Source organism: Collinsella sp. CLA-ER-H5, from assembly GCF_040092375.1.
Taxonomy (GTDB): Bacteria; Actinomycetota; Coriobacteriia; order Coriobacteriales; family Coriobacteriaceae; genus Collinsella.
In genome coordinates, this window is record NZ_JBBNLR010000011.1 from 1 (window position 1) to 57,671 (window position 57,671).

The 57,671-nt window shown below is 60.9% G+C and carries 53 protein-coding genes and 1 tRNA gene (1 of these 54 running past the window's edge); 50 read left to right on the top strand and 4 right to left on the bottom strand.

Annotation, left to right across the window (positions count from 1 at the left end):
* Positions 1–202: 202 nt before the first annotated feature.
* The 20 genes from AAAX31_RS05395 (at position 203) to AAAX31_RS05490 (ending at position 20,953) form a co-directional block, all read left to right on the top strand.
* Positions 203–279 (top strand) — tRNA-Arg (locus AAAX31_RS05395).
* A gap of 76 nt (positions 280–355) precedes the next feature.
* Positions 356–3,073, top strand: a complete 2,718-nt coding sequence (locus AAAX31_RS05400) for an HAD-IC family P-type ATPase (protein ID WP_349076439.1) — start codon at positions 356–358, stop codon at positions 3,071–3,073.
* A gap of 103 nt (positions 3,074–3,176) precedes the next feature.
* A complete protein-coding gene (locus tag AAAX31_RS05405; RefSeq protein WP_349076441.1) occupies positions 3,177–4,325 on the top strand; it encodes a zinc ribbon domain-containing protein in 1,149 nt (382 codons plus the stop codon).
* 101 nt (positions 4,326–4,426) lie between these two features.
* A complete protein-coding gene (locus AAAX31_RS05410) occupies positions 4,427–4,969 on the top strand; it encodes a peptidylprolyl isomerase (RefSeq protein WP_349076442.1) in 543 nt (180 codons plus the stop codon).
* Positions 4,970–4,980: 11 nt separating this feature from the next.
* Positions 4,981–6,285 carry a tetratricopeptide repeat protein gene (locus tag AAAX31_RS05415; protein WP_233502548.1) on the top strand — a complete coding sequence of 435 codons (1,305 nt, stop codon included), beginning with the start codon at positions 4,981–4,983 and terminating at the stop codon, positions 6,283–6,285.
* Positions 6,286–6,412: 127 nt separating this feature from the next.
* Positions 6,413–7,444, top strand: a complete 1,032-nt coding sequence (locus tag AAAX31_RS05420) for a rod shape-determining protein (protein ID WP_006236061.1) — start codon at positions 6,413–6,415, stop codon at positions 7,442–7,444.
* A 78-nt stretch (positions 7,445–7,522) separates the two neighbouring features.
* The gene (mreC, locus tag AAAX31_RS05425) at positions 7,523–8,464 is read left to right on the top strand and encodes a rod shape-determining protein MreC (RefSeq protein WP_349076509.1); all 942 of its coding nucleotides are present in this window, start codon (positions 7,523–7,525) and stop codon (positions 8,462–8,464) included.
* An 11-nt stretch (positions 8,465–8,475) separates the two neighbouring features.
* Positions 8,476–9,042, top strand: a complete 567-nt coding sequence (locus AAAX31_RS05430) for a hypothetical protein (RefSeq protein WP_349076445.1) — start codon at positions 8,476–8,478, stop codon at positions 9,040–9,042.
* A 12-nt stretch (positions 9,043–9,054) separates the two neighbouring features.
* Entirely contained in the window at positions 9,055–11,124 is a 2,070-nt protein-coding gene (gene mrdA, locus AAAX31_RS05435) for a penicillin-binding protein 2 (protein ID WP_349076448.1), read from the top strand.
* 9 nt (positions 11,125–11,133) lie between these two features.
* The gene (locus AAAX31_RS05440; protein ID WP_349076449.1) at positions 11,134–12,360 is read left to right on the top strand and encodes an FtsW/RodA/SpoVE family cell cycle protein; all 1,227 of its coding nucleotides are present in this window, start codon (positions 11,134–11,136) and stop codon (positions 12,358–12,360) included.
* An 18-nt stretch (positions 12,361–12,378) separates the two neighbouring features.
* Positions 12,379–13,308 carry a hypothetical protein gene (locus AAAX31_RS05445; protein ID WP_055249990.1) on the top strand — a complete coding sequence of 310 codons (930 nt, stop codon included), beginning with the start codon at positions 12,379–12,381 and terminating at the stop codon, positions 13,306–13,308.
* Positions 13,309–13,318: 10 nt separating this feature from the next.
* Positions 13,319–15,196 carry a TIGR03960 family B12-binding radical SAM protein gene (locus AAAX31_RS05450; RefSeq protein ID WP_349076450.1) on the top strand — a complete coding sequence of 626 codons (1,878 nt, stop codon included), beginning with the start codon at positions 13,319–13,321 and terminating at the stop codon, positions 15,194–15,196.
* On the top strand, positions 15,193–16,005 hold the full coding sequence (locus AAAX31_RS05455) for a TIGR03936 family radical SAM-associated protein (protein ID WP_006236073.1): 813 nt from the start codon (positions 15,193–15,195) through the stop codon (positions 16,003–16,005). The genes AAAX31_RS05450 and AAAX31_RS05455 overlap by 4 nt, the downstream gene beginning before the upstream one ends.
* Before the next feature lie 67 nt (positions 16,006–16,072).
* Positions 16,073–16,447, top strand: coding sequence for a 50S ribosomal protein L21 (gene rplU / locus AAAX31_RS05460; RefSeq protein WP_035138585.1), 375 nt, complete (start codon positions 16,073–16,075; stop codon positions 16,445–16,447).
* Between the two features lie 33 nt (positions 16,448–16,480).
* Positions 16,481–16,738, top strand: a complete 258-nt coding sequence (gene rpmA, locus AAAX31_RS05465) for a 50S ribosomal protein L27 (protein WP_006236075.1) — start codon at positions 16,481–16,483, stop codon at positions 16,736–16,738.
* An 84-nt stretch (positions 16,739–16,822) separates the two neighbouring features.
* Positions 16,823–18,289, top strand: coding sequence for a GTPase ObgE (obgE, locus tag AAAX31_RS05470; protein WP_349076452.1), 1,467 nt, complete (start codon positions 16,823–16,825; stop codon positions 18,287–18,289).
* 3 nt (positions 18,290–18,292) lie between these two features.
* A complete protein-coding gene (nadD, locus tag AAAX31_RS05475; protein WP_055249998.1) occupies positions 18,293–18,970 on the top strand; it encodes a nicotinate-nucleotide adenylyltransferase in 678 nt (225 codons plus the stop codon).
* Between the two features lie 87 nt (positions 18,971–19,057).
* Positions 19,058–19,591, top strand: coding sequence for a bis(5'-nucleosyl)-tetraphosphatase (symmetrical) YqeK (gene yqeK, locus AAAX31_RS05480; RefSeq protein WP_349076511.1), 534 nt, complete (start codon positions 19,058–19,060; stop codon positions 19,589–19,591).
* 28 nt (positions 19,592–19,619) lie between these two features.
* Positions 19,620–20,075, top strand: coding sequence for a ribosome silencing factor (rsfS, locus tag AAAX31_RS05485; RefSeq protein WP_006236081.1), 456 nt, complete (start codon positions 19,620–19,622; stop codon positions 20,073–20,075).
* A gap of 137 nt (positions 20,076–20,212) precedes the next feature.
* Positions 20,213–20,953, top strand: a complete 741-nt coding sequence (locus AAAX31_RS05490) for a transposase (RefSeq protein ID WP_349076454.1) — start codon at positions 20,213–20,215, stop codon at positions 20,951–20,953.
* 77 nt (positions 20,954–21,030) lie between these two features.
* Here AAAX31_RS05490 and dinB read toward each other — a convergent pair whose 3' ends face one another.
* Positions 21,031–22,245, bottom strand: a complete 1,215-nt coding sequence (gene dinB, locus AAAX31_RS05495) for a DNA polymerase IV (RefSeq protein WP_349076456.1) — start codon at positions 22,243–22,245, stop codon at positions 21,031–21,033.
* Between the two features lie 240 nt (positions 22,246–22,485).
* On the opposite strand from dinB, the gene rpsP reads away from it, so the two are divergent.
* The 26 genes from rpsP to AAAX31_RS05625 all read left to right on the top strand — a co-directional run bounded on the left by rpsP (position 22,486) and on the right by AAAX31_RS05625 (position 49,200).
* Entirely contained in the window at positions 22,486–22,827 is a 342-nt protein-coding gene (gene rpsP, locus AAAX31_RS05500) for a 30S ribosomal protein S16 (RefSeq protein WP_022094749.1), read from the top strand.
* Positions 22,828–22,869: 42 nt separating this feature from the next.
* Positions 22,870–23,115 (top strand): KH domain-containing protein, encoded by a 246-nt coding sequence (locus tag AAAX31_RS05505; RefSeq protein WP_171021534.1) that lies wholly within the window; start codon positions 22,870–22,872, stop codon positions 23,113–23,115.
* A 4-nt stretch (positions 23,116–23,119) separates the two neighbouring features.
* The gene (gene rimM / locus AAAX31_RS05510) at positions 23,120–23,641 is read left to right on the top strand and encodes a ribosome maturation factor RimM (protein ID WP_349076458.1); all 522 of its coding nucleotides are present in this window, start codon (positions 23,120–23,122) and stop codon (positions 23,639–23,641) included.
* 10 nt (positions 23,642–23,651) lie between these two features.
* Complete coding sequence (gene trmD, locus AAAX31_RS05515; RefSeq protein WP_349076460.1) at positions 23,652–24,410, top strand: tRNA (guanosine(37)-N1)-methyltransferase TrmD; 759 nt, start codon at positions 23,652–23,654, stop codon at positions 24,408–24,410.
* 2 nt (positions 24,411–24,412) lie between these two features.
* A complete protein-coding gene (gene lepB, locus AAAX31_RS05520; protein ID WP_349076462.1) occupies positions 24,413–24,976 on the top strand; it encodes a signal peptidase I in 564 nt (187 codons plus the stop codon).
* A 59-nt stretch (positions 24,977–25,035) separates the two neighbouring features.
* Positions 25,036–25,947, top strand: a complete 912-nt coding sequence (locus AAAX31_RS05525; RefSeq protein ID WP_006236091.1) for a glycine--tRNA ligase subunit alpha — start codon at positions 25,036–25,038, stop codon at positions 25,945–25,947.
* Between the two features lie 3 nt (positions 25,948–25,950).
* Positions 25,951–28,047, top strand: a complete 2,097-nt coding sequence (gene glyS / locus AAAX31_RS05530) for a glycine--tRNA ligase subunit beta (RefSeq protein ID WP_349076464.1) — start codon at positions 25,951–25,953, stop codon at positions 28,045–28,047.
* A gap of 34 nt (positions 28,048–28,081) precedes the next feature.
* Positions 28,082–28,957, top strand: coding sequence for a pyruvate, water dikinase regulatory protein (locus AAAX31_RS05535; RefSeq protein ID WP_349076466.1), 876 nt, complete (start codon positions 28,082–28,084; stop codon positions 28,955–28,957).
* A 326-nt stretch (positions 28,958–29,283) separates the two neighbouring features.
* On the top strand, positions 29,284–32,034 hold the full coding sequence (gene ppdK, locus AAAX31_RS05540) for a pyruvate, phosphate dikinase (RefSeq protein WP_349076468.1): 2,751 nt from the start codon (positions 29,284–29,286) through the stop codon (positions 32,032–32,034).
* Between the two features lie 211 nt (positions 32,035–32,245).
* A complete protein-coding gene (gene rplS / locus AAAX31_RS05545) occupies positions 32,246–32,587 on the top strand; it encodes a 50S ribosomal protein L19 (RefSeq protein WP_006236098.1) in 342 nt (113 codons plus the stop codon).
* A gap of 93 nt (positions 32,588–32,680) precedes the next feature.
* Complete coding sequence (locus AAAX31_RS05550) at positions 32,681–33,469, top strand: ribonuclease HII (RefSeq protein ID WP_349076470.1); 789 nt, start codon at positions 32,681–32,683, stop codon at positions 33,467–33,469.
* 189 nt (positions 33,470–33,658) lie between these two features.
* Positions 33,659–34,144 (top strand): YraN family protein, encoded by a 486-nt coding sequence (locus AAAX31_RS05555; RefSeq protein ID WP_055309872.1) that lies wholly within the window; start codon positions 33,659–33,661, stop codon positions 34,142–34,144.
* Positions 34,144–35,667, top strand: coding sequence for a YifB family Mg chelatase-like AAA ATPase (locus AAAX31_RS05560; RefSeq protein WP_055309873.1), 1,524 nt, complete (start codon positions 34,144–34,146; stop codon positions 35,665–35,667). The genes AAAX31_RS05555 and AAAX31_RS05560 overlap by 1 nt, the downstream gene beginning before the upstream one ends.
* Positions 35,667–36,599, top strand: coding sequence for a DNA-processing protein DprA (locus AAAX31_RS05565; protein ID WP_349076471.1), 933 nt, complete (start codon positions 35,667–35,669; stop codon positions 36,597–36,599). Before AAAX31_RS05560 ends, AAAX31_RS05565 begins: the two co-directional genes overlap by 1 nt.
* Before the next feature lie 14 nt (positions 36,600–36,613).
* Positions 36,614–37,951 (top strand): methylenetetrahydrofolate--tRNA-(uracil(54)-C(5))-methyltransferase (FADH(2)-oxidizing) TrmFO, encoded by a 1,338-nt coding sequence (gene trmFO, locus AAAX31_RS05570; protein WP_006236105.1) that lies wholly within the window; start codon positions 36,614–36,616, stop codon positions 37,949–37,951.
* An 8-nt stretch (positions 37,952–37,959) separates the two neighbouring features.
* Positions 37,960–38,868, top strand: a complete 909-nt coding sequence (locus tag AAAX31_RS05575) for a tyrosine recombinase XerC (protein WP_229065285.1) — start codon at positions 37,960–37,962, stop codon at positions 38,866–38,868.
* 219 nt (positions 38,869–39,087) lie between these two features.
* Positions 39,088–39,816 (top strand): 30S ribosomal protein S2, encoded by a 729-nt coding sequence (gene rpsB, locus AAAX31_RS05580; protein WP_006236109.1) that lies wholly within the window; start codon positions 39,088–39,090, stop codon positions 39,814–39,816.
* A 45-nt stretch (positions 39,817–39,861) separates the two neighbouring features.
* Positions 39,862–40,731 carry a translation elongation factor Ts gene (gene tsf, locus AAAX31_RS05585; RefSeq protein ID WP_349076474.1) on the top strand — a complete coding sequence of 290 codons (870 nt, stop codon included), beginning with the start codon at positions 39,862–39,864 and terminating at the stop codon, positions 40,729–40,731.
* 117 nt (positions 40,732–40,848) lie between these two features.
* A complete protein-coding gene (pyrH, locus tag AAAX31_RS05590; protein WP_349076476.1) occupies positions 40,849–41,571 on the top strand; it encodes a UMP kinase in 723 nt (240 codons plus the stop codon).
* Between the two features lie 2 nt (positions 41,572–41,573).
* Positions 41,574–42,110 carry a ribosome recycling factor gene (frr, locus tag AAAX31_RS05595; RefSeq protein ID WP_006236112.1) on the top strand — a complete coding sequence of 179 codons (537 nt, stop codon included), beginning with the start codon at positions 41,574–41,576 and terminating at the stop codon, positions 42,108–42,110.
* A gap of 1 nt (position 42,111) precedes the next feature.
* Positions 42,112–42,906 carry an isoprenyl transferase gene (locus AAAX31_RS05600; protein WP_055285137.1) on the top strand — a complete coding sequence of 265 codons (795 nt, stop codon included), beginning with the start codon at positions 42,112–42,114 and terminating at the stop codon, positions 42,904–42,906.
* A 2-nt stretch (positions 42,907–42,908) separates the two neighbouring features.
* Positions 42,909–43,808, top strand: coding sequence for a phosphatidate cytidylyltransferase (locus tag AAAX31_RS05605; RefSeq protein ID WP_349076478.1), 900 nt, complete (start codon positions 42,909–42,911; stop codon positions 43,806–43,808).
* Positions 43,808–44,995 carry a 1-deoxy-D-xylulose-5-phosphate reductoisomerase gene (gene dxr, locus AAAX31_RS05610; protein ID WP_349076480.1) on the top strand — a complete coding sequence of 396 codons (1,188 nt, stop codon included), beginning with the start codon at positions 43,808–43,810 and terminating at the stop codon, positions 44,993–44,995. The genes AAAX31_RS05605 and dxr overlap by 1 nt, the downstream gene beginning before the upstream one ends.
* Positions 44,996–45,020: 25 nt before the next feature.
* Positions 45,021–46,382, top strand: coding sequence for a M50 family metallopeptidase (locus AAAX31_RS05615; RefSeq protein WP_349076482.1), 1,362 nt, complete (start codon positions 45,021–45,023; stop codon positions 46,380–46,382).
* 13 nt (positions 46,383–46,395) lie between these two features.
* Complete coding sequence (gene ispG, locus AAAX31_RS05620) at positions 46,396–47,478, top strand: flavodoxin-dependent (E)-4-hydroxy-3-methylbut-2-enyl-diphosphate synthase (RefSeq protein WP_349076484.1); 1,083 nt, start codon at positions 46,396–46,398, stop codon at positions 47,476–47,478.
* Between the two features lie 12 nt (positions 47,479–47,490).
* Positions 47,491–49,200: a proline--tRNA ligase gene (locus tag AAAX31_RS05625; protein WP_349076513.1), complete on the top strand. Its 1,710-nt coding sequence runs from the start codon at positions 47,491–47,493 to the stop codon at positions 49,198–49,200.
* A 178-nt stretch (positions 49,201–49,378) separates the two neighbouring features.
* Here the strand turns inward: AAAX31_RS05625 and AAAX31_RS05630 are convergent, their stop codons facing one another.
* The 3 genes from AAAX31_RS05630 to rpmB form a co-directional block, all read right to left on the bottom strand.
* On the bottom strand, positions 49,379–50,143 hold the full coding sequence (locus AAAX31_RS05630; RefSeq protein WP_349076486.1) for an aminoglycoside phosphotransferase family protein: 765 nt from the start codon (positions 50,141–50,143) through the stop codon (positions 49,379–49,381).
* Positions 50,144–50,231: 88 nt separating this feature from the next.
* On the bottom strand, positions 50,232–52,880 hold the full coding sequence (gene adhE / locus AAAX31_RS05635) for a bifunctional acetaldehyde-CoA/alcohol dehydrogenase (RefSeq protein ID WP_117770319.1): 2,649 nt from the start codon (positions 52,878–52,880) through the stop codon (positions 50,232–50,234).
* A gap of 516 nt (positions 52,881–53,396) precedes the next feature.
* On the bottom strand, positions 53,397–53,585 hold the full coding sequence (rpmB, locus tag AAAX31_RS05640; protein WP_022094725.1) for a 50S ribosomal protein L28: 189 nt from the start codon (positions 53,583–53,585) through the stop codon (positions 53,397–53,399).
* 452 nt (positions 53,586–54,037) lie between these two features.
* Between rpmB and pyrR the strand changes: the two genes are divergently transcribed.
* The 4 genes from pyrR to AAAX31_RS05660 all read left to right on the top strand — a co-directional run.
* Complete coding sequence (gene pyrR, locus AAAX31_RS05645) at positions 54,038–54,622, top strand: bifunctional pyr operon transcriptional regulator/uracil phosphoribosyltransferase PyrR (RefSeq protein ID WP_117770320.1); 585 nt, start codon at positions 54,038–54,040, stop codon at positions 54,620–54,622.
* A gap of 4 nt (positions 54,623–54,626) precedes the next feature.
* Positions 54,627–55,571 (top strand): aspartate carbamoyltransferase catalytic subunit, encoded by a 945-nt coding sequence (locus AAAX31_RS05650; RefSeq protein ID WP_035138537.1) that lies wholly within the window; start codon positions 54,627–54,629, stop codon positions 55,569–55,571.
* The gene (locus tag AAAX31_RS05655; protein WP_117770321.1) at positions 55,555–56,844 is read left to right on the top strand and encodes a dihydroorotase; all 1,290 of its coding nucleotides are present in this window, start codon (positions 55,555–55,557) and stop codon (positions 56,842–56,844) included. Before AAAX31_RS05650 ends, AAAX31_RS05655 begins: the two co-directional genes overlap by 17 nt.
* 116 nt (positions 56,845–56,960) lie before the next feature.
* Positions 56,961–57,671 carry the 5' portion of a dihydroorotate dehydrogenase electron transfer subunit gene (locus AAAX31_RS05660; RefSeq protein WP_117770351.1) on the top strand. The gene runs 57 nt beyond the window's last position, so only the first 711 of its 768 coding nucleotides appear in the window; the start codon lies at positions 56,961–56,963; its stop codon lies off the right edge, out of view.

Here is a 57,671-nt window from a genome sequence, read left to right on the forward strand (position 1 = left end):
CTCCCTCCATCGCGGGCCGGGGGATTCCGGCCCCTCTGGGGTTGCCTACCCGGATTCGCGCCTCAGGACTCAGCGCAACGCGTTGCGCTGAGTCCTGAGGCTGTTGCAATGAAAATGAGAATCAAGGTCTTCCTCGGAATTGCAAAGCTTTTTCTTTTATTTTGATAGCCCGTGGTGCACTTGGGTATAATGCCAAACGTTGGCCCTATTAGCTCAGGGGATTAGAGCGTCTGCCTCCGGAGCAGAAGGCCGTTGGTTCGAATCCAACATGGGGCACCATCGAACGTGAGACCGTCCGAACCTCGCATGGTCCGGGCGGTTTTTCTTATACCGACGCGACGTGATGGGACGTGGTATGGCAGCAACGGATATCGAGCGCGGACTCTCGACCGCCGAGGTCGAGGAGCGCATCGCCGCCGGTAAGATCAACCGCAACATGGAGCTCAAGACCAAGTCGGTCAAAGAGCTCATCATCGAGAACCTCTGCACGCTGTTCAATTTGATCAACGTGATCTTGGCGCTCCTGGTCATTGTGACCGGGTCGTTTAAGAACCTGACGTTTTTGTTCGTGGTGTTCCTCAATACCGCTATTGGCGTCATTCAGTCCATGCGCTCTAAGAAGATGGTCGATAAACTCACGCTGCTGACCTCCAAGAAGGCCATCGCGGTGCGCGACGGCGCCGAGGTGGAGCTCGACCTGGACCAGATCGTGCTCGATGACATCATCCGCTTGGGGCGCGGCGACCAGATCCCCGCTGACGCCGTGGTGGTTTCGGGCGAGGCGCTCGTGAATGAGAGCCTGCTGACGGGCGAGAGCGATCTTATTAAGAAACAGCCTGGTTCTGAGCTCATGAGCGGCAGCTTTATCGACTCGGGCCTGCTGCGCGCCCGCGTGATCCATGTCGGCGCCGACAACTACGTAGCCAAAATTAATAATGAGGCCAAGTACGTCAAAAAGGTCAATTCTGAGATCATGAACGCGCTTAACGCCATCGTGCGGTTTGCGAGCATCATCATGATCCCGCTCGGTTTGGCGTTGTTTTCCTCGAGTGTGAGCGAGCTGTGGGATGCCGCGGGAACCCCGGGCGATAGCGCGCTTTCGTGGTGCTTCTCCGAGCTGCTGGCCGGCCGCGTGCCCTCGTCGGCGCTGCTGTCCACGGTGGGCGCCCTGCTGGGCATGATCCCGCAAGGCCTGGTGCTTCTGACCTCGTCGGTGCTCGCCATCGCCACGGTGCGCTTGGCCCGCCGCAAGGTGCTGGCGCAGCAGCTTTACTGCATCGAGACGCTCGCTCGCGTCGACGTGCTGTGCCTGGACAAGACGGGCACCATCACGTCGGGTCGCATGGAGGTCGAGGGTACGTATCCGCTGCCGGTCGAGGGTATGGGTGCGGGGGAGGGCGACGCCGCCGTTCCCGTCGATACCACGGTGCTCGATTTTGCTCTGGCTAACGTGGCGCGTGCGACCTCGGCCGATGCCAACGAGACCTGTCAGGCGCTGCTCAACTATTACGCCGACCGTCCGGTCGAGGTGTCCGAGCCGCTGTCGGTCATTCCGTTCTCGTCTTCCAAAAAGTGGAGCGGCGCGTCGTTTGCACAGGGCTCCTATGTGATGGGTGCGGCGCAGTTTGTGCTCTCTGATCGTGCGTTTGCCCAGGTCGAGAACCGTGTCGCCGAGCTTGCCGATACCTGCCGCGTGCTCGTGGTGGCGCGCGTGGACGGCTTTACGCCCGATGGCGATATGGTGGGCGAGGCCGAGCCCGTGGGCTTTGTGACCATCCGCGACGAGATTCGTACCTCGGCGGCCGAGACCATCGGCTACTTTAACGAGCAGGGCGTGACGCTCAACGTGATCAGTGGCGACGACCCGCGTACGGTGTCGTCGATCGCGCGCGTGGTGGGCGTGCCGGGGGCGGACGCTTATGTGGACGCCACGACGCTCGATACGCCGGCCAAGCTCGATGCCGCAGTGGACCGCTACCATGTCTTTGGTCGTGTGACCCCGCAGCAGAAGCGCGAGCTCGTGCAGGCGCTCAAGCGCCGCGAGCACACCGTGGCCATGACAGGCGACGGCGTCAACGACGTGCTGGCGCTCAAGGAGGCCGACTGCTCCGTGGCCATGGCGGCCGGCTCCGATGCCGCGCGTAACGTGGCCGAGATCGTGCTCGTCGACAACGACTTTGCCTCGATGCCCGCCGTGGTGGCCGAGGGCCGTCGCTCCATCAACAACCTGCAGCGTTCGGCTTCGCTGTTCCTGACTAAGACGCTGTTCTCGATGGGCCTGGCGGCGCTGTGCATCGCGCTGCCGCCGTACCCTTTCGAGCCGATTCAGATGACGCTCATCAACTTCTTCTGCATCGGCGCGCCGGGCTTTGTGTTGGGCCTGGAGCCCAACAATGCTCGCGTGAAGGGGTCGTTCCTGACGAACGTGCTCAAGCGGGCACTGCCGGCGTCGATTGCGGTCATTTTGGCCGCGGCGCTCGATATCTTTGTGGCGCGCGTGTTTGGCTTTAGCCAGCTCACGCTGTCTACGATGTGCCTGCTTTCGTCGTGCGCGGCGAGCGTCAGCCTGATCTGGCGCATCTCGCAGCCTCTCACGCCCTTACGTGTGGTGCTCTTCGTGTTTGTTGTCGCCGGCATCCTGGTGGGCGTTATCGGATTCCCGGAGCTGCTGTCTATTGCCAACCTGTCGATGGGCCAGATGGTAATCTTGGCTGTCATCGTGGTCTTTACCTGCTCGGTGTTCTTTAAGCTCGCCACGATGATGGATTCGCTCAAGCCGCGTCGTCGTCATGCCGCAACTGGTTTTGGCCGCGGTGTGCGCGTCCACCTGGGTCGCGGTGGCGGCAAGGTGAGCTCGACGGGTTCGACGGCCGAGCGTTTTGCCAAGCGCGTCGCCGCCGACATGGCGCAGCGCCGCGAAGATCGCACCGCTCGCGAGGCCGAGGCCCGCGCACTCGAGGGCGTGGCCCAGGCCCAGCCCAAGAAAAAGAAGGGTAGCGGAGCCAAGCGCTCTCGCGTAACCAAGTCCGCCCAAGGCATCAAAGTCTCGATGCCGAGCAAAAAGAAGAAGTAGCTACGCGCCCTGGCGATGTTGAATTGGTGCCTTGCTCCTGTGGGGCCGTGGCGATGTTATGCTCTAACCTCGATTGTTTGAATTGCTTCGAAAAGAGGATGCCGTGATCTGCCCGCATTGCCTTAAGACTATCGAGGACGGCGCCTCGTTCTGCCCCTACTGCAACGCCTATGTGGGTCCGGGCGATGGTCCCGAGCACACCGAGTTTGTGTTCTGTGAGGGCTGCGGTGCCCGTCTTTCTCCGCATGATCGTACGTGCCCCAAATGTGGACGCCCCGCTCCGGGTATCCTCTCCGAGGACGCGGCAGCATCCGACCTGGCAGCGGGCCGCACGGCGGGCTTTCCGCGCCTAACGCAAGAGCAGATCGATACCGAGGTGCCGCATGCGCCGGCCTCTGCCGCTGCGGTGCTTTCGGACGCCGCCGACCCCAATGAGACCTGCGTGCTGCCGGCTTTCGATAAGGATTTCGGTATCCCCAAGGTCGATATTCCCACGCCCGTTTCCCTGCATGACGATGCTCAAAAACCCAAGCGCAAGGTGCACCCCGACGAGGACGCCTATCACAAGCATAAGCGTCATATCCCCAAGCCGCTCGTCGTCATCGCGGTCCTTGCCGTCGTTTGCGGCGGTGCCTATTGGTTCGTGACGACCGATCCCATGGGTGTCATGCCCGGCTTCTACGACCAGTTTGGCCAAGCTGCACAGACCACCTTCCCCACGCGCCAAAAGGGCGAGGCCACTGAGGACGATACCAAGCAGGACGATTCTGCGGAGGTGGTCCAGGAAGAAACCGTGCTCACCGATGATCAGCTCTATACCAGGCTCGACGGTCTGTATCAGACCATCGTGTCCTACGCTGACGAGGACCAGATCGGCGAGGTCATCGATTCCTTTAACAACGGTTATCTCCGAACGCCGCTGTCCACCCGTCAGGAGCTGTCGCAGAGTGCCTACGCCCTGCGCGACCAGATCAAAAAGACGCAAGATGAGCTTAACAACCTGAAAGTACAGGACGATACGGTCTATGCGGATGACATCGCCCACTTAAAGCAGCTTGTCGAGTGGATGTATGAGCGCGTCGACGTGATCTGCCAGAGCTGGGATATCTCGCTGGCCATTCCCGATGGCGAGTCGATGAGTTCCCACCAAAGCGAGATCCTGGCGCCCATCGCGCAGGGCGGCAACAGCGCGCTGAACCAGTACGATGCCAATGTGGGTTCCTGGAAGCCGCAGCAGCGTTCCTTAAATTAGTTCGCCATAGTCGGCATAACCTACGTGCGCAATTGATGTAAGTCCGTGCTTATTGCTACAATTCGTACAAATATGCTTTAAACGCACGAGGAAGGAACCACATGTTTGGTTTTAAGAAAGAGCTCTACACGCCCGAGTATCAGCTTGTCGGCGACGAGTGTGCCGTAATCGAGACGTCGAAGGGTACCATCAAGGTCAAGTTTGACGGCGAGGGCGCTCCCATTCATGTCGCGAACTTCTGCGAGCTTTCCACGATGGGCTTCTATGATGGCCTTAAGTTCCATCGCTATGTGCCCGGTTTTGTTATCCAGGGCGGGGACCCCAATACCCGCGACATGTCCGGCGCCGACGTCGCTGCCGCTCTTGAGGGCCCCGACGGCATGCCCGGTACCGGTGGCCCCGGCTACTGCATCAAGGGCGAGTTTGCCACCAATCCGCGCAACAGCCATGTCGATGGCGCCCTTGCCATGGCACGCTCCATGGACCCCGATTCCGCGGGTTCGCAGTTCTACTTCTGCCTGGGTGCCCAGCATAATCTCGATTCCGGTTACACCGTCTTTGGTACCACGGTCGAGGGTCTCGATGTGATTTCGCAGCTGCGTGCCGGCGACGAGATCGTTCATGTCGAGATCGTTCACGAGTAAAGGGGACTTCCTTGAATAGCCAGCTGATCCAACAGGGCCGCGCCGCTTACCGCGCGGGTGATTTTTCCGCTGCAGCCCAGATGCTTGGGGCGGCAAAGACTCCCGATGAGATTATGGGCGAGGCCGATCACCTTCGTGGCAACGCCTTGATGCACCTGGGCATGTATGCCGAGGCCGCCGAGGCCTATGCCGCCGCCCTCAACGACGGTACCTACGGCAAGCGCGGCGCGCTGCTCACCAACCGCGGCAAGGCGCTCGCCGCCGTGGGCGACTACACGACGGCCGCTCAGGCTTTCTCTGCCGCTACGCAGGATGCTTCCTATGCCACGCCGTTCAAGGCCTATCTGGGCCTGGGCAATGCGCTGTTCCAGTCGGGCGACTATGCCAACGCGGGAACCGCCTTCCGTCAGGCTGCCATCGACGGCGCCAATCCGGCTCCTGCCGCCGCACTCGGCGAGCTCGGTCGTTGCTTCATTAAGCTCGGCCGTCCGGCGGATGCCGTGGAGACTTACCGCACGGCTATCGACTTTGCCGGCCCCCGCGACGACACGCGTGCGCTCAACGCCGGCATGGGTCAGGCGCTTTCTGCCGCCGGCCGTCCCTCCGACGCACTCGACGCCTTTAATGCCGCTACTGCCGATGGCATCTACCAGCTCACCTCCGAGCAGGCCGATGAGCTTGCCCGCGTGCAGGATTCGCTTGCCGCGCTGTCTGCCCAGACGGCTATGGCCACGGCTCCGGCGCCCGCGATGGACGCTCCTGCCGTCGATCCGCTCGATCCTACGGGCGCGACCGGTCAGTTTATGCCTGATCCCTCGGACACTGGCTTCTTTACGCTGTCCGAGTCCGAGATGGTCCAGCAGGACCGTCAGGATCGTAAGCAGGCCAAGGTCCGTCGTCGCCATCGCCATACGGGTCTCAAAGTCTTCATCGTGCTGCTTCTGCTTATTTTGATCGCCGCGGGCGGTCTGGGCTTTGCCTACACGCGCGGCTTTGGCTTCCCGTCTCAGGAGTCTGTCGTTACCGATCTGTTCCAGGCCGCCGGCGACGGTGACGCCGCAAAGGCCGAGTCTTGCCTGGCCTCGAGCCTGTCCGAGGACGCTAAGTCGATGATCATCTCCTCGATTCCGCAGGGTGCCACCGTGTCCGTCGAGGGCATGGATCAGTCCATGACCGAGACGACCGCCAAGGTGAAGGCATCGCTGTCCAAGGGCGGCGAGCAGGAGTACACCGTCAAATTCGTGCGCTCCGACAACCATATCGGCTGGGCCGTTTCTTCGCTCGATATGGATTTCTCGGCTGCTGACAACCAGTAGTGACCTTATGGGATTTAGCTTTGCCCGGCGCTTCACCGCAAGTGAGGTGCCGGGCTTGCGCTAGTATGATGGGCTAGTAGTTTTCCAGCAATCATCCAACACATCAGGAGTTGCGTTGTTTTCTTTGATGGATATGTTCTTCGGTAGCTATGCGGGCGATCTTGCCATCGACCTCGGCACCGCAAATACGCTTGTCTCCGTGCGCGGCAAGGGCATCGTCATTCGCGAGCCCTCTGTTGTCGCCATCGACAAGAACGACGAGCGCATCTTGGCGGTCGGTATCGAGGCAAAGCGCATGCTCGGCCGTACGCCCGGCAACATCGTGGCCGTTCGTCCCCTGAAGGACGGCGTCATCGCCGACTTCGATGTTACCGAGGCCATGCTTCGCTACTTTATCGATAAGGCGTCCGAGAAGCGCTATCCGTGGACTCCGCGTCCGCGTGTTGTCGTCTGCGTTCCCTCCGGTGTCACGTCGGTTGAGAAGCGCGCTGTCTTTGAGGCCACGATCCAGGCCGGTGCCCGCCAGGCCTATCTGATCGAAGAGCCTATGGCAGCCGCTATCGGCGCCGACCTGCCCGTCGAGGAACCCACCGGCTCCATGGTCATCGACATCGGCGGCGGTACCACCGAGGTCGCCGTTATCGCTATGGGCGGCATCGTCGTCTCGCAGTCCATTCGTATTGCCGGCGACGAGTTCGATCAGGCCATCCTCACGCACGTTCGTGATGCCTACAACCTGGCCATCGGCGAGCGTACGGCAGAGGACATCAAGATCAAGGTCGGTTCCGCCGTGCCGCTCAAGGACGAGCTCGACGTTGAGGTCAACGGCCGCGACGTGATCACCGGTCTGCCCAAGACCGTGCGCATCGAGAGCGAGGAGATTCGTCGCGCGCTCAACAAGCCGCTCGACGAGATGGCCAAGGCCGTCAAGGACGCACTCGACGCTACGCCTCCCGATCTTGCCTCGGACCTTATGTACTACGGCATTTTGCTGACCGGTGGCGGCGCGCTGCTGCGCGGTCTCGATGTGCGCCTGCGCGATGAGACCGGTGTTTCGGTCAACGTCAGCCCCACGGCGCTCGATAACGTCGTTAACGGCTGTGCCCGCGTGCTCGAGGCCAATGCGTTTGATGGCGGCTTCGTCCAGACCAATGCTTAATTTCCAAAAGGTGGATTCCATTTGGCACGATCTTCGGGTTTCTCCACAAATCTGAATACCAAGCGACAATCAACGGGTATGCGCCCGTTGATTGTTTTCAGCCTGATTTCGGTGTTGCTGCTCACGTTTTACATCCGCGAGGGCGAGGCAGGACCGATTCATGCCGTGCGCTCGGGCGTGACGACGATTACCTCGCCGGTGCGCTTTGTGGGCTCGGCTGTGGCGGCTCCCTTCAATGCGATCGGCAACGTGTTCTCTAACCTTACGGCGTCGCAGGACACGCTTGACGAGCTTAAGAAGCAAAATGAGGAGCTGACCTCTAAGGTCGCCGAGCTCTCCGAGGCTCAAAAGACCGCTGAGCGTCTGGAGGGGCTGGTCGGCCTGCAGTCGACCTACAACCTCAAATCGACCGCAGCTCGTATTGTCGGTGCCTCCGGCGATGCCTGGACTTCGACCGTAACCATCGACAAGGGTTCTGCCGACGGGCTTTCCATCAACATGCCCGTGACGAGTTCGGCCGGTGTTATCGGCCAGATCATCGAAGTTTCGGCCAAGACATCGACCGTGCGCCTGATTGGCGACGAGAACTCGGGCGTGTCCGCCATGGTGCAGGACACTCGCGCCCAGGGCATGCTGCAGGGTCAGGCTGACGGCACGCTGCGTCTTGAGTACGTGAGCGTTGACTCCGACGTTAAGGTTGGCGACATCATCGTGACCTCGGGCATTGGCGGTGTGTTCCCCAAGGGTCTACCGCTCGGCACCGTCTCGTCGGTTGAGAAATCTGCAAACGACGTGTACTACACCATTGTGGTGCGCGCTCAGACAACGGCCGAGAACAACGAGGAAGTGCTGGTCATTACCTCGCTGACCGACGAACAGTCGGCCTCGGATGAGGACGTGAGCACCGCTAATAGCACGCCGCAGGGAACGTCGCGCGATGCTGCGACCAAGACGAAGGACGAGAGCTCGGATGACAGTTCCGACACGTCCGAGACGACCGATTCCGGCTCGAGCGAATAGGGGGCATGTCCATGGATCTACACGAGCAGGGGATGAGCTCCCGCACGTTTGTAATCGCCGCCATCGTGTGCGTGCTGCTGCAGGCAGGCCTCGCACCGCAGATCTCCATTGCGGGCGGTCGCGTCAACTTCATGATTATTCTGGTGTGCCTAAGCGTGTTCTCGGGCGACCCGACCCGTGCCGTCGCGTGCGGGTTTTGCAGCGGCTTGTTCTATGACCTGTCCGCTGCCGTGCCGGTGGGCGTTATGTCGCTCCTGCTGACCGTGGGTTCTTTTGCCCTGGCGCACAGCGCCGTTGGTCAGACGGGCGGTACCCCGAGTGCGCGCGGCATCACGGTGGGCACCTTCGCGCTCGTCATTAATGTGATTTACAGCATCATCTTGCTGTTTATGGGTTTGGAGACGAGCTTTGTCGTGGCGATCTTCGGCCATGCGCTGCCGTCTTCGATCCTGACGGGTCTGGTTGCCATTCCATTTTTGATGTCCGGCGTCGTGCCGCAGTCCGGCTATGGATTCTCCGCACGTGGCGGACGCCAGACGGGTATGCGCTTTAAGCCCAAGACCCGCAAGCTCAAATAGGGAGGCCCGTAGATGTCTTCCCAGATGACGGTTATTATCGCCGGTATCGTGCTGGTCGTGGCCATCGTGGTCGCGCTGGTCATCTTGCGTCGGGGCGATTCCCGTTTTACCTACGATACGCAGCATGGAACGGCCCCGCGCGCCACCGAGGGCGAGGGCAATACCGCGGCGACCGCCTTTAAGGGCCGCTTTTCCATCCTCACCACGGGTGTGGGCGCGATGTTTGCGGCGCTTGCCGTCAAGCTGTGGGGCATGCAGATGGTCTCGTCGGACTATTACGAGAAGCAGGCTAATAGTAATCAGACTCGCACCGTTACCACACCCGCTGTGCGCGGTCGCATCCTCGACCGCAATGGCGTGGCGCTTGTCCAGAACCGTCCCTCACTTGCTGTCGTGGCCTACCGCGACCTTGCGGAGGATGAGGTTCTGGTTCGCCATCTTGCCAACGTGCTTGGAATGCCTTACGTGGCGGTCCTTCGCAATATTCAGGACAATACAGAGGGCGCTCAGAGCCTGCATACCATCGCGACGGACGTCCGTCGCTCCACGGTTGCCTATATTCAGGAGCATGCCGGCGAGTTCCCGGGCGTCAAGATTGCCGAGCGTACCGAGCGCCAGTATCCATATGGCGAGACGGCATGCCATATCTTGGGCTATACCGGCACCATTACCTCCGAGCAGCTCGAGGCTCAGAATAAGAAAACCTCTGGCGATGATGATGCTTCTGCTGGCAAGATTACGTACCAGTCGGGCGATATCGTGGGCCAGGCGGGCGTTGAGAGCTACTACGAAAACCTGCTGCAGGGCATTCGTGGCGAGCAGACCGTCAAGGTCGATGCCTCGGGCAATGTGACCGGTCAGGCCGGCGCCGTGCCCGCGAAGGCCGGCTCCGACATTAAGCTCACGCTCGACCTTAAGATCCAACAGGCCTGTGAGACGGCGCTGGCGAGCGCTATCGAGCTTGCCAAGACCACTGGCTACAGCAATGCCGGCAACGGCGCCGTGGTGTGTCTCGATCCCAACAATGGCGAGATCCTGGGCATGGCGAGCGAGCCCAAGTTCGATCCGTCCGTCTTTATCGGCGGCGTCTCAAATGACGTGTGGACCGAGCTCAATGATGACAAGGGTTCGCACCCGCTGCTCAATCGCGCCATTAGCGGACAGTACATGTCGGCTTCGACCATCAAGCCGCTCTCGGCGCTGGCCGGTCTTGAGTTTGGAACCTACACGTCGGGGCAGACGACCAACTGCACGGGCTATTGGACGGGTCTGGGCAAGGCTTGGGGCAAGTACTGCTGGCTGCATTCCGGCCACGGCACCATGACGCTGCAGTCGGGTATCGCCAACTCGTGCGACCCCGTCTTCTACGACATGGGCAAGGCGTTCTTTTATGACGAGAAACATTCCGAGGGCCTGCAGGAGGTCTTTCGTCGCTGGGGCCTAGGCAAGACCTGCGGTATCGATCTGCCGAGTGAGGGCGCGGGCCGTATTCCCGATGCCGAGTGGAAAGAGTCGTACTTTACCGACGCCTCTGCCGAGGACCGCAAGTGGAATGCCGGCGATATGACCAACATTGCCATCGGCCAGGGTGACATCCTGGTGACGCCCCTGCAGATGGCGTGCGCCTATATGGGTCTTGCCAACGGCGGCAAACAGTACGTGCCTCACGTGTTTTTGTCTGCCGTGTCGCGTGATGGCGACGGCGATGCCTATAAGTACAACGGCAAGGGCAAGAAGAAGCGCCTGGTGGCCAAGATCAACAGCGATTCGGATTTGACTCTTGTTCGCAACGGCATGCACGACGTGATTTACACGGCATCGACGTCCCTGGCGGCTCACTTTGGCACCCTGACGCCGCAGGTATACGGCAAGTCGGGCACGGGCGAGAAAAGCGGCGAGGACGAATACGCGTGGTTCTGCGCCTATGCACCGGCCGATAATCCCAAGTATGTCATCGCTACTGTCCTGGAGCAGGGCGGCGGCGGCTCAGATACCGCGATGCATGTCGTGCGCGACGTGCTCGGTGTGATTTATGACGAGCCCGATACCTCTTCGGCCTCGGGCGATTCTTCGGTTCGATAGGAGGTTGCGATGGATTTTTCTCCGGCGGATCTGTTCCGTTCAACCAAGACCGGCTCTCGCAGCAGCCTGGACCGCGTCAACAAGCAACTTTCGGCCTCGCGCGGCACGTTTCGCCAAAAGGTGCATATCGGCGTGCTCGTGGCTACTGTGGCGCTCGTTGCCTACGGTGCCATCATCATCTGGTCGGCTTCGCAGTTTAAGGCCGATGCCTCGTTCTCACGCCATCTGCTGGGAATTGGCATCGGAGCGGTGCTGGCGGTGCTGGTCTGGCGTACCGATCTGCGCGATATTTCCAATTTCTCGACGGCGTTGCTCGTCATCGACCTGATCGTGATCCTCTCGCCCAAGATTCCGGGTCTGTCCTATACGGGCGGTCTGGGCATGACGGGCTGGATCAAGATTCCCGGTATCGGCTTGACATTCCAGCCGGTTGAGCTTGCCAAGCTCATCACCATCTTCTTTATCGCCACGCTTGGCTCGCAGTATAACGGCCGCATCGATACCGTTCGCGACTACGTCAAGCTCTGCGGCATGCTGTCCATCCCGTTTTTGGCCGTCGTTGCCATGGGCGACCTGGGCTCGGGCCTGGTCGTGTTGGTCTCGGGTGCCATCGTCATCTGCATGAGCGGTGCACGCCGCGAATGGGTGCTGTCGACCCTGGCCCTGCTTGTGGGCCTGGTGGCCCTCGTCCTGGCGCTCGATTCGGTCTTTGATTCGTTGCTCGGCCACGATGTGCTCATCAAGCAGTATCAGATGAACCGCCTGACGGTCTTTATCGACCCCGATAATGCCGATTCGGACGATGCCTACAACCTGCAGCAGTCGCTTATCGCCGTTGGCTCGGGCGGCTTCTTTGGTAAGGGTTTGGGCCATGCGACGCAGTCGGCCGGCGGCTTTCTGCCTGAGTTCCACACCGACTTTGTCTTCGCCTTCCTATCCGAGACCTTTGGCTTTTGCGGTTCCTTTTTGCTCCTGTGCCTCTACGTGCTGCTGATCTTTTCGACGATTCGCGTCGCCTTTAAGTGTGAGTCGCTGTTCTTGCGTCTTTCGTGTGTGGGCATCGTTGGCATGTGGGCGTTCCAGACCTTCGAAAACATCGGCATGTGCATCGGCATGATGCCGATTACCGGTATTCCGCTACCGTTTATTAGCTTCGGTTCGTCTTCGATGATGATTCAGCTGCTGACGGTGGGTATCGTACAATCCATATGGCGGCATCGTTCGGGCGCCGCGTAACCGCTGGAGGGGTTTGCTATGAAAATTCCCGTAGATAAGCTGACCCGCGCTTTTAAGATGGGCGCGTCCGTTAAGAAGGATTCCGATACGCCGGTGCGCGTCTCGGTCTATCTGGATTCGTCCGCCTCGCGCTTTCTGGCCGAGACGGTGCGTGACGCCTTTGTGCCGCAGACGACCTCGGGCATTGTGCGCGTCGAGCGTCTGGGGGAGGAGCGAATTGCTCCAAAGACCGATACCGATGTGGTACTGGTGCTCTCGTGCGGTTCCGACCGCTTGGAGAGTGCCGTGCAGGAGCTCGTGATCGCCGGCGCGCCCGTGTGCGTGCTTGCCGAGTCTGCTGTGGAGGTGCCGTTTATCGAGGAGTCCACGCCCATGCTCGGCGTGGTGGCGGCAACCGATAAGACGTATCTGCTCGAGACGCTTGCCCGCTGGATTCTCGATCGCACCGAAAAGGAAACGGCTTTTGCGGCGAACTTTGCCTTCATGCGCATCGCGGCGGCCAATCGTATCATCACCTCGTGCGCGCTCACCAATATGGCGACCGGTGCGCTGGTGTTTTTGCCGGGCGCCGATTATCCCGTTATGGCGCTGGCGCAGGTGGGCATGCTCTTTGAGCTCGCTGCCGTCTTTGGACGCGGCATTAAGCCTGAGCGCGGCTACGAGGTCGCGGGCGTGCTTGCCGGCGGTCTTGTGATCCGCGCGGTCACCCGCGCGCTCGTCAAGCAGACGCCGCATATTGGGTTTGCCGTTAAGGCGCTCACTGCTGCCGCGGGCACCTATGGCATGGGCCGTGCGCTTGTTTCGCTCTACGAGCGCGATGTCGACTACAGCCGTGCCAACGAGGTGGTCACTGCCACGTTCTCCCGCGTTCGCGATCTGGTGACCACGGTCGCGGGCGCTACCCGTCCTATGGCGTCCTATCAAGACGCATCCGATCTCGCTGCTTAGGGGTTTTCCGTTGCGCGTTCCGTATCAAGACTGCTTTCATTTAATTGAGCCGCTGCTCGCCAAGGTCGAAAAGCCGAGCCGCTATATCGATCACGAGTGGGGCACGCTTTCCAAGCCCGATGCCGACTACCGTTGCTGCCTGATCTACCCGGATGTGTACGAGGTTGGTCTGCCCAACCAGGGTATCGCCATCCTCTACAACATCCTTAACCAGGCCGAGGGCATCTCCTGCGAGCGTGGCTATGTGCCGTGGCCCGATATGGGTGACGCCATGCGCGAGGCAGGCATTCCGCTGCTCTCGCTCGAGGGTGCTGCCCCCGTCGCTTCGTTTGATATCGTCGGTCTCCATGTGCCGCACGAGATGGCGGTGACGAACTTCCTCGAGGCACTCGACCTCGCTGGCATTCCGCTGTTAGCGGCCGACCGAGGCGAAGACGACCCCATCATCATCGCCGGCGGTCCCTCGGTGTACAACCCCGAGCCGTATGCGGCTTTCTTCGATGCCATCCTCATCGGCGAGGGCGAGGAATCGCTGCTCGAGACCTGCCAGCTGCATCGCCGCCTGCGTGACGAAGGGGTCCCGCGCGCGCAGATTGTCGAGCAGCTTGCATCCATTGCCGGCAACTACGTGCCGTCGCTCTATGAGGTTCGTCACGACGAGCCCTGCTCGCCGCATGGCTACACCGTGCCGCGTGAGGGCAAGGATGCGCCGACCGTGGTCTACAAGCGCGTCGTCGAGGATTTCGGCGCCACGAATCCGCTTTCGCAGTCGTGCGTGCCCTATGCGCAGCTGGTCCACGACCGCCTGTCTATCGAGATCCTGCGCGGCTGCGCCCGCGGCTGTCGTTTTTGCCAGGCCGGCATGACGTATCGCCCGGTGCGCGAGCGCTCGGCCGACCAGATCGTCTCGTCGGTGATTCAGGGTCTGGAAAAGACCGGCTATGACGAGGTGTCGCTGACCTCGCTCTCCACGACCGACCACTCCTGCATTCGCGATGTGCTCGGCAGGCTCAACCGTCGCTTGGAGGATACGGGTATTCGCGTGTCTATTCCGTCGCAGCGCCTGGATTCGTTTGGCGTGGATATGGCCGAGTCGGTTGCTGGCGAAAAGAAGGGCGGCCTGACGTTCGCGCCCGAGGCCGGCAGCCAGCGCATGCGCGACATCATTAACAAGAACGTGACCGAGGAGGACCTGGACCGTGCGGCCAAGGCGGCCTTCGAGGCCGGCTGGAACCGCATGAAGCTCTACTTTATGATGGGCCTTCCCGGCGAGCGCGACGAGGACATCGTGGCCATCGCCAGCCTGGCCGATCATGTGCTGGAGCTCGGTCGTTCCGTGGTGCCCAAGGCTCGTCGCGGCTCGATCTCGGTGTCCATCTCGGTTTCGGTCTTTATCCCCAAGGCTGCCACGCCGTTCCAGTGGTGCCCGCAGCTCGACTACGACGACGTCAAGCGTCGCCAGAAGTTGCTTATCACGAGCGTTCGCAACCGTGCCGTCCGCGTGCATTACCACGATGCCGAGACCTCGCTCATCGAGGCCGCGCTGTCCCGCGCCGGTCGTGACATGACGCCCGTCATCATCGACGCTTGGCGCTCGGGCTCTCGCTTTGACGCCTGGGTAGAGCATTTCTCGCTCGATAACTGGAAGGAGGCTGCTGCCAAAAACGGCATCGACCTCAATGAGCTCGTGCACCTGCCCTACGAGTTGGACTGGCGCCTGCCGTGGGAGCACGTGAGCCCCGGCTGCACGCGCGGCTTCCTCGAGCGCGAGTACCGTCGCTCGCTCGAGGGCGTCACGACTCCCGACTGCACCCGCACGTCGTGCACCGGCTGCGGGATCTGCCCCACGCTCCACGCCAAGAATGTATTGATGGGTGATCGCGCATGAGTGAGCGCCTGACCGACAACCCCTCGCTCTTTAGGCTTCGTGTTCGCTATGGCAAGCGCGATCGCCTTAAGTACCTGGGCCATCTCGAAGTGATCCATACCATTGAGCGCATCGTGCGCCGTGCGGGACTTCCCTATGCCGTCACGCAGGGCTTCTCTCCGCACATGCGCGTGGGCTTCTCTTCGGCGCTACCGGTGGGTACGTCGTCGACCTGCGAGTGGTATGACCTGTTTATGACCGAGTTCGTGGCGCTCGACGAGGCGTTTGGGCGCCTGGCTGCGGCGTCTCCGGCCGATCTGGCGCCCATCGAGGCAGCGTACATCGACGTGCGCACGCCGGCGTTGACGGCGCAGCTCACGCGCTTGTCGTATCGCATTGATTTGCACTTGGATCCCGAGGCGCCCGTAAGCGCCGACGAGGTGCGTCGTGCGATCGACACGCTGCGCGCGGACCATGGCATCGACTACGCGCGCGGAAAAAAGAGCAAGCGCTTGGATTTGGATCACACGCTCGTGGGCTATGAGCTCACGGCGGGGGAGCGCCCGGACCATTTGGTGCTCATGCTCGACACCCATGCCGATAACGAGGGCTCCATGCGTCCGGAAATTTTGCTTTCTGCAGCTGATGTTTTGTTGCAGGGCTTGACCCCGGGCGTGGATGCACCTATTGTTTCCACTGGTATGCAAGACCTCGTGACCATCTGCTCCTACGATGTCGAGCGTCAGAATCAAGCATGCGAGGACGACGAGGGCCGACTCGTCAGCCCCATACCTGTGCGAACTTGTGGATTTGCTCCACATACTCGTTGACGGGGGTATTTTCGCCTGCTACTATATTCGGCTGTTGCACTAACTGATGCATGAAGGGCAAGTAAACATGTACGCAATCGTTAACACGGGCGGCAAGCAGTACAAGGTCGCCACCGACGATGTCATCACCGTCGAGAAGATCGAGGGCAATGAGGGCGACAAGGTCACCCTGCCGGTCATCTTCCTCAACGATGGTAAGAAGATCGTCACCGATCCCGACAAGCTGGCCAAGGCCAAGGTTACCGCTCAGATCGTTGAGCAGTTCAAGGGCGAGAAGCAGCTGGTCTTCAAGTTCCACAAGCGTAAGCGCTATCGTCGTCTGAAGGGTCACCGTCAGCAGCTCACCAAGCTGAAGATCGTGAAGGTTCAGGCTACCTCCCGCGCCAAGAAGGCTGTCAAGGCAGAGGCCGAGGCTGTTGCCGAGGCTCCCGTCGCCGAGTAGATTACACTCGTAACGAAAGAGTAGGTATACACAATGGCACACAAAAAAGGACTCGGTTCCTCCCGTAATGGCCGTGACTCCCGCGGTCAGCGCCTTGGCACGAAGCGCTATGCCGGCCAGACGGTAACCACGGGCACGATTCTCGTCCGTCAACACGGCACGCACATCCACCCGGGTGAGAACGTTGGCCGTGGCAAGGACGATACGCTGTTCGCGCTGGTCGACGGTACCGTTGAGTTCCACAAGGGTATCAAGCACAGGGTCAGCGTACGCCCGCTCGCGAACGCGTAATTCACCCTTCATAGAGCACATATGTGGGAGGCACTTGAGTTTTAGGATTCAAGGGTCTCCCTCTTTTTGTAGGAGGCGATTCTGTTGTCACAGTTCACCGATATCAGCCGCATTAACGTGTGCGGCGGCGACGGCGGAGCCGGATGCATGTCGTTTAGGCGCGAGGCATTTGTCCCCAAGGGCGGCCCCGATGGCGGCGACGGCGGTCGTGGCGGCAACGTCGTCATCCAGGCCGATGCTCAGCTGTCTTCGCTGATCGATTACCGCTTTAAGCATCACTTCCGCGCCGAACGCGGCACGCACGGGCAGGGTGCCCGTCGTAACGGTAAGAGCGGCGAGGACCTGATCCTGAAGGTTCCCATGGGCACCGTGGTGCGCGAGCTCGACCCCGAGACGCAGACCCCGATGTTCGAGATTGCCGACCTGGTGCACGATGGCGAGCGCGTTGTCGTGGCGCCCGGCGGTGCCGGTGGCCTGGGCAACACGCACTTTGTGACGTCGGTGCGCCGCGCGCCCGCGTTCGCTCAGCTGGGCGAACCGGCCGAGGAGCACTGGATTGAGCTCGAGATGAAGCTTATGGCCGATGCCGCGCTCGTGGGCTTCCCCTCGGTGGGCAAGTCCTCGCTCATCGCGCGCATGAGTGCCGCCCGTCCCAAGATCGCCGACTATCCGTTTACAACGCTCGTGCCGAACCTCGGCATGGTGCGTGCCGGTGAGTATTCTTACGTCGTTGCCGACGTTCCTGGTTTGATTGAGGGCGCGAGCGAGGGCAAGGGCCTGGGCCACCAGTTCCTGCGCCACATCGAGCGTACGGCGCTCATCATGCATGTCGTCGACATGACGGGCGGTTTTGAGGATCGCGACCCGGTTGAGGATTACCGCATCATCAACCGTGAGCTCGAGCAGTATGGCGCCGAGCTTTCTGAGCGCCCGCAGATCGTCGTCGCCAACAAGTGCGATGCGCCGGGCACGGCTGACAAGATTGCCGACCTCAAACGCGCTGCGCTCGACGATGGACATATGTTCTTTGCCGTGTCTGCTGTGACGGGCGCCGGCCTCAACACGCTGATGCTTGCCGTGGGCGAGCAGGTTGCTAAGCTGCGCGCCGAGTTGGCGGTCTCCGATGAGCCGGTCGATCTGCGCGACGATGAGTGGGAGCGCCGTCGCCTGCAGCGTGAGAAGCGTTTCCACATTGTTCAAGAAGAGCCCCATGCCTTCCGCGTGGTCGGTCGTGCCATCGAGCGCATGGTCATTCAGACCGACTGGGAAAACGAGGAAGCCGTCATTTACCTGCAGCATAAGTTTGCGCGTATGGGTGTTGATGACGCGCTCGAGAAGGCCGGTTGCCGTGCGGGCGACGAGGTCCGCATTTGCCAGCGCGCCTTTGACTTTGAGGGCGCTGAGGACTTCTCGGAGTACGAGGAGCTCGAGGACGCTGGCGAGGACGTTGCCGTTGAGGCCATTGACGTGGCCGACGCTGCGGATGAGGGCGTCGAGGTTGTCGATGCGGCGGGTGCCGCGGACGATGCCGAGACCTCGGAGGGCGAGTAAGCCATGTCGCTGCGCGGTGGAATCGGTTTGCCCGAGCTGCCCATAAAAGAGGGCAAAGAGTTTCGGCTTGGCATTATGGGCGGCACCTTTGACCCGATTCATTACGGGCACTTGGTTACTGCCGAGCAGGCGCGCGAGTCGCTCGACTTGGACGCTGTGCTCTTTATGCCGGCGGGCTCTCCTGCCTTTAAGCTTGACAAGCCGGTGACGCCTGCCGAGGACCGTTATGCCATGACGGTCCTCGCCACCGCCGCGAACCCGGCCTTTTTGGCGAGCCGGTTCGAGATTGACCGTCCGGGCGTAACCTATACGGCCGATACGCTTCATGCCCTTCGCGACTTTTACCCGCCGCAGGTAAAGCTCTACTTTATTACGGGCGCCGACGCGATTATCGATATTGTGACCTGGCATGATGCCGAGCGAATCGCTGAGCTTGCTACCTTTATTGCGGCGACGCGACCGGGTTTTGATATCGATACGGCGCGTGCCCGAATCAAAGAGTCGGGGCTGCCGTTCGATGTGCGCTATATTCAGATTCCGGCGCTGGCGATCAGCTCGACGAACATTCGTAAGCGAGTTGCCCGCGGCATGAGCGTGCGCTATCTTACGAGCGAGTCTGTGCTCGGCTACATTCGCAAGCGCAGTTTGTATGTCGATCTGGGTCAAGAAGATTTTGAGTGATGGGGGGCTACGTTGTCGGTAGAGGATCAGTTTGAGGGCGATGAGCGCGCGCTGCTCAAGCGCATTCAAGAGCTGCTCGATGTTCGCATGAAAGATAAGCGCAAGCGCTATGTGCATTCGTTGGGTGTTGCCGAGACCGCACTTCATCTGGCCGAGGTCTACGGCGTTGACCGCTTTGATGCCGCTGCCGCCGGCCTGATCCATGACTGGGACAAAGTGCTCTCCGACGACGAGCTGGTCACGCGCGCTCTGCATTACGGCATTAAGATTGCCGGCTCTCCTTCCGCCGCGACGCCGCTTTTGCATGGCCCTGTTGCCGCCTATGAGCTTCCGCAGCTTTTCCCCGAGTTGTCGCCGGCCGTTTTCCAGGCTGTCGACCGTCACACCGTGGGTGCCTGTGACATGACGCCGCTCGATATGGTGGTCTTTGTGGCCGATGCCATCGAGCCCAACCGCCACGGCGACTATGCGCATGCGCTGCGCAAGATGGTGGGGGAGTCGACGCTCGAGGAGTTGTTCTTCTCCTGTTTTGCGCAGGGTCTGGTCTATGTGATCCAGTCCGGGCGCTATCTTTATCCCACGGCTATTACGATTTACAACCATTACGCCCAGCTGCGCTAGCTCGGGTGCGTCTAGAAAGAGGTATTCCATGGCCGACGAGACCATGACCGACGAGCAGATTCTTGAAGGTGTGGAGCACAAGAGCTTCGTCGCCACGTCCGACCGCACTGCCGCCTCGCTGTCCGCGAGCGGTGTCGCCGCCGAGGATGTCGCCCGCGCCGCCGCGCAGGCCGCCTACGACAAGAAGGGCGAGGACGTTCAGGTGCTCGACCTGACCGAGCTTTCCGACGTGTGCGACTACTTTGTGCTTGCCACCGGTACCAACAACCGCCAGGTCGATTCAATTGTCGACGAGATCGAGGAGAAGGTCGCCGAGGCTTGCGGCGAGCATCCGTTTTCCATCGAGGGCCGCGAGCAGAAGACCTGGATGCTCATGGACTACGGTTCGGTTGTCGTCCACGTCTTCACTCCCGAAGCCCGCGACTTCTACCGCCTCGAGAAACTCTGGGGAGACGCCCCCCAGCTTCCCCTCGACCTCCTCTAAATGATTTTTCTGGGACGGGGATAAAATAATCATTGCTACCGTTTGCCGAACCGCTCACCTTTGTTGGGCGGTTCGGCCCTTTTCTTCCTTTCCTTTTGTATGCTGTGACTACTGCATCCTTGGAAGGGAGGGTTTCGATGACTCGTGTTGCCCGTGCGTTGTCCGAACTCGGCCATTATCACGTCATGCTCAAGGGCTGTGCTGGCCAGCTGATCTTCGAAGACGATGACGATCGCCTTTATTTTCTCAATCTATTGAACAGACGATTTACGTCCGCTCATATTCGTCTTCTTGCCTGGTGCCTCATGGACAATCATGTTCACCTGCTATTTGATGATCTCGATAATCAGATGAGCGTTGCTATGCATGCGATTGATACGGCATATGCGAAACACTTCAATCAAAAAACCGGCCGCCGCGGACCGGTGTTCCAGGAACGATTCAAGAGTGTGATCATTTCTGACGACAAACAGCTGCTCCGTTGCGTCCGATACATACACGATAATCCTGCAAAAGCAGGTATTTCTTCTGCTCCTCTGTATCGCTGGAGCAGCTTCCATGAGTATTTCTCTCATCCCGAAATTTGTGATTGTGAAGGTATTCTCAATCTGTTTGGGGGTACGGAAGCGTTTTATCTTTCGAGTACCGACGGCAAGCCTAATCCCTATTTTATGCCCGAAGGTAAGCATATCTCCGATATGGATGCGCTGGAAGTTGCCCGGGCTCTTTTGGCTCCGCATGAGCCTTATCAGCTTAAAACTTTGCCGAAATCAGAGCGAAATCGTCTTCTGGCAGTGTTGAGGCATCGGGGGTTTACGATTGACCAGATTTCGCGTCTGACGGGAATTGGGGCCAATATCATTCAAAGGGCGAAATGACGCTCCAAATGATTAAAAAATCCCCGTCCTAGAATAATCATTCGCACCTGCCCGGCTTTCTTTTTGCCCAAAGGCGGTTAATCATTGAAGCGGGATTGGCGGCCGAAAGATAGGGCGGTGTCGCCGAACTTGTCTCGGACGGCGTCGATCGCGACGGAGAGCTCGCGGCGGTCGCTGGATTGGGCTCCGCGGTCGTCGATTTCGCAGAACAAGTCAGTCTGGATGCCGCCCTGATGGTCAAAGTCGCTCATGCCGATGCCTGCTAAGCGAACATGCATGCCTTCCTGCCAGATGTTGTCGAGCAGTTCGAGCGCAACTGCCACGAAGATATTCTCGTCGTCGGTGGGGTGGGGAAGCCGCCGCTGCGCCGTTCGCCCGCTTCCATACGAATACTTGAGCTTGAGCGTCACCGTGGCGCCTGTTAGTCCCTGACGGCGCAGGCGGCGTCCTACTGACTCGCCCAACAGCGCAATCGCCGCTTCGATGTCCCCGCGCTCAGTCAAATCTTTCGCAAAGGTGCGTTCATTGCTCACCGATTTAACCTCGCGCTCTTCATCGAGACTCGTGACTTCGGAGATTTCGAGTCCCAGCGCACGCTGGCGCATGCGTTCGCCGTTGACGCCAAAAATAGAGGCAAGCGTAGACTCTGGCGCACGCGAAAGCTCGCCGAGCGTATAGATGCGCATGCGGCGCAGTCGCTCCTCGGCCGAGCGCCCGATGCCGCTCATGGCAGATACCGGCAGCGCGGCCAAAAAGCGCTGCTCGGTTCCGGGACGCACGATGGTCAACCCAAACGGCTTATCCCGCTCGCTTGCGATCTTTGCGACCGTCTTGTTGCAGCCCACGCCAATGGAGCAGGTCACCCCCAGCGCTGCCACGCGATCGCTGATGCGCCGCGCAACCAGCAGCGGGTCTTCGGGCGCAAAGCGACCCGGTGTGATATCGATAAAGGCTTCGTCGATGGATACGCGCTCGACGCGCGGGGTCTCGTCGGCGAGAATCGCCATGGCCTGCGCGCTCACCTCGCGGTAGCGGTCGAAGTGCCCGTGTGTCCAAATGGCCTGAGGACACAGACGCCGTGCCTCGGCCGAGGGCATGGCGGAGTGCACGCCAAAGCGACGTGCCTCATATGAACACGTGGACACGACGCCACGCGAATCGGCGTCTCCGCCCACGATGAGCGGTTTTCCGCGCCATTCGGGATGGTCGAGCATCTCCACGCTCGCAAAAAACGCATCGAGGTCCATGAGGCCCACCGCCGGACCCGTCCAGGGAGGCGGCGTGACGCCCATGGCATCCTCATAACCGTATGTATGTTCGCGTCTTTCCATGTCATGAGTATACCGCGCAGCTCATGTGGGGTGCGTGTATGTGCTTGCAAATCCCGAATTCTTGTCTAAGATATGGATTTGCCCTCGACTACACCGAAGAAGTTGGTCTCACGGACTTCACCTGCCCGCGTCGATGGCGTATTATGTTCAACTGTTTGTTTGTAGTTGCAGCCTAAAGCTGCTTGGTTGGAGGAGTTTCCTTTGGCAGTCAAGATTCGCCTTGCTCGTCACGGCGCTAAGAAGCGTCCGTACTACCGTGTCGTCGTCGCCGATTCCCGCGCCCCGCGTGACGGTCGTATCATCGAGGAGGTTGGCCGCTACAACCCGATGACCGCCCCCAAGACCATCAACCTCGACCTCGAGAAGATCGCCGACTGGCAGTCCAAGGGCGCTCAGCTCACCGACGCCGTAGCCGCTCTGGTCAAGGCCGCCAACGAGGGCGAGAAGACCGAGACCGTCGTCAAGAAGTCCAAGAAGCAGCTCGCCAAAGAGGCCGAGGCCGCTAAGGCTGCCGCTGAGGCCGCTGAGGGCGCCGAGGAGTAAATCGTGCCTGAGGTTGACGCTGCACAGCTCGAGGGTGAGGCAATGCTCTCAGATCGCATCGCCGATCTCGTCGAATATCTCGTTGTTCAGATCGTCGACGACCCGGATTCCGTGAGCCTTGAGGTCATCGATGGTGATGACGCCTCTACGATTGAGGTTTCGGTCGCCGAGGATGACGTCGCTAAGGTCATCGGCCGTCGTGGCCGTACCATCAAGGCCATTCGCACGCTCGCCCGTGCACTGGCCGCTCGCCTCGACACTGCTGTCGAGGTAGAGGTTCTGGGCTAGGACCTTGAGGTCCCAGTACAAAAACATCGCCCGTGTGGTCAAGTCGCACGGAAGGAAGGGGGAGGTCCTCGCGCAGCCGCTGCGGGGGCTTCCTTCTGTATTGACGCCGGGTATGCGTGTTGCCTTGACGCCACCGGCGCTCAAACGCGACCGTTTTTGCACGGTCGTGTCCGTCACCGATACGGGCGATGGCGATCTGGTCTCGTTTGAGGGCATTGACGACTTGACGGCCGCCGAGGGCATCATCGGATGCTACGTGCTGGCAAATCGTGACGATTTTGAGCTCGATTCGCTCGACGCCGCCTATACCGACCTGATGGGTCGCGAGGTGGTCGACGAGCACTTCGGTTCACTCGGCACGATCGTCGAGATCATGTCGACGCCCGCTAACGATGTTTGGGTTGTCGAGGGCGATCGGTACGGCGAGGTACTGATTCCCGTGATCGAGCAGGTTGTGCTCGATCTTCCCGACACAGGAACAATTTCCGTCCACGTTATGGACGGCCTGATCGATATGGACAAGTAGGGAGGACAACATGCTGATTGAGACCCTTTCGGTCTTTCCCGAGATGTTTGAGCCCGTCATGTCCACATCGATTTTGGGCCGCGCCCGCAAGGCCGGCCTTTTTGATTTTAAGGCGTATAACCTGCGCGACTGGACGCACGACCGTCATCGTACCGTCGATGACGAGCCGTACGGCGGCGGGCAGGGCATGCTCATGAAGGTCGAGCCTATCGCCGAGGCCATCGAGGCCATTAGCGCGGAGGGCCCTCGGCCGACGGTGGTGTTCTTCACCCCGTGCGGCGAGCCCTTTACGCAGCATGTGGCCGAGCGCCTGCTCAAAAGCGAGCGCCTGCTGTTTGTGTGCAGCCGTTACGAGGGTGTCGACGAGCGTGCCTATGCGTATGCCGACGAGCGCCTGTCGATCGGCGATTACGTGCTCACGGGCGGCGAGCTTCCCGCTATGGTCGTTGCCGATGCCGTCGTACGCCTGATTCCCGGCGCCCTTGGTGACGAGATGAGCAACGTCGACGAGTCGTTCTCGACCGCCGAGGACGGAGGCCTGCTCGAGTATGCGCAGTACACCCGCCCCGCCGAGTTCAACGGCGAGGGCGTGCCGCCGGTGCTCGTGAGTGGCGACCACGCCAAGGTTGACGCTTGGCGCCGCAAGAACGCCATCGAGCGCACCTGCCGCTGGCGTCCCGACTTGATCGAGACTGCGCGGCTCACGCCCGAGGAGCGCGCTTACGCGCAGGAGATCCTTGACGCTTCGTATTCGCAGAGCGAGGAGTGAGTATGGTTCCATCGCAGCATTCCGCGTTGAGGGGCGCTTTTGAGTGGATCGCGGTCATCGCGATCGCGCTTGTGGCCACCTTCCTGATCCGCACCTTTGTGGTCGAGCCCTTTGTGGTGCCCACCGGTTCTATGGAGGACACGATTGAGATTGGCGACCAGATCCTGGCGCAAAAGGTGAGCCTCGAGCTCGGTCAGCCCGTCAAGCAGGGCGATATCGTGGTGTTTCACAACCCCGACGGCACCTCCGAGCATGATATTCTTGTCAAGCGCGTTATTGCCACGGCCGGCCAGACGGTCGACCTGCAGGACGGCAAGGTGGTCGTTGACGGCCAAGCGCTCGACGAGGACTATACGGCGGGCATGAGCTGGCCGCTTTCGGTCCAAGCGCCCGGCGTCCAGGTGAGCTATCCCTACACCGTCCCCGACGGGTGTGTGTGGGTGATGGGCGACAACCGAGAGAACTCAGCCGACTCCCGCTATTTTGGGCCGGTCGACCGCTCCGACTTAATGGCCGTTGCACTCGTTCGCTACTGGCCGCTCAACCGCATCGGCGCTATCGACTAAAAACCGCTATAGTACAGTACCTAACCGTGTAATCGTTTCGACGAGGGGATATTAGAGGCATGAACGCTTCATCGCTTTCCTTCCAAGACATCATCCTGCGCCTCCAGCAGTACTGGGGCGAGCAGGGCTGCGTCATTATGCAGCCCTATGACTCCGAGGTCGGTGCCGGTACCTTCCATACCGCGACCACGCTGCGCTCGCTCGGTCCCGCCGAGTGGCGCACCTGCTATGCGCAGCCCTGCCGCCGTCCCGCCGACGGCCGCTACGGCGAGAACCCTAACCGCATGCAGCACTACTATCAGTTCCAGGTGCTCATCAAGCCCTCACCGGTCAACGCACAGGAGCTCTACCTGGGGTCTCTTGCCGCCATTGGCCTGGACCCCAACGACCATGACGTTCGCTTTGTCGAGGACGACTGGGAGAGCCCGACCCTGGGCGCCTGGGGCCTTGGCTGGGAGGTCTGGCTCAACGGTATGGAGGTCACGCAGTTTACGTACTTCCAGCAGGTGGGCGGTATCGAGGTCGACCCCGTGCCCGTCGAGATCACCTATGGCCTGGAGCGTATCGCCATGTATGCCCAGGGCGTCAACTCCGTTTACGACCTGGTGTGGAGCTACCTGCCCGACGGTACGCCCATGACCTATGGCGACGTGTTCCTCGAGAACGAGCGCGAGTTCAGTGCCTATAACTTTGAGGTCGCCAACGTCGAGATGATGCGTCAGAAGTTTGACGACTACGAGGCCGAGTGCCATTCCTGCCTGGAGCGCAAGCTGCCGCTGCCCGCATACGACTGCGTCATGAAGTGCAGCCACGCTTTCAATCTGCTCGATGCCCGCGGCGCGCTGTCCGCGGTCGAGCGTGCCAATTACATCCTGCGCGTCCGCGCCGTCGCCAAGGCGTGCTGCGAGGCCTATATGGCCGAGGTCGCCGGAGTCAACGAGAATGCCGACCAGGAAGGCGAGGTGGCGTAAGCCATGGCAGACGCTAAGGATTTCCTGTTTGAGATCGGTACGGAGGAAATGCCCTCCGCGCCGCTGAACAATGCCGTCAAGCAGCTTGGCACCATGATCGCCAAGGGTCTCGACGAGGCCGGTCTGGCCCACGGCGAGGTCCGCGTGATCTCGAGCCCGCGTCGCCTGGCTGCGCTCGTTGCCGACGTCGCCACCGCGACCGATGAGGTTCACGAGGTCAAGCGTGGCCCTGCGGCCAACATCGCCTTCGACGCTGACGGAAACGCCACCAAGGCCGCCCAGGGCTTCGCCCGCAAATGCGGTGTGGCTGCCGAGGACCTGGTCCGTCGCGAGGACACCGACGGCCGTGAGTACGTCTTTGCCGAGAAGAACATTCCTTCCGCTCCGGCTACTCCGATCCTGACGGCCCTGTGCGAGAAGACCATCGCCGGCCTGCAGTGGCCCAACTACCGTAGTCAGCGCTGGGGCCACGAGCACGCCACCTTCGTGCGCCCGGTCCGCTGGATCTGCTGCCTTTTGGGCGAGGATGTTGTGCCCGTGTCGTTTGCCGACGTGACGAGCGGCAACACCACGCGCGGCCATCGCGTGCTTGGCCCCGGTGACCACGTTGTCGCTAGCCCCGCCGCCTACGAGCAGGTGCTCGAGGACGCCGGCGTGCTTTCTGCCGAGCGCCGTCGCGAGGTGATTCTCGCCGGTATCGCCGAGGTTGAGGCTGCCCGTCCTGGCTGCCATGTCGATACGCCCAAGAAGGTCTTCGAGGAGGTCATCAACCTCTGCGAGTGGCCGACGGTGCTCGTCGGTACCTTCGATGAGGAGTTCCTCAAGGTCCCGCACGAGATCATCTGCGAGTCCATGCTCACCAACCAGCGCTACTTCCCGATCTATGACGGCGAGGGCAAGCTGACGCGTGAGTTCGTGGTCGTTTCCAATAGCAAGCCCGAGAACGCCGAGCGCGTGATCGACGGCAACGAGCGCGTCGTGCGTGCCCGTCTGGACGACGCTAAGTTCTTCTACGAGGAGGACCTGAAGATCTCCCTCGACGAGTTCCGTGAGCGCCTGGCCAAGGTCGCCTTCCAGGAGAAGCTCGGCAGCGTGCTCGCCAAGTCCGAGCGCATTGAGCAGCTCGCGCTCGCTATTGCCCGCGAGGCTCATCTGGGCGCCCATCTTGCCGCCGACGCCGCTCGCGCCGCGCACCTGTGCAAGGCCGACCTGGTGTCCAACGCCGTCGTCGAGTTCACGGGCCAGCAGGGCGTGATGGGCGGTTACTACGCCACCGCGATGGGGGAGAACGACGAGGTCGCCCACGCCATTCGCGATCATTATCGTCCCCGCTTTGCCGGTGACGAGCTGCCCGAGGGCACCGCTGGCTGCATCGTGGCCTGCGCCGACAAGCTCGATACCATCGCCGGTATCTTTGCCATCGGCGAGCCCCCGACCGGCTCCTCCGATCCCTACGCGCTGCGTCGTGCCGCTATCGGTATCATCAACATTCTGCGCGACCGTCTGCCGATCGACCCCACGTCGCTGATTGACTTTGCTCTGCAGCTTTACAGCGAGCAGGGCATTGAGTTCGACGCCGCCGAGGTCGCCCAGCAGGTTCGTGACTTCTTCCATGGCCGCCTGGTGAGCATGGCCCGCGACGAAAAGATCCCGGCCGATACCGTTGCCGCCGTCTCCGCGGTGCACATTATCGCCCCGTCCGTCTTCTTCGCCCGCTGCGCCGCCCTCGACGAGGCCCGCAAGAATGATGCCGAGACCTTTGACAACCTGGCTACCGCCTATGCCCGTGCCGCGCACATCTCCAAGCCCGAGCTGGGTGCGGAGTACGACCGCAGCCTGATGGGCGAGGTCGAGCTCGCGCTCGCCGACGCCTCCGAGGCTGCTCAGACCGCTGTCGATGCCGCCCTTGCTGCCGAGGACTACCCGGCCGCATTTGCCGCCCTCGCCGCCCTGCGCGCGCCCATCGACCGTTTCTTCGATGAGGTCATGGTCATGGACAAGGACGAGCAGCTTCGCGATAATCGCCTTAAGCTGCTCAACCGCTTCGAGGCCGTTTTCTCCGGCATCGCCAACATCGGTGAGCTTGCCCGCAAAAAGTAAGCCAGCCTGCGCATAAGCGCAAAAGGAGCCCCGCATGGATTGCCCGGTCACCGCTCGTCCCACCGTCATCGTTATCTCCGACTCGCTCGGCGATACCGCTTGTGAGGTGGTGCTTGCGGCGTCCGGGCAATTTGATGAAGGGGCTTTTCGCGTTTTGCGTCTGCCTAAGGTGACCTCTGTGGAGCAGGTCAAGTCATTTGTGGGGCCGCGCGTCGATGCGGACCATCGCGATATTGCCGTGTTCCACACCATTGTCGATCCGGCGCTTCGCGCCCGCGTGCTCGATTACCTGGGTATGCTGCATATCCGTTCGGTCGACCTGATCGGCCCGACGCTTGCCGTGCTGTCGGCGCTCATCGGTGTACCGCCCAAGGGCGTTGCGGGCGTGATTCACAAGACCGATGACCGCTATTTCCATCGTATCGAGGCCATGGAGTATTTCGTTGAGCACGATGACGGTCGTGGTTGCGACGATCTGTCGGGTGCCGATATCGTGCTGCTGGGTGTGTCGCGTACATCCAAGACGCCGCTGTCGATGTATTTAGCCTATCAGGGCTACAAGGTCGCCAATGTCCCATTGGCGCATGGCATGGAGCCGCCCAAGTCGATTTACGAGGTCGACCCGATGCGCCTGTTCGGCCTGATTTCGACCGTCGATATGATTTCCGAAATTCGCGATAGCCGCTTGGGCGATGACTACGCCCGTGCCGTTGCCGGCTCCTATGCCGAGCCCGAGAGCGTGCGTAGTGAGCTTGCGGAAGCCCGCGCGCTCATGAAACGCCTGGGCTGCTTTGTAGTGCGTACCGACGGCAAAGCCATCGAGGAAAGCGCTGCCGAGATCATTGCTCACCTCGAAGAGATTCAAGAGGCAAGAGCCCGCCGTGCCGCCCGCCGCGCTCAACAAAAGTAGCTCACTTGGGACAAGGTTGTTTGGGTAGCTAATTTGGGACGGGGCTCTTTTAGCTACCCAAAGAGAATACTTGAAAATAATGCTGATAAATGGTAAAGCGATTTAGCAAAAACATCGCATACTACCTGCATTTTCCTTGTAGTGGTATCTTCATAAGGTAACCACCTTTACCTACCGTTTACCGCCGGTTTTAGCACGTTTACCAAACCGCGCACCCTCTGCTCAAGCCTGTCCAAAACCCGCCGTATAGTTCCCTCACGGCCCGCATCCGGCGGGTCGATTCGTTACCACGGTCGTGCGCGTGAGCGCATGGAAGGGGAAGTATCGTGAGCGATTGCAAGAGGGTTTACCGTTTTGGCACCGACGCCCAAGGCACTTGTGTGACTGAGGGCGACAAGTCCATGAACTTTGTGCTTGGCGGCAAGGGCGCGAACCTTGCCGAGATGAGCCGTATCGGCCTGCCAGTTCCCGGCGGCTTTACCATTACCTGCCAGACCTGTGTCGAGTATTCCGGTGCCGGCAACGTGTGGCCTGATGGTGCACTCGATGAGATCGTTGCCGCCGAGGCAGACCTCGAGGCTCGCTGCGGCAAGAAGCTCGGTGACGCCAACGACCCGCTGCTCGTATCGGTGCGCTCGGGTGCTCCGTTCTCCATGCCCGGTATGATGGACACGGTTCTCAACCTGGGTCTCAACGACGATTCCGTTCAGGGTCTCATTGCCCAGACGCAAAACCCGCGTTTTGCCTGGGATAGCTACCGCCGCTTTATCCAGATGTTCTCCAACGTCGTCATGGGCGTCGATGCCGACCTGTTCGAGAACGCCCTGACCCAGGCTCGTCTGGTCGCCGGCGTTCGCGTCGATTCCGAGCTTTCGGCCGAGGATCTGCAAGAGCTCGTCGAGACCTTCAAGGGCCTCTTCTCCGAGAACGTCGAGGCCGCCCTGTACCCCGAGCTCGAGGTTGTCGATGGCAAGCCCGTCTTCCCGCACGACCCGGAGCTCCAGTTACGCCTTGCCATCCAAGCCGTCTTTGGCAGCTGGATGAACGAGCGTGCGTGCATCTACCGCAAGCAGCATGCTATCTCCGACGAGCTCGGTACCGCCGTCAACGTGCAGGCCATGGCTTTTGGTAATAAGGGCGAGACCTCCGCGACCGGCGTTGCCTTTACGCGCAACCCGGCCGACGGCACTAAGGAGTTCTACGGCGACTTTCTGGTGAACGCCCAGGGCGAGGACGTTGTCGCCGGCATCCGCAACACCGAGCCCATCGCCGACCTCAAGACCACCCCGGGCCTCGAGTCTGCAGGTGAGGAGCTCGAGCGCGTGTTCCTGACGCTCGAGGATCACTATCGCGATATGTGCGATATCGAGTTCACCATCGAGCAGGGTAAGCTCTGGATGCTCCAGACTCGCGTGGGCAAGCGCACCGCTACCGCCGCCCTGCGTATCGCCATCGAGATGGTCGAGGAAGGCCTGATCACCCGTGAGGAGGCCGTGAGCCGCATCGACCCCGCACAGCTCGACCAGCTCCTGCACCCGCAGTTCGACGCCTCCAAGAAGTACGAGGCGCTGGCTAGCGGTCTGAACGCCAGCCCCGGTGCCGCCGTGGGCGAGGTCGTGTTCTCGAGCGATGACGCCGTTGCACGTTCCGCCGAGGGGCATAAAGTCATTTTGGTTCGCTGGGAGACCAACCCCGACGACCTGAAGGGTATGGTTGCCGCCGAGGGTATCTTGACGAGCCATGGTGGCAAGACGAGCCACGCCGCCGTTATCGCGCGCGGCATGGGTACGCCCTGCGTCTGCGGTGTCGAGCGCTTCCGCATCGACGCCGCCGAGAAGGTCGTGCGCATCGAGGGCAGCGACCGCGTGCTGCACGAGGGCGATGTCATCTCCATCGACGGCACCCAGGGCATCGTCGTCGATGGCGCCGTCGATCTGGTTTCGGCCGAGCTCACTGGCGACCTGGACACCATCTTGTCCTGGGCCGACGAGATCCGTCTGGACGAGACCGACGGTCACGCCAACCATGTACGCGTCAACGCCGACAACCCCGAGGATGCCGCGCTCGCGCTCGAGTTTGGCGCCGAGGCCATCGGCCTGTGCCGTACCGAGCACATGTTCCTGGGCGATCGCAAGAACATCATCCAGAGCTTTATCCTGTCCGACGATGAGGCCGTGAAGCAGCAGGCCCTGGTCGATCTGCTCAAGGTTCAGACCGAGGACTTCCTGGCGATGTTCAAGACCATGTCTGGCCGCGATGTGGTCGTCCGCCTGCTCGATCCGCCGCTGCATGAGTTCCTGGATGATCCTCGCGAGCTCGAGGTCGCCATCACCAAGAAGGAAGCCGCTGGCGCCAGCGAGGAAGAGCTTGCCGCCCTGCGTGCCCGCCTGCGTCGTATCGACGGCATGGTCGAGTCCAACCCGATGCTGGGCTTGCGCGGCGTGCGCCTGTCCGTCGTCTTTGGCGATCTGCCACTCATGCAGGTCCGCGCCGTCGCCATGGCTGCCGCCCACCTTATCAAGGAAGGCGTCGATCCGCGCCCCGAGATCATGGTTCCGCTCGTCTCCATCACGGCCGAGCATGTCCAGACCCGCGAGGTCATTGAGCACGTAATCGCCGAGGTATCCGCCGAGGAGGGCGTCGAGCTCAACATTCCCGTGGGCACGATGCTCGAGTTGCCGCGCGCCTGCATGGTCGCTGACGAAATCGCCCAGCACGCAGATTTCTTCTGCTTTGGCACCAACGACCTCACCCAGACGACCTTCGGCTTCTCGCGCGACGATGCCGAGGCCAAGTTCATTCCGCTGTACCTGCACAAGAAGATCCTGAAGGACAACCCCTTCGAGACCATCGACTCGGCGGTGCTGGAGCTCGTGCGCATGGCTGTCGAGAAGGGTCGCGCCACCAATCCCGGCATGCACTTTGGCGTGTGCGGTGAGCACGGCGGCGACCCCAAGTCGATCAAGGGCCTGTTTAACGTGGCCGACGTGGACTACGTGTCCTGCTCGCCCTATCGCGTGCCCCTCGCGCGCCTGGCTGCCGCTCAGGCCAGGCTCGAGGCCAAGCGCAACGCCTAGCGCTCTGCGCATCGACGCCTAGCGTAGCCCCCCCCTCATACCGCCCGTCTCATTCGTGAGGCGGGCGGTTATCATGTGCGGGTTTTGTCTTTTTGTCTGCGTAAAAAATTGTTCTTGCAGCAGAAACCCGCGCGTGTATACTCGAATACGTTTGTTCAACTACGTGCCGGCCAAGGTGGTACGGCACCTCTAGAAGAGTAAGGAATTGCACATGGATTACATCCGCGCAATCGAGCGTCAGCAGATCCGCGAGGACATTCCTCAGGTTCGCGTCGCCGACAACGTCAAGGTTCATTACCGCATTAAGGAAGGCGACCGCGAGCGCATCCAGGTCTTCCAGGGCGACGTCATCCGCATGGCCGGCGCCGGTGCCCGCGAGACCTTCACCGTCCGCAAGATGTCCTTCGGTGTCGGTGTTGAGCGTACCTTCCCGCTTCACAGCCCCAAGATCGCCAAGCTCGAGGTCGTTCGCCATGGTCGCGTCCGTCGCGCCAAGCTGTACTACCTCCGCGACAAGGTGGGCAAGGCTGCTCGCATCCCCGAGAAGCGCTAAGAAGATCGCAGCGTCTGTCCACTCGTTTGGACACAAGGGTCACCTTCGGGTGGCCCTTCTTTTTATCTGATTTGCATGCAAGGAGGGCCTGGTATGGCCAACATGACGAGCTCGGTTTCGGCATCGCAGGTTGCCGGTGAGTTGGCGAGCGCTACGTTTGAGGAGATTCCCGCCCTCGTAGAGCATTATCGCGAGGACCCGCGCCAGCAGGTGATCAAGGCTTGTGAGCGCGCCCTCAAACGCCATGCCAAAGAGCTTGCCGAGCGCGAGCGCGTCAATGACATGTACGAGCTTATGCATGAGCTTGGCGGCGATGGGGTGGTCGTTGGTGTCGACGAGGTGGGTCGCGGATCGGTGGCCGGCCCTTTGACGGTATGCGCTGTCTGTCTTCCTATGGAGCCGCGCGTCTGGGGTATCAACGATTCCAAAAAGCTCACGCCCGCGCGCCGCGAGTTGCTCTCAGTGAAGATTGCCGAGGTGGCGACGGCGATCGGTTTTTGCCATATCGTGCCGAAGGATATCGATGAGATGGGCATGGCCCGTGCTATCCGTGCCGCCGTTGCGGGCGCCGTGGCTGATACGGGACTTGAACCCGACTGCGTCCTCATGGATGGCAACCCCTTGGGCGCCGTTCCTAACGAGCGCGATGTGGTGAAGGGCGATGCCAAAATCGCCTGCATCGCCGCGGCGTCCATCATGGCCAAGGTCACGCGTGACGAGATGATGGTCGAGTACGACGCCGAGTACCCCGAGTACCATCTGGCCGAGTCGAAGGGCTATGCGAGCCCCGAGCACATCGAGGCCATTCGCAAACATGGACTTTGTCCGCTGCACCGCGTGAGCTTTTGCGGAAACTTTCTGCAGACTGAGCGCCTTTTCTAGGTCAATTGTGGAGACAGGGACCTCTGGGGTTTTATAAACCTGCTGGTAGCGGGCCGTATGCAACACCATTGCTGCGTACGGCCCGTTTTTTGACGGCATTTGGTCAGCTTTTGGTTTGCTTCCGGTACTTACCCGCATGAAAGGTGCTCTCATCATCGGGGCAATGCAGTGTGCGGGAAAGGAGACCCCATGAGTGCCGCAAGCAAAAAGAGTAAGACGCAGCAGCTCAAGGAGTGTTGGGAAAACGGCAAGCTCGACTGCGGGGCGATGACGCCCGAGTTTATCAAGGGACTCAGTCCTCGCGAGCTGGGCATGCTGGGCGAGCTGATCACCATCGACTACTTTAACGAGCGCGGCTACACCTTGCTGGAGCAGGGTTATCGTTGCACCGAGGGCGAGGCCGACCTGGTGCTGCTCGATGAGCTCGACGATGTCGTGGTGATGGCCGAGGTCAAGACCAGACGCGTTGCGCTGGATTGCAGCACGCGGGTCTTTCCCGAGGAGGCCGTGGACGCCCAAAAGCAACGTCGCTACCGCCGCATCGCAAGTTGCTATCTCATGGAGCATTATCCGCTCAAGGCGATTCGCTTCGATGCCGTGGGCGTTACCATTCGCGGCGGGCATATCGCCGAGATCGAGCACCAGTACAACGCGTTCGATTGGCAGGTGTCGTGATGGCGTTCGAGACGTTTGCCGTTCACGCGGCCTGCATCCGCGGCGTCGAGGCGATTCCCGTCACGGTCGAGGTCTCGCTTGCCGGCGGCGTTCCGGGCATCCAGATGCTCGGCATACCGAGTATGGAGGTGATGGAGTCGCGCGGTCGTATTCGCTGCGCGATGCGCTCCGCCGGGTTCGAGATCCCGCGCTCGGGCATTACGGTCAATCTGGCGCCCGGCGATATCCGCAAGACCGGTAGCGGCTTTGATCTGCCCATCGCCATCGCGGTATTGGCGGCCGATGGGCAGATTCCCCGCGACAACCTCGATCGTTGTCTTATCGCTGGTGAGCTTGGCTTGGACGGTACGGTGCTTCCTGTCAAGGGCGAGGTGGCGTTTCAGTTATTGGCGCGTGATTTGGGGCTGTCCTTTATCGCCGGCAGGTCAGACCAGCATGTGCCACTCGCGGGCGTGGATTGCGGATTCATCGATCATTTGTCTCAGCTTGCTCATGGTATGGGCGATGCCGCGCGGCACTACTTGGATTCCGAGGGCGTCGAAGCGACCTTTGAGCCTGAGCTCGACTATGCCGACGTGCTGGGGCAGGAAGTCGCTAAACGCGGCATGGCGCTTGCGGCGGCAGGAGAACTCGGCTTGCTCATGATCGGGTCTCCGGGATCGGGCAAGACGATGCTCGCACGCCGTATGACCGGCATCCTGCCCGAGCTTTCCGTTGAGGATCAGCAGGAGGCACTGTGCATCCATTCGGTTTTGGGTGAGAACATTGATGGCTTGTTGGCGGGGCACCGCCCCTTCCGCAGTCCCCACCACAGTATTTCGACCGCAGGCCTTATCGGCGGCGGGCGCCCGGTGCACCCGGGTGAGATCAGCCTTGCTCATGGCGGCGTGCTCTTTTTGGACGAGCTTGCCGAGTTTCCCACTGGCGTGCTGCAGACGCTGCGTCAGCCCATCGAGCGCGGCTACGTGAGGATCGTACGCGTCGACGGGGCTTTTACCTTCCCGTCGCGCTTTCAGCTGCTGGCTGCGAGCAATCCCTGCCCCTGCGGCTTTTTGGGCGATCGCGAGGTGCCGTGTCGCTGCTCGGCGGCGATGGTCGAGCGCTATCGGTCTAAACTGCGCGGTCCTTTGGCCGACCGTATCGACATGATGATCGATGTGACCCGTCCCGACCCTCAAGTGATTATCGAGGGTGCGGAGGGCATGTCGTCGGCCGAGTTACGTGACTACGTTGTGCGCGGTCGCGCCTTTCGCGCTTGGCGCGAATCCCGCATGGACGATGCGGATGCCGAGGCCGAGGATGACGAGACACGGTCCATTGACGGCGTCGTTTCGACCTTTGAGCTCGATGATGCGGCGGAGAAGTGTGTGCTCGGCCTGTCGAAGCGCACGCATCTCACAGGGCGTGGCATCGTGCGCCTTGTTCGCATTGCGCGCACGATCGCAGATGTCGCCGAGAGCGAGCAGGTGACGCAGGACCACGTGCTCGAGGCGGCGATGTACCAGGGAAGGAGGGACCAATGATGGCTGAGGGGACCTTCGAGCTGCATCCAGGTGACGCGTTGTATCCCGAGACCGTTTTGGAGCTTTCTGATGTACCTCAGACGCTCTATGTGCGCGGCAACCCCGAGGCGCTTTCGACGCCCGCGCTCTCCATCATCGGTGCGCGAAAGGCCTCGCCGTATGGTCTTGCCGTGGCAGAGCTTGCGGCGAAGGTGGCGGTTGAGGCGGGAGTGACGGTAGTTTCGGGCGGTGCGGTCGGTTGTGACCAGGCCTCGGGTTGGGCTGCGGTCAACGCCGGCGGCAAACACGTTGTGGTGCTGGGGACGGGCGCCGACGTGGTCTACCCGCGTTCGAGCGCGGGGCTGATTACGCGCACGCTTGATACGGGTGGCGCGGTCGTGTCGATCTCTCCGTGGGGCATGGGTCCGCGCAAGTTCGCCTTTCCGCGCCGCAATCGCGTAATCGCGGCCCTGTCGCAAGCCCTCTTTGTATCCGAGGCGGGTATGCCTTCTGGGACGTTTTCCACAGCCGAGGCTGCTATGGATTTGGGGCGCGAACTTCTTGCCGTGCCGGGGTCGATCCTATCGCCCGAGTCGCGTGGCACGAATTACCTCATTGCGAACGGTGCCTGCTGCATCGTCGACGAGGAATCTATCGAGATGGCTATCTCACGCATCTACGGAACCCTGCGCTACTCGCGCCCCGATGCTCCCGGCATTGCCGACCTGGATCCAATGCAGCAGACCGTGATGCATGCGCTCATCGCCTCTCCGCTCAAGGTCGACGACATCGCGGCGCTCGTCTCGCTCGATGCTGTCGGCGTACTCAAACTCTTGGGTTCGCTTGAACTCGAGGGTCTTATCGAGCGCATGATGGATGGAAGGTATGCGCCCTCCAAGTTTGCCCTTCACGCCCAGACACCCTTCGGTCACAATGGAAAACGTGTCAATTAGAAAGGTGTTTGCAGATGCAGTTCGATCAGGTGACAGTTATCGGTGGCGGTCTGGCGGGTTCGGAGTGCGCGATCCAGCTGGCAGATCGCGGTTTTGCCGTAAAGCTGTGCGAGATGCGCCCCCAGGTGAGCTCCCCGGCTCACCATACCGATCACCTGGCAGAGCTCGTCTGCTCGAATTCGTTTAAGTCGACCCGTCCGGATTCCGCGGCTGGTTTGCTGAAGGCCGAGCTTGAGCGCATGGGTTCAGTCCTGCTCGATTGCGCCCATCGCGCGGCTGTTCCCGCCGGTGGCGCCTTGGCGGTCGACCGCGTCAAGTTTTCCGAGCTTGTCGAGGCTGAGGTTGCCGCTCGTCCCAATATCGAGGTCGTGCACGGTGAGGTCACACAGATTCCCGAGGGTCACGTGGTCATTGCCGCGGGCCCGCTGTGTTCACCGGCGCTGAGCGAAGAGGTTATGAAGCTCGTCGGTGGCGATGCCCTGGCATTCTTTGATGCGGCGGCGCCGATCGTCGATGCCTCCACGCTCGATATGGACGTGCTGTTCTCGCAGTCGCGCTACGAGGAGCAGGGGAGCGGCGACTATCTCAACGCTCCGCTCAACAAGGAGGAGTACGAGGCCTTTATCGAGGCGCTTACCACGGCCGACCGCGTGGTGCTCAAAGACTTTGAGGGCGGCGATCTGTTCCAAGCCTGCCAGCCTGCCGAGGAAGTTGCGCGCACCGGCAAGGACGCCATTCGCTTTGGCGCCATGAAGCCCGTCGGCCTCACCGACCCGCGTACCGGACGTCGCCCCTGGGCGGCGATTCAGCTGCGTGCCGAGAACAAGGAGAAGACCGCCTATAACCTGGTGGGCTTCCAGACCAACTTGACCTTTGGCGAGCAGAAGCGCGTCTTCCATATGGTGCCGGGCCTGGAGAACGCTGAGTTCTTCCGCTACGGTGTCATGCACCGCAATACCTTTGTCGACGCCCCTCACGTGCTCGATAGCACCTTTGCCGTGCCCGGTACCGGCGTGCGCCTGGCCGGTCAGATCACCGGCACCGAGGGGTACATGGAAGCCGTGGCGACAGGTCTGCTCGCGGCGCTCAACACCTATGCCGAGGCTATCGGTGCCGCGGGCGTCGAGTTGCCGCGTGTGGGCGCCCTGGGTGCGCTCGTGGGCTATGCGACCGATCCTGCCACCGTGGGCTATCAGCCTATGCATGTCAACTTTGGCCTGGTGCCGCCACTCGAGGATGGTAAGCGCCGCAGCAAACGCGACCGCTATCAGGCTTATGCGGATCGCGCCCTCGAGGCCCTTGATGCCTACTTGGCCACGCGCTCCGACTTGTTTGGAGGCGACCGGTCATAGCCTTTGACCTGTACGACACCGTCGACTCGTTTATCGCCTATATCGCACGTGTTGAGGGACTTTCTCCCAACACGGTGACGGCCTATGGCTCGAGACTGGAGCGCTTTGCTGTCTGGTGCGAGCGCGAGAATATTGATGCTTTCGCTGCCGACGTGCGCACCATTCGTCGCTATCTTGCCGAGCTTTCGCGTGAGCAGGTGGCTCCCCGAACGCTTGCGGCGCACCTGTCGGCTATTCGATCTCTCTATCGCTGGATGGCTGCCGAGGGGATTGTCGAGGGCGATGCGGTCTCGGCGATCGCATCGCCCAAGCTGCCACGTGACCTGCCGGGCGTCCTTACGACCCAGCAGGTTGAGGCGCTGCTCAAGACGCCTGATACCTCGACGCCCGCGGGACTGCGCGATGCGGCGATGCTTGAGTTGCTCTATGCCTCCGGCGCGCGAATCTCGGAGCTCGCGGCGCTCAACGTGGAGTCTATTGGTTGGTCCGAGCGAACGCTGCGACTTTGGGGCAAGGGGAGCAAGGAGCGTATCGTCCCTCTGTATCGTCGCGCACTCGAGGCGACGCGTCTCTATATTGAGGAGGGGAGGCCGGAGTTGCTCGCTCAGGCAAAGCGCCGTGACCCCGCTACCGGGCCGCATCCGCTGCTTATATCGGCGCGCGGCAATCGCATGAGTGCCGCCATGCTCAGGCGGCGGTTCCATACGCTGGCGACGCTCGCCGGCATTCCGGCCGACATTGCCCCGCATGCGATGCGCCATACCTTTGCGACCGATTTGCTCGAGGGCGGTGCGGACCTGCGCTCGGTTCAAGAGCTGCTAGGTCATGCGAGCCTGTCCACGACGCAGATCTACACGCATCTCACGCCCGATCGGCTCAAACGTGCCGTGGCTCAAGCCCATCCCCGCGGCGAATAGTGGCTGGGACGTCCCGCGCCGCACTCAGGTGTGTGGTTTTGATTGCGGGTTGGCAGGAAGATGCATTCCTGCTATCATTCATCGGGTTGCTTCACGGCAACATGTTTTTATCACGCACGCGCGGCTACTTCATACCGTGGTGCCCGGGCTTTGGTAGCACATGTCCGGGTTGGTTTTGGAGGATGACCCCGCGCGGAGGCAAACCACAGGAGGTTTAACATGGCTACCAAGATTAATATCCGCACCCTGCTCGAGGCCGGCTGCCACTTCGGTCACCAGACCCGTCGCTGGAACCCCAAGATGAAGCCGTTCATCTTCGGTGAGCGCAACGGCATCTACATCCTCGACCTCAAGCAGACCATCCTCGACGCCGACCAGGCCTACACCTTCGTCAAGAACGTCGCCAAGGGCGGCAACGTGCTGTTCGTCGGCACCAAGAAGCAGGCTCAGGAGGCCGTCAAGAACGCTGCTGAGCGCGCCAACATGCCTTACATCAACCAGCGTTGGCTCGGCGGCATGCTGACCAACTTCGTCACCATCCGCTCCCGCATCAACCGCATGGAGGAGCTCGAGGCCATGGTCGAGGACGGACGCATGGCTGTTCTGCCCAAGAAGGAGCAGGCTGTTCTCGGCAAGGAGCTCACCAAGCTCCAGACCAACCTCGGTGGCGCCCGCGACATGAAGGGTCTGCCCCAGGCTCTCTTCGTCATCGACACCAAGCGCGAGGAGAACGCCATCAAGGAGGCCCAGCGCCTGAACATCCCCGTCGTCGCTCTGATCGACACCAACTCCGATCCCGACGAGGTCGAGTACGGCATCCCCTGCAACGATGACGCTATCTCCGCTGTCACCCTTATGTGCGAGCTCATGGCTGACGCCTGCCTCGCTGGCTCCGGCAAGGAGCAGGTCTCCGAGGCCGAGATGGCCGCTGAGCCCAAGGCCGAGTAAATCAGTCTTAGTTAATTCTTTTTCATCTCTTTGAAAGGAACCACAATGGCCCAGATTACCGCCGCTATGGTCAAGCAGCTCCGCGAGATGACCGACTCCCCGATGATGGAGTGCAAGAAGGCTCTCGTCGAGGCTGACGGCGACATGGACGCCGCTGTCGACGTTCTGCGTAAGAACGGCCTTGCCAAGGCTGCCAAGAAGGCTGGCCGTGAGACCAACGAGGGCGCTGTCGCCGCGTTCGTCTCCGAGGATGGCAAGACCGGCGCTCTGCTCGAGCTCTCCTGCGAGACCGACTTCGTTGGCTCCAACGCCAAGTTCACTGGCTTTGCTTCCAAGGTCGCTGAGGTTGTCGCTACCACCGAGCCTGCTGACGTCGACGCTCTGCTCGAGAAGCCGATGGGTGAGGAGACCGTTTCCTCCGAGCTCACCGAGATGATTCACATCATGGGCGAGAACATGAAGATCTCCCGCTTCGCTGCCCGCAAGGCCGAGAACGGCGCGCTCGCTTCTTACATCCACATGGGTGGTAAGATCGGCGTCCTCGTCGAGTTCGCCTTCGAGAAGGCCGAGACCGCTCAGACTGAGTCCTTCAAGACCTTCGCTCACGACGTTGCCCTTCAGGTTGCCGCCGTCGCCCCGATCTGCGCTACCCGCGATCAGGTTCCGGCCGAGACCGTCGAGCACGAGAAGCAGATCTACATGGCCCAGGCTGCCGAGTCCGGCAAGCCCGAGGCTATTCAGGAGAAGATGGCTGTCGGCCGTCTGGAGAAGTTCTACAAGCAGTCCGTGCTCACCGAGCAGGAGTTCATCAAGGACAGCTCCCTCACCATCAAGAAGTACGCTGAGCAGGTCTCCAAGGAGCTCAGCGACACCATTACCGTCGTTGCCTTTGACCGTCTGGTCCGTGGCGAGTAAATAAGCTTTTGTAGCTGGTAATGAGCAGGCTGTGGGTTTTACTCACAGCCTGCTTTTTCATGGCTCTTATCAGAGCCTTTGATATCATATTGAGAGTCTAATTAAAGGAGGATCGCTTTGTCCGACATCCGATTTAAACGCGTGCTTCTTAAGCTTTCCGGCGAAGCACTGATGGGCGACGGCCAATATGGCATCGACCCCAAGGTTACCGACCATCTTGCCAAGCAGGTCAAGGAGCTGCTAGCCGTTGGCCATGAGGTCGGCGTCGTTGTCGGCGGCGGCAATATTTTCCGCGGCATGGCCGGCGCTGCCGGTGGCATGGAGCGTGCTCAGGCCGACTACATGGGCATGCTGGCTACCGTTATGAACGCGCTCGCCCTGCAGGATGCCTTCGAGCATAACGATGTTCCCTGCCGCGTGATGAGCGCTATCCAGATGAACGAGATCTGCGAGCCCTATATTCGCCGTCGCGCCATCAACCACCTTTCCAAGGGCAACGTCGTTATTTTTGCCGCCGGTTCGGGCAATCCGTACTTTACGACCGACACCGCCGCGGCTCTTCGTGCGTGCGAGATCGGCGCCGAGATTCTGATTAAAGCCACCAAGGTTGACGGCATCTACGACAAAGATCCCGTCAAGTGCGCCGACGCCGTCCGTTTTGACAAGATTACCTATCACGAGGTTCTCGTCCGCGGTCTGCAGGTTATGGATTCCACGGCTACGGCACTGTGCCAGGACAACCGTATGCCGATTTTGGTCCTCAACATCGATGGCGAGGACACCGTCAAGCGCGCGCTTTCGGGTGAGCCCGTCGGCACGCTCGTCTATCAGGAGGATTAAGCATGGCAGAGAACATCACCGCCCATATGGACAAGTCGCTCGAGTCCCTCAAGCATAACTTCTCCAAGGTTCGTACCGGCCGCGCCAATGCCAACATTCTGTCCGACATCACCGTCGATTATTACGGTGTTCCCACGCCGGTCACGCAGGTTGCCGCCGTCAAGACCCCTGAGGCCCACATGCTGCTCATCGAGCCGTGGGACAAGGCACTCATCAATGCTATCGTCAAGGCTATCGGCGCTTCCGATCTGGGTATTACCCCCAACTCCGATGGCACCGTCGTTCGTCTTCCGTTCCCGGCTCCCACTGAGGAGCGCCGTCGCGAGCTCGTCAAGGAGTGCCGCGAGTACGCCGAGCAGGCCAAGGTGTCTATCCGTAACATCCGTCGCGACTTCAACAACAAGCTCGAGCGCGATGAGGAGCTCACCGAGGACGATGTCCGTCGCGAGCAGGCCAAGGTCCAGAAGCACACCGATGAGTATGTCGCCAAGGTCGAGGAGCTTTTGAAGGAAAAAGAAGCCGAGGTCATGGAGATCTAAGGTGCAATACGACGAGCATAAACTGGTCGAGTACTTTGCCGACGCCCCTGCGGGCGTCGGTTTTTCCGACCTTGACCTCAATAACATTCCGCACCATATCTCGTGCATCATGGACGGCAACGGTCGTTGGGCCACGTCGCGCGGTCTTGCACGCACTGAGGGCCACAAGGCGGGTATCGTCTCGCTGCGCGAGATCATTACCGCCTGCGTGCGCCTGGGCGTCGACGTGCTTTCTGCCTATGCGTTTTCTACCGAAAACTGGAACCGCCCGCAGCATGAGGTCAACGTCTTGATGCACTTGTTTGCCAAGACGTTCATCGACGAGTTGCCGCTTCTGAAGCGCGAAAACGTGCGCGTTGTCTTTTTGGGTGATATTTCCGCGCTGCCCAAGAAGACCCGCGACGTTTTTGAACGCGGTCTTGCCGAGTGCGCCGATCACACCGGTATGACGCTGGCGCTTGCCGTCAACTACGGCGCGCGTGCCGAGATTACCCGCGCTGTCCGTCAGATTGCGCTCGACGTTGCCGCCGGTAAGATTGATCCTGCCGCAATTGATGACGACATGGTGGCTTCCCACCTCTATACCGCCGGCCTTCCCGATCCTGAGCTTGTGATTCGCACCTCTGGTGAGCTGCGCCTTTCGAACTATCTGCTGTGGCAGGTGGCTTATTCCGAGTTCTATGTCACCGATACCTATTGGCCCGACTTTGATCGTTGGGGCCTTGTCGACGCCATTTTGGCCTATCAGGGCCGTGACCGTAGGTTTGGTGGACTGAGCAAGACCGAGGAGGCTTAATCGTGTCCGATCGTCCCAAGGCATCTGCTCCCAAGACGCCTGCGCGCAAAGCTACCGCTGCGGGAGCGCCTACAGCGAAGAGCGGCACCGGTTCGTGGCTGGCGGGCTTTATTACCCGTGCCGCCGCGGGTATCGTCTACGCCGTTGTCTTTATCCTGTGTCTGGTTTTGGGTATCGTGCCCACTGCCATCTTTGTTTCCGTCATGAGCGGTCTGTGCTGCTATGAGTTTTTCCGTATGACAAGGCTCGATGGCAAGATGGCTAACGAGCGCATGGGCATCGCTGCCGCCGTGCTCTTTCCGCTGTCGGCGCTGGGCGATTCGATGCTGCTGAATGCCCTGCTTTTTGCCCTGATGCTCGCTGTGGGCATTTGGTATGTCTGGTCGCCGCGTACCCGCATCTCTGATGTGGCCGTGACGCTCATGGGTCCCATCTACACTGGCTTTATGCTGTCGGCTATCGTGCTGCTGCGCGATGCCGTGCCCGGTTTTGCCGGTGCCTTGCTTTCGGTGGGCGTTTGCGCGTCCCTTTGGGTCTCCGATTCGTTTGCCTACATCGTGGGCAGCCGTATCGGTAAGCACAAGATGGTTCCCAAGATCTCTCCCAAAAAGAGCTGGGAGGGGTTTGTCGGCGGCATCCTGGGCTCGGTTTTGATTTGGCTCATCCTGTGGGCGACGCATTTCTTCAAGCTCAGCCTGCCCTATGCGCTGCTGTGCGGCGTGGTCGTGTCCATTCTGGGCGTTATCGGCGACCTTATCGAATCGCGCATCAAGCGCGGTGTGGGCGTCAAAGATTCCGGCAACCTTATCCCGGGCCACGGCGGCATGCTCGATCGTAGCGATTCGCTTATCTTCGGCTGCATCACCGCGCAGCTGATGCTGATGATCGGAGGCGTGCTGTAATGTCATTCCAGACGACGTATGGCCCCGATGGACGCCTCCGTGTTGCCATCCTGGGTTGTACGGGCTCCATCGGCACCCAGGCGCTCGATGTGTGCCGCCAGCATGCCGATCGCCTGCAGGTGACGGCGCTGTCCGTTAACTCCAGTACCTCCGAGCTTGTTGCCGCTGCCCGCGAGTTCTCGGTTTCGGCGGTTGCCGTGGCCGATGTCGCTCATGGCGATGACGCCGTGCTGCAGGAGTTGCCCGAGGGAACGAAGCTCGGCGTTGGCGCGCAGGCGGTTTGCGAGCTCGCGCGTCGCGACGATGTCGACTGCGTACTCGTCGCTATTGTGGGTGCCGCCGGTCTCGAGGCGAGCCATGCGGCCTTGACCTCAAATAAGCGCCTTGCCCTTGCCAACAAGGAGTCCCTCGTCGTCGGTGGCGACTTGCTTATGCCGTTGGCGCAACCGGGCCAGCTTATTCCAGTCGACTCTGAGCACTCCGCCATCTTCCAGTGCTATCTGGGGGAGAACCCACGCGAGGCTCATTGTATTTGGCTCACCTGCTCGGGCGGTCCGTTTTTTGGCCGCACGCGCGACGAGCTCGACCGCGTGACGCGTGCCGATGCCCTCGCACATCCCACGTGGGCCATGGGCGCCAAGATCACCATCGACTCCGCCACCCTCATGAACAAGGGCCTGGAGCGCATTGAGGCCATGCATCTGTTTAACTGCGACCTCGATTTCATTAACGTGGTCGTGCAGCGTCAGTCCAAGATTCACTCTATGGTCGAGTTTGCCGACGGCTCCGTGATGGCGCATCTCGGTGCTTCCGACATGCGTATTCCCATCCAGTTCGCGTTCTCGTATCCCGAGCGTTGGGATACCCCGGCGCCTCGTATCGATTTCCGCGAGCTGGGGCAGCTCACGTTTGATGCTGCCGACATGGATACCTTCCGCTGTCTGGCACTGGCCGAACGTGCCGGCAAGACGGGTGGCACCATGCCGTGCGTGCTCAATGCCGCCAACGAGGTCGCCGTCGATGCTTTCCTGCACGATGGCTGCTGCTTTACTGATATCGATCGCATTGTGGAATCCTGCATGGATGCCCACGATAAGCAGGCGGTCGATTCGTTTGAGCAGCTTCGCGACATCGATGCGTGGGCGCGTGAAAAGGCTGCGCAGGTGCTCGCCGCAACCCGTTCCTAACCCATAAGGATTGCTTTTTCGTTTTATGGATACTGTTCTGAGCGTTCTCTCATCGGTCTTTTGGGGCCTGTTGATGCTTTCCGTCCTCGTGTTTTTGCACGAGGGCGGCCACTTTTTGGCGGCACGTGCCTGCGGCGTCCGTGTGACCGAGTTCTTTTTGGGCTTGCCGTGCCGCTTTGACATCCATTACACGTCACGTCGCATTGGAACCAAGTTTGGCGTGACCCCGCTGCTGCTGGGTGGCTACGCTGCCATCTGCGGTATGGATCCGACCGACGTCTCGTGTGCCGATCGCGTGCTCGCGGCTATCTATCGTCATGGTCGCGTGACCGTGGCCGACCTTGCTGTCGAGCTCGAGCTATCCGAGGAGGTTGTGCTCGAGGCATGCGCCTTGCTCTTGGGTTGGGGCTCTATCGCGCCTTGGTATGAGGAAGGGGAGAAGCCCTCGCCGAGCTACTATCCCACCAGGTATCAGACGCTGCCGCGAGACGCGGCGGGTTACACCACCTTTGACGGCCGCCGGTTCGATCGAGAGCATGCGACTGCCGAGGGCGATGTGTGGGAGCTGCCGTGCGGCGAAGCCGAGTTCCTTGCGCAAGAGCGTTCGCATACCTATCTGGGCCAGGGTTTTCTCAAGCGCGCCTTTATGCTGCTCGCGGGCATTCTCGTCAATATCCTGACGGGCTTTTTGCTGCTTATGAGCATCTACTCTATTGCGGGTGTCACCGTGCCGATGGATACCAACGTGATCGGTCAGGTTGACGAGGGGTCTATTGCCGCCAAGGCGGGTATCGAGGGCGGCGACGCGATCCTTTCGGTTGACGGAGTATCGTGCGCTACCTGGATGGACGTTTACGATGCCATCGGCAAGGCCGCCGGTAAGGACGATATCGCCATTGAGTATGAGCGCGACGGCAAGCAGCATTCGACCTCGGTTGCGCTCAAAGAGGACGAGCGCCTAGGTGTGTATGCCTCTACGCAGGTGGTCCGTTTAGACCCCATCACGTCGGCTCGCCTGTCGTTCTCCTATGTCGTGCGGACAGCGGAGGGCGTGATGCGCCTGCTCCAGCCGCAGCATACGATGGAGATTCTCGATCAGTCTTCTTCGATCGTGGGCATTAGCGTTATGTCCTCACAGGCTGCTGCTGCCGGCCCTGCCACGTTCCTTTCGTTTGCCGCCCTCATTTCGTTCTCGCTTGGCTTTATGAACCTGTTGCCCATCCCACCACTCGATGGCGGCAAGCTGGTCATCGAGATCATTCAAAAGTTTGCGGGTCGCGAGCTGCCACTCAAGGTGCAGACGATTGTGAGCTATGTTGGCATCGCGCTCTTTGCACTGCTATTTGTCTATATGCTTCGTTCCGACGTCCTTCGATTTATTTTGTAGGGGAGTGTTTGGATTGTCTTTAACCCATCCTTTGCCGCGCGAGTTGACGCGCCCCGTGCATGTGGGCGGTGTGCAGATCGGTGGCGGCGCGCCGGTGGTGGTCCAATCCATGACCTGCACCGATACCGCTGACGCCCAGGCAACGCTTGCGCAAGTGTGCGCGTTGGCGCAGGCTGGCTGCGATATCGTGCGCGTGAGCGTGCCCACCGAGGCCGCGCTTGAGGGTTTCCGCACCATCTGTGCCGAGTCTCCGGTGCCGATCGTCGCCGATATTCACTTTAACCATAAGCTCGCCATCGGCGCCGTCGAGGCTGGTGCCGCCAAGCTTCGCATCAATCCCGGCAATATCGGCGATTGGGCTAAGGTCGATGCCGTCATCGACGCCGCCGGCGCTGCGGGCTGTGCGATTCGCATCGGTGTCAACGCCGGCTCACTCGAGCAGGATATCGCTGAGCGCGACGAGCTTACGCAGCCCGAGAAGCTCGTGATGTCGAGCGAGCGTTTCGTCAAGCACTTTGAGGACCGCGGTTTTACGAACATTGTGCTTTCGGCCAAGGCCCATAGCGTGCAAACGACGCTTGATACCTATCGAGCCCTGTCGCGTGAGATTCCCCACGTTCCGCTTCACCTGGGCGTGACGGAGGCGGGGACCAAGCTCCAGGGCACCATCAAGAGCTCTGTAGGCTTGGGTATCTTGCTTTTCGAAGGCATTGGCGACACCATGCGTGTGTCGCTCACAGCCGATCCGGTTGAGGAGCCGCCGGTTGCCTGGGGAATTTTGCAGTCGCTGGGCCTGCGTCGCCGTGGTCCCGAGATTGTCTCGTGTCCCACGTGCGCTCGTTGCCAGGTCAACCTCATTCCCATCGCCGAGGAGGTTACCGAGCGACTGAAGAACTATTCCGCGCCGCTTTCCATCGCCGTGATGGGATGTGCCGTTAATGGCCCCGGCGAGGCTTCCGACGCCGACTTGGGCGTGGCCTGTGGACGAGGTCAGGGCCTGCTCTTTTCGCATGGCCAGATCATTGGTAAAGTAGCTGAGGATCAAATTGTCGACGCGCTCATGGCCGAGGTCGACAAGCTTATTGAGGAGAAGTAAATGACTCGAGCAATGTATATGTCTAAGCTTTACGCGCCGACGCTCAAAGAGGATCCGGCGGACGCCGAGCTTGCGAGCCACCGTCTGCTGCTTCGCGCCGGCATGATCCGCAAGGAGGCCGCCGGCCTGTATTCCTATCTGCCGCTCGCATGGCGCTCGATCCGCAAGATCGAGAACATCGTGCGCGACGAGATGGATGCCGCCGGTGCCCAGGAGCTCATGATGCCTATCATGGTCGATGCCGAGCTGTGGCGTGAGTCCGGCCGTATCGATGTCTATGGCAAGGAGCTCGTGCGCTTCGATGACCGTCACGGCCGTGAGTTCGTGCTGGGCCCCACCCACGAGGAGACTGTCACCGCCCTGGTGCGCAATGAACTGCGCTCCTATAAGCAGCTTCCCGTCAACCTCTACCACATCCAGGACAAGTTCCGTGACGAGTTCCGTCCCCGCTTTGGCCTGATGCGCGGTCGCGAGTTCATCATGAAGGACGCCTACAGCTTCTCCGCCACGCAGGAGAGCCTGCAGGAGGAGTACGACAAGATGAAGCAGGCCTATGCCAACATTTGCGAGCGCTGCTACATCAAGGCCCTGCCCGTTGTCGCCGACTCCGGCGAGATCGGTGGCGATACCTCCGTCGAGTATATGGCTTTGGCCGACGCCGGCGAGGCTTCGCTCGTCTACTGCGACGATTGCGGCTTCGCTGCCGACGATGAGGCCGCAAGCACCAAGGTCGTTGTGACCGAGGGTCCTGGCGACGGTACGCTCACCAAGGTCAAGACTCCGGGCATGGGCACCATCGAGGCCGTTGCAAAGTTCTTTGGCTTCCCCGAGAACGGCACGCGCAAGTCCTTGGCTCTCATCGATGCCGAGGGCAAGCCAGTCGTGGCCATTGTCCCGGGCGATCATGAGCTCAATGACTGCAAGGCCGAGCATGTCTTTGGCAAGGGTTATCGCATGATGACCGATGAGGAGCTCCAGACCTACGGTCTGCATAAGGGCTTTATCGGACCGGTTAACTTGCCCGAGGGCATTCGTCTGGTCTGCGACGAGAGCCTGCGCGAGTCCAAGCAGTGGGCCTGCGGTGCCAACGAGGTCGACTATCACTTTACCGGTGCCTGCCCCGAGCGCGACTTTACCGTCGACGAGTGGGCTGATCTGGTCACCGTTGTCGCCGGCGACCCCTGCCCGCACTGCGGCAAGCCGCTCTCTGCTGCCCGTGGCATCGAGGTCTCTCAGGTCTTCCAGCTGGGCACCAAGTATTCCGAGGCCATGGGTGCCACCTTTATGGATGAGGACGGTAAGGAGAAGCCGCTCATCATGGGTTGCTACGGCGTTGGTGTGTCCCGCTCGCTCGCTGCCGTCGTGGAGCAGCACAACGACGAGCACGGCATCGTCTGGCCGGTCTCCGTTGCCCCGTACGAGGTCGCGGTGATTCCGCTCGATCCCAAGAAGGAGGAGTGCGCTATCGTCTGCGAGCAGATCGTTGATGGCCTGTGCGCCGAGGGTATCGAGGTTGTCGTCGACGACCGCGACGAGCGTCCCGGCTTTAAGTTTGCCGACAACGATCTTATGGGCTTCCCGTATCAGGTCGTTCTGGGTAAGCGTGGCCTTAAGAATGGCACCGTTGAGCTCAAGGACCGTGCCACGGGTGAGCGCGAGGATGTGGCGATCGACGAGGTCGTCGCCAAGGTCGCCGAGCTTGTGAAGGCAGCACGCCGTTAATCGACGATTTCACTTGTAGTTCGATATACGGGACGGCCCCGCATTTCTCCAGATCGGGGAGATGCGGGGCCGTCCTTTTATCTTGTGGCATCCTCGATATCTAAAAGGAAAACCCCACAGCCCATGCGAGCTGCGGGGTTTTCCTTGTGCCTCCGATGCGAAATAAATCGCTCAGATATTACTGATAATCGACGACGTCGATCCAATTCTTCAGGAACTCATCGTTCACGTTGCGCTTACGAGCGAGCTCGGAAGCGGCAACGATGCTCGTCCACTGACGCACGACCTGCATGGGCATGTCGGCGCGGTCGCAGTAGAGCTCCAGGTAGGCCTCGGCCTGGTCCTTGCTGTTGAGGGCAAAGAGCAGGTAGGTGGTGGCAACGTCGGCAGCGGGGGAGCCCTGGGTGGCGTGTGCCCAGTCGCACACATAGAGCTGGCCGTCGTCGCCGACGATGACGTTGGAGGGGTTGAAGTCGCCGTGGCAGACCTTGAACTCCTTGGTCATGCCGTCCAGACGCTCCTGAAGGTTGTAGCGCGTGGTGGCATTGAGCTGATCAAGGCTGTCGATCATGCGGGCGTACTTGTCGCGCTGACGGTTGAGCAGCGGGGAGGTGTAGCCGTGGATCTCGATCTGGAGGTCGACGAACACCTCGAGGTACTCACCAAAGCGCTGGGGCTCGGCAGTCATCTTCTCGGCAAGGGTGGTGCCCGGAACCTTCTCGGTCACGAGCGCCCAGCCGTTGGCGTTCTCGAGCTGGGAAACCTCGAGAGCCTTGGGGCTGCGGATGCCGCACTCATTGATGCGGGCAAGATTCAAAGCCTCGTTGAACACGTCGGAGACAGGCTTGGTCTCGTTAAAGACCTTGACAATCTTGTCGCCCAGGTCGTAAACGACCTTGTTGCCACGGCGGACGAGCTCGGTCTTGGAATCGGGTAGCAGCATGGTTGCATCCTTTCAACGATGCGATAGAAGCGACGGCGGGGGTGTGTGAAACACCCGTGCACCCCCGCCGTTAAAAACCGTGCTAAAACTAGCAGACGGCGTAATCCTGGGGCTCGCGGCCGTAGTAGGCGTCCAGGTAGAGCTCCTTGATCTCGCTCATGAGCGGGTAGCGCGGGTTGGCGCCGGTGCACTGGTCGTTGAATGCCTGCTCGGTCATTTCGTCGAGGGTGTCGAGGAAGTACTGCTCGTCAACACCGTAGTCGGCGATGGTCTTCTTGACGCCGATGAAGTCCTTGAGCTCCTCGAGCTTCGTGATGAAGTTCTCGAAGACCTCCTTGTCGTCCTTGCCCTCGATGCCGCAGTACTTGGCCATCTCGGCGTAGTTGTGCAGCGCGTTGGGGTAAGGATACTGGGAGAAGGTACCCATCTTGACGGGTGCCTCGGCGGCGTTGTAGCGCATGACGCGGGTCAGGATGACAGCGTTTGCGAGGCCGTGGGGCAGGTGATGGAAAGCGCCGAGCTTGTGGGCCATGGAGTGGTTGAGGCCCAGGAAGGCGTTGGCGAAGGCCATACCGGCCATGCAGGAGGCGTTGTGCATCTCCTCGCGGGCGTGCGGATCCTTGGCGCCGTTCGTGAAGCTGGAGGGCAGGTTCTCGAAGACGAGCTTGGCAGCGCGCTCGGAGAGGCCCTTGGTGTAGTCGGAAGCCATGATGGAGACGTAGGACTCGATGGCGTGGGTCATGACGTCGATGCCGGAGGCAGCGGTCAGGCCGCGCGGGGCGGTCATGCAATTGTCGGCGTCGACGATAGCCATGTTGGGGAGCAGCGCGTAGTCGGCGAGCGGCCACTTGATGCCGGTCTCCTTGTCGGTGATGATGGCGAACGGCGTGCACTCGGAGCCGGTACCCGAAGAGGTCGGGACGGCGACGAAGTAGGCCTTCTTGCCCATCTCGGGGAAGGTGAAGATACGCTTGCGGATGTCCATGAAGTCCATGGCCATGTCCTCAAACTTGCACTCGGGGTGCTCGTACATCATCCACATGATCTTGCCGGCGTCCATAGCGGAGCCACCGCCGACGGCGATGATGACGTCCGGCTCAAAGAGAGCCATCTGCTTGGCGCCGCGACGTGCGCACTGCAGCGACGGATCGGGCTCGACGTCGTAGAAGCAGTCGTGGGCGATGCCCATCTCGTCGAGCTTGGCCTCGATGGCGCGGGTGTTGCCATTCTTGAAGAGGAACTGGTCGGTGACGATGAAGGCGCGCTTCTTGCCCATGACGTTGCCCAGCTCGTCGAGGGCGACGGGCGTGGAACCCTTCTTGAAGTAGACCTTCTCGGGAGCGCGGAACCAAAGCATATTCTCACGGCGCTCGGCCACAGTCTTAACGTTGATCAAGTGCTTCACCCCAACGTTCTCGGAGACGGAGTTGCCGCCCCAGGAGCCGCAGCCCAGGGTCAGAGACGGCTTCATGCCAAAGTTGTACAGGTCACCGATGCCGCCGTGCGAGGACGGGGTGTTGATGACGATACGGCAGGCCTTCATGACGTGCTCGAACAGGCTGATCTTCTCGGCCTGGGCGGGGTGCACGTACAGAGAGGCGGTGTGGCCCGGGCCACCGGCAAGCACCAGGTGCTCGGCCTTGTCGACGGCCTCCTGGAAGTCCTTGGCGTGGTACATGGCCAGGACCGGGGAGAGCTTCTCGTGGGAGAACTCCTCCTTGGCGGGGTCGGTGGAGGTGACCTCGGCGATCAGGATCTTGGTCTTGGCGGGAACCTCGATGCCGGCGAGCTCGGCGATCTTGGCAGCGGCCATGCCGGGGATGCGGTGATCGAGAGCGCCGTTCTTGAACATGGCGGCACGCAGGGCCTCCATCTCGGCACCCTGCTTGACGAAGTAGCAGCCGCGCTTCTGGAACTCGGCCTTGACCTGGTCATAGATGGTGTCGATGACGGTCACGGACTGCTCGGAGGCGCAGATCATGCCGTTGTCGAAGGTCTTGGAGTGGATGATGGAGTTGACGGCGAGCAGCACGTCGGCGGTGTCGTCGATGACGACCGGGGTGTTACCGGCGCCAACGCCCAGGGCGGGCTTGCCCGAGGAGTAAGCGGCCTTGACCATGCCCGGGCCACCGGTGGCGAGGATGATGTCGACGTCGCGCATGACCATGTTGGTCAGCTCGATGGAGGGGACATCGACCCAGCCGATGATGCCCTCGGGGGCGCCGGCCTTGACGGCGGCGTCAAGCACGAGCTTGGCGGCGGCGATGGTGCACTTGGCGGCAGCCGGGTGCGGGGAGATGATGATGGCGTTGCGGGTCTTCAGGCAGATCAGCGTCTTGAAGATCGCGGTGGAGGTGGGGTTGGTCGTCGGGATGACGGCGCCCACGATGCCGATGGGCTCGGCGATCTTGGTGATGCCGTAAGCCTCGTCGCGCTCCAGGACACCACAGGTCTTGGTGTTCTTGTAAGCGTTGTAGATGTACTCTGCGGCGTAGTGGTTCTTGATGACCTTGTCCTCAAGAACGCCGCGGCCGGTCTCCTCGATGGCCATCTTCGCCAACGGGATACGAGCCTTGTTGGCGGCCATGGCGGCCTCATAGAAGATCTTGTCGACCTGCTCCTGCGTGTACGTAGCAAAAAGCGCCTGGGCCTCTCGCATCTGAGCGAGCTTAGCCTCAAGCGCCTCTACGTTGTCCACAATTGCGGGAGTAGTGTTTTCCGGTGACTTTTTCACCATTTGTGTCTCCTTGCGATCGGAGATTTACCCTACGCCTTGCATGATAGCAAGAAATTATTCGGCGAACGGTAAGATTCCCGTAAAAGGCACACTAAAACGCTTCAATAAACTGAAACGCTTTAACTAAAACTATCTGCCTGCTGCATCGCCCCGCTCATTGGGGACAGACTTACATGAGAATTTCAATCGGAAAACGGGAAGAACGGGGCATCTTCTTGACAATTGCTATTCGCGGGTCGCGGTTGAGTCAGACACGCAGGCGGTGCAGCTGCTCGACTATATTCGTCTCAATCTCGTGAAAGGTGCGCTTGGCTCAATCGAGGCGTACCGCTGGTCAAGCTACAGGGCATACCAGCTGGGTTACGATCCCTTTGACATCTGCAAACACTCATGTAAGTCTGTCCCCAATGAGTGCAAAAAGGCGCCCTCCGTAGGGGAGGACGCCTTTGGTAAGTTCTATATGAACGCGAGGTCTTTGACCCGGAGAGTCCGAGGTACTTGTTGGTAAGACCTTATTTAGGAGCGCGCAACCTTGCCAGACTTGAGGCAGGTGGAGCAAACGTTCATCTTGCGACGGTGACCATCGACGACAACGTAGACGCGCTGGATGTTGGGGCGGAACTTACGGTTGGTGACGCGGTGAGAGTGGCTGATGGAGCGACCGGCAACGGGGTGCTTACCGCAAACTTCGCAAACTTTGGACATAACTGACCCTCCTTGGGCGACAAACGAACATGTCGCGTTAACAAACAAGCCTGAACTATAGCACAGAAGTCGCTCCCTGTGCGCAATCTACACAGAGATATTCCTCTTTTGGCGATAGTGCCCACGCCACGGCCCTGGACGTAGATCCGATTTGCGTGCAGCAGAGGGGATTATGCCAGCTCGTGCGTGCGTTTTCAAGCTCGTCCCACAAATATATATAGGTTTATGGAGCATTGGGCTCCGTTTACGGATTGCTCTGTATTTATGCTCGCAATTAAGCTCGAGGTTGGCTACACTATCCCTTGACCATTAAAGGGGTACGAGATACCCACATGGAATTACATAGCTGCCATGCGAGCAGCCTTTCCTGTGGGTGTCTGGTCCGCTTTAAGCGGTCGGGCATCTATTTTTTTGACTGTGTCAGCAGTCAAGACATGTGAGGAAGGAGATCGATGGGCACGACTTCCCCCAAGGCGGTCATCATGGACGAGACCGCCGTCAATCGAGCGATGACCCGCATCGCGCACGAGATTCTCGAGCGCAACGAGGGCTGTGAAGACCTCGCTCTGGTCGGCATCGTCACGCGCGGCGACCTTCTGGCAAAGAAGCTCGCCGAGGAGATCAAGGAGATCGAGGGCGTCGAAGTTCCGCTCGGCAGCCTGGACATCAGCTTCTACCGCGATGACTATGCGACCAATTTCGCTCCCGCGATCCACGCCACCAACATTCCCTTTAGCGTCGACGGCAAGCGCGTCGTGCTGGTGGACGACATCCTGTACACGGGTCGTACCATCCGCGCTGCTCTGGACGCCGTCATGGACCTGGGCCGTCCGAGCCGTATTGAGCTGGCAGTTCTCGTTGACCGCGGTCACCGCGAGCTCCCCATCTCGCCGGACTTTGTCGGCAAGAACGTTCCCTCGTCGCATGAGGAGAACGTGCACCTATATATGAAGGAAGTCGACGGCCACACCGCCGTCGAGATTAACGACGTCGCGCCGGGTTCCCACGTGGGCTCCGCGCCGCTGGGAGGTGAGTAGTACCGTGGCGTTCAACCATAAGCACCTGATCGACATTACCGAGTACTCCGAAGAGGACATCAAGCTCATCCTCGAGACCGCCAAGGCGTTCTCTGAGGTCAACGAGCGTGCGATCAAGAAGGTCCCCACGCTCAAGGGTAAGACCATCGTCAACATGTTCAACGAGCCCTCGACGCGCACCCGTAGCTCCTTCGAGCTCGCCGAGAAGCGTCTTTCGGCCGACAGCCTCAACTTTGGCGGCTCCTCGACCTCCACGGTCAAGGGCGAGAGCCTCGTCGACACCGTCGAGACCCTCAACGCCTATAAGATCGACTGCATCGTCGTGCGCGATAAGCACGCCGGTGCTCCCTACATCGTCACGCAGAACTCGCCCGCGAGCGTCATCTGCGCCGGCGACGGCAAGCACAACCATCCCACGCAGGCCCTGCTCGACCTGTACACCATCTGGGAGCACAAGGGTGACTTCCACGGTCTGAAGGTCGCTGTCGTCGGCGATATCGCGCACTCCCGTGTCTGCGGCTCGCTGATTCCCGCCCTTAAGATCATGGGCTGCGAGACCTACGCCGTCGCCCCCGGCACGCTGTTGCCGCCGGCGCCCGAGGTCCTGGGCTGCGACCACGTGACGAGCGACCTCGATTCCGTCCTGCCCGAGCTGGACGTCGTCTACATGCTGCGCGTGCAGCAGGAGCGCCTCGAGGGTGCCCCGTTCCCGACCATTCGTGAGTACCACAAGCTCTTCGGTCTGACCAAGGACCGCGAGAAGCTCATGAAGCCCGATGCGATCATCTGCCACCCGGGCCCCATCAACCGCGGCGTCGAGTTCGACTCCTATATGGCCGACCACCCGCAACGCTCCGTCATCCTGGAGCAGGTCTACGCCGGTATCTGCGTGCGTATGGCTATCCTGTATCTGCTGCTTGGAGGTGCCGATAATGGCCTTGCTTCTTAAGAATGCCCACGTCGTCGACCCGTCCGTCGAGCTTGACGGTGTCGTTGACGTCCTGATTGACGGCGACAAGATCGCCGAGGTCGGCGAGAATCTCGCCGTCGAGGGAGCCGAGGTCCGCGACCTTTCCGGCAAGTACCTCGTCCCTGGCCTGGTGGATATGCACGTTCACCTTCGCGAGCCCGGCTACGAGGTCAAAGAGGACATCGAGAGCGGCACCCGCGCAGCTGCCAAGGGCGGCTTTACCGGCGTGTGCGCCATGCCCAACACCGATCCCGTCACCGATAACGGCACCGTCGTGGAGTTCGTCAAGTCCCGCGCTGCCGAGGTCGGTCACTGCCGCGTCTATCCGTCGGGCGCCATGACCCGCGGTCTTAAGGGCGAGGCCATGTCCGAGATGGGCGATATGGTCGCCCACGGCGCCGTCGCCTTCACCGACGACGGTCGCGGCGTGCAGGGCGCGGGTATGCTCCGTCGCTGCATGGACTACGGCAAGATGTTCGGCAAGGTCTTTATGAGCCATTGCCAGGACGAGGACCTGGTCGGCCACGGCCAGATCAACGAGGGCAAGGTCTCGACCCGTCTGGCTCTCGAGGGCTGGCCGGCTGCCGGCGAGGAGCTCCAGATCGCCCGCGACATCGAGATCGCCAAGCTGACCGGTGCCAAGCTGCACATCCAGCACATCTCCACCGCTCACGGTCTCGAGCTCGTGCGTGCCGGTAAGGCCGCTGGCGTCCAGGTGACCTGCGAGGCCACCCCGCACCACATGTTTCTGACCGAGAACGACTTGGACGAGACCTACAACACCTCGCTCAAGGTCAATCCGCCGCTGCGCACCGAGGAGGATGCCGAGGCCATCCGTCAGGGCGTCATCGACGGCACCGTCGACGTTATCGTCACCGATCACGCTCCTCACACCCCGTGGGAGAAGGCCCGTGAGTTCGAGCTTGCGCCCTTTGGTATGATCGGCCTCGAGACCTCGCTGTCGCTCGTACTCACCGAGCTGGTCAACACGGGCAAGATGAGCATGGGCCGCATGGTCGAGCTCATGGCCATCAAGCCGCGTGAGATCCTGGGTCTCGACCAGGTTCAGGTCAAGGCGGGCTCCGTTGCCGACCTGACCGTGTTCGACGCGTCCGCCACCTGGACGGTTGGCGAGGACGGTTACGAGTCGCGCGCCGAGAACTCCGGTTTTGCCGGCCGCACGCTCACCGGTCGTGCCACCGATGTGTTTGTCGGCGGTAAGCAGACGCTTGCCGACGGCTGCATCTGCTAGCATAGCCTTATCGCTTTTGTGCGCGGCGCCCTTGCGGTGCCGCGCTTTCTGTTCGTTTGGACCATGCAACCGCATGGGGGATTGGAGCGTCTATGCCCACACCTTCCACTGCACGCATGCACGACTTCGAGGTCGTCTCGAACCGGGAGATTGCCGACGGCATCTTCTCGCTCGTCATCTCGGCCCCCAAGCTTGCAAGTGCGCTCAAGCCCGGTCAGTTTGTGAACATCGCCGTACCCGGCGATGCGTCCTCGCTGCTTCGCGTGCCCCTGAGCTACTACCGCGCCGACGCCGAGGCTGGCACCGTCGAGCTGTGGTACGCCGTCGTGGGCGACGATACCCGTCGTTTGTCCCAGATGGGCCCTGGCTCCACCTCTAACCTGCTGGGCCCCGGTGGCCGTGGCTGGATGGTACCCGAGGGCACCAGGAAGGCCCTGCTCGTCGCCGGTGGCATCGGTGTTCCGCCCGTGCTGTGCCTTGCCGACAAGCTTGCCGAGCAGGGTGTAGCCGTCGACGTGTGCCTGGGCTTTGGCACCGCGTCCAAGGCCGTGGGCGTCGATGAGTTCCGCGCGCTGTGCGATACGGTTAACGTGTGCACCGATGATGGCACGCTGGGCACGCACGGTTTTTGCACCGACCCGGCATCCGAGCTGCTCGGCGAGGGCGGCTACGACTATGTGGCCAGCTGCGGCCCCGCCGTCATGATGAAGAAGGTCGCCGCCGCTGCCGCCGAGGCCGGCGCGTACTGCGAGGTGTCGCTCGAGCGCATGATGAGCTGCGGCTTTGGCGCCTGCAACACCTGCAATGTCGAGACGGTCGACGGTATG

What these genes read in the sequence shown, in the direction of transcription:
- AAAX31_RS05400 (WP_349076439.1), top strand. Translation starts at nt 356, where the DNA reads ATGGCAGCAACGGATATCGAGCGCGGACTCTCGACCGCCGAGGTCGAG.
- AAAX31_RS05410 (WP_349076442.1), top strand. Translation starts at nt 4,427, where the DNA reads ATGTTTGGTTTTAAGAAAGAGCTCTACACGCCCGAGTATCAGCTTGTC.
- AAAX31_RS05420 (WP_006236061.1), top strand. Translation starts at nt 6,413, where the DNA reads ATGGATATGTTCTTCGGTAGCTATGCGGGCGATCTTGCCATCGACCTC.
- mreC (WP_349076509.1), top strand. Translation starts at nt 7,523, where the DNA reads ATGCGCCCGTTGATTGTTTTCAGCCTGATTTCGGTGTTGCTGCTCACG.
- AAAX31_RS05430 (WP_349076445.1), top strand. Translation starts at nt 8,476, where the DNA reads ATGGATCTACACGAGCAGGGGATGAGCTCCCGCACGTTTGTAATCGCC.
- mrdA (WP_349076448.1), top strand. Translation starts at nt 9,055, where the DNA reads ATGTCTTCCCAGATGACGGTTATTATCGCCGGTATCGTGCTGGTCGTG.
- AAAX31_RS05440 (WP_349076449.1), top strand. Translation starts at nt 11,134, where the DNA reads ATGGATTTTTCTCCGGCGGATCTGTTCCGTTCAACCAAGACCGGCTCT.
- AAAX31_RS05445 (WP_055249990.1), top strand. Translation starts at nt 12,379, where the DNA reads ATGAAAATTCCCGTAGATAAGCTGACCCGCGCTTTTAAGATGGGCGCG.
- AAAX31_RS05455 (WP_006236073.1), top strand. Translation starts at nt 15,193, where the DNA reads ATGAGTGAGCGCCTGACCGACAACCCCTCGCTCTTTAGGCTTCGTGTT.
- rplU (WP_035138585.1), top strand. Translation starts at nt 16,073, where the DNA reads ATGTACGCAATCGTTAACACGGGCGGCAAGCAGTACAAGGTCGCCACC.
- rpmA (WP_006236075.1), top strand. Translation starts at nt 16,481, where the DNA reads ATGGCACACAAAAAAGGACTCGGTTCCTCCCGTAATGGCCGTGACTCC.
- nadD (WP_055249998.1), top strand. Translation starts at nt 18,293, where the DNA reads ATGTCGCTGCGCGGTGGAATCGGTTTGCCCGAGCTGCCCATAAAAGAG.
- yqeK (WP_349076511.1), top strand. Translation starts at nt 19,058, where the DNA reads ATGAAAGATAAGCGCAAGCGCTATGTGCATTCGTTGGGTGTTGCCGAG.
- rsfS (WP_006236081.1), top strand. Translation starts at nt 19,620, where the DNA reads ATGGCCGACGAGACCATGACCGACGAGCAGATTCTTGAAGGTGTGGAG.
- AAAX31_RS05490 (WP_349076454.1), top strand. Translation starts at nt 20,213, where the DNA reads ATGACTCGTGTTGCCCGTGCGTTGTCCGAACTCGGCCATTATCACGTC.
- dinB (WP_349076456.1), bottom strand. Translation starts at nt 22,245, where the DNA reads ATGGGCGTCACGCCGCCTCCCTGGACGGGTCCGGCGGTGGGCCTCATG.
- AAAX31_RS05505 (WP_171021534.1), top strand. Translation starts at nt 22,870, where the DNA reads ATGCTCTCAGATCGCATCGCCGATCTCGTCGAATATCTCGTTGTTCAG.
- trmD (WP_349076460.1), top strand. Translation starts at nt 23,652, where the DNA reads ATGCTGATTGAGACCCTTTCGGTCTTTCCCGAGATGTTTGAGCCCGTC.
- lepB (WP_349076462.1), top strand. Translation starts at nt 24,413, where the DNA reads ATGGTTCCATCGCAGCATTCCGCGTTGAGGGGCGCTTTTGAGTGGATC.
- AAAX31_RS05525 (WP_006236091.1), top strand. Translation starts at nt 25,036, where the DNA reads ATGAACGCTTCATCGCTTTCCTTCCAAGACATCATCCTGCGCCTCCAG.
- glyS (WP_349076464.1), top strand. Translation starts at nt 25,951, where the DNA reads ATGGCAGACGCTAAGGATTTCCTGTTTGAGATCGGTACGGAGGAAATG.
- AAAX31_RS05535 (WP_349076466.1), top strand. Translation starts at nt 28,082, where the DNA reads ATGGATTGCCCGGTCACCGCTCGTCCCACCGTCATCGTTATCTCCGAC.
- rplS (WP_006236098.1), top strand. Translation starts at nt 32,246, where the DNA reads ATGGATTACATCCGCGCAATCGAGCGTCAGCAGATCCGCGAGGACATT.
- AAAX31_RS05550 (WP_349076470.1), top strand. Translation starts at nt 32,681, where the DNA reads ATGGCCAACATGACGAGCTCGGTTTCGGCATCGCAGGTTGCCGGTGAG.
- AAAX31_RS05555 (WP_055309872.1), top strand. Translation starts at nt 33,659, where the DNA reads ATGAGTGCCGCAAGCAAAAAGAGTAAGACGCAGCAGCTCAAGGAGTGT.
- AAAX31_RS05560 (WP_055309873.1), top strand. Translation starts at nt 34,144, where the DNA reads ATGGCGTTCGAGACGTTTGCCGTTCACGCGGCCTGCATCCGCGGCGTC.
- AAAX31_RS05565 (WP_349076471.1), top strand. Translation starts at nt 35,667, where the DNA reads ATGGCTGAGGGGACCTTCGAGCTGCATCCAGGTGACGCGTTGTATCCC.
- trmFO (WP_006236105.1), top strand. Translation starts at nt 36,614, where the DNA reads ATGCAGTTCGATCAGGTGACAGTTATCGGTGGCGGTCTGGCGGGTTCG.
- rpsB (WP_006236109.1), top strand. Translation starts at nt 39,088, where the DNA reads ATGGCTACCAAGATTAATATCCGCACCCTGCTCGAGGCCGGCTGCCAC.
- tsf (WP_349076474.1), top strand. Translation starts at nt 39,862, where the DNA reads ATGGCCCAGATTACCGCCGCTATGGTCAAGCAGCTCCGCGAGATGACC.
- frr (WP_006236112.1), top strand. Translation starts at nt 41,574, where the DNA reads ATGGCAGAGAACATCACCGCCCATATGGACAAGTCGCTCGAGTCCCTC.
- dxr (WP_349076480.1), top strand. Translation starts at nt 43,808, where the DNA reads ATGTCATTCCAGACGACGTATGGCCCCGATGGACGCCTCCGTGTTGCC.
- AAAX31_RS05615 (WP_349076482.1), top strand. Translation starts at nt 45,021, where the DNA reads ATGGATACTGTTCTGAGCGTTCTCTCATCGGTCTTTTGGGGCCTGTTG.
- AAAX31_RS05625 (WP_349076513.1), top strand. Translation starts at nt 47,491, where the DNA reads ATGTATATGTCTAAGCTTTACGCGCCGACGCTCAAAGAGGATCCGGCG.
- AAAX31_RS05630 (WP_349076486.1), bottom strand. Translation starts at nt 50,143, where the DNA reads ATGCTGCTACCCGATTCCAAGACCGAGCTCGTCCGCCGTGGCAACAAG.
- adhE (WP_117770319.1), bottom strand. Translation starts at nt 52,880, where the DNA reads ATGGTGAAAAAGTCACCGGAAAACACTACTCCCGCAATTGTGGACAAC.
- rpmB (WP_022094725.1), bottom strand. Translation starts at nt 53,585, where the DNA reads ATGTCCAAAGTTTGCGAAGTTTGCGGTAAGCACCCCGTTGCCGGTCGC.
- pyrR (WP_117770320.1), top strand. Translation starts at nt 54,038, where the DNA reads ATGGGCACGACTTCCCCCAAGGCGGTCATCATGGACGAGACCGCCGTC.
- AAAX31_RS05655 (WP_117770321.1), top strand. Translation starts at nt 55,555, where the DNA reads ATGGCCTTGCTTCTTAAGAATGCCCACGTCGTCGACCCGTCCGTCGAG.